The organism is Nocardia arseniciresistens (assembly GCF_046764875.1).
GTDB classification, from domain to species: domain Bacteria; phylum Actinomycetota; class Actinomycetes; order Mycobacteriales; family Mycobacteriaceae; genus Nocardia; species Nocardia arseniciresistens.
Window position 1 is genome coordinate 56834 of the sequence record NZ_JBKORD010000026.1, and the last position, 48688, is coordinate 105521.

Genomic DNA, 48688 nt, shown 5'->3' on the forward strand with positions numbered 1-48688 from the left:
CCATCGGCAGCATCGGTTCCTTCGCCCGCAATTCGACAGCTACGAAGGCGGCCAGCAAGATCACCGCGGCGACGAAAAGGCCGATGATCTGCCGAGAACCCCACGGATATTCGGTGCCACCCCACTCGAGCCCGAGGATGAGGCTCGAGACGCCGAGCGCGACGAGGCCGATGCCCGCGTAGTCGATGATGGGCTTGATCGCGGCCCGTACGTGCGGGATGTTGCGCGCGGCAAGGACGATCATGATGATCGCGACAGGAACGTTGACGTAGAAACACCAGCGCCAGCTCGCATGGTCGGTGAACAACCCGCCGAGCGTCGGGCCGATCACCGTGGTGACGCCGAAGACAGCGCCGAGAGCGCCCTGATATTTGCCGCGCTCGCGCAGCGGGATGATGTCGGCGATCAACGCCATCGCGGTGACCATCAAGCCGCCGGCGCCGATGCCTTGAATAGCGCGCGCGATGATCAGCAGCAGCATGCCGTTGGACAGGCCCGCGATCATCGAGCCGATGATGAAGATCACGGCGCTGAGCTGGAACACCAGTTTGCGGCCGAACAGGTCGCCGAGCTTGCCCGCCAATGCCGTCGCCACCGCCTCGGCGAGCAGGTAGGAGGTGACGACCCAGGCCATGTGCCCCGCGCCGCCGAGATCGGCGACGATCGTCGGCAGCGCGGTGGAGACGATGGTCTGATCGAGCGCGGCCATCAGCATGCCGAGCGCGATGGTGCCGAACACAATGTTGGTCCGCGCCCTACTCAGGGGAGCGGGCGCGAATTTTTCGGCGACAACGGCTGCACCGGTCATCGGTCCAGTATGTTGCCGAATTCAGCGGCCGGGACGGTACGACACGGGTCGCAGGCAAACCGTAGGCTACCAGTGCGGTTGCACCGCTTGTCGGGATCGGAACGCTCGAGGGTGGTTCTGGTTACGCTAAGGCGTTTCGATCAACGCGACCGCCACCGGGACGAGCACCTCGACCAGCGCGCCGACCGGCGGACGCGGATCGGCGAGCAGCCATTCGTGGGCGAGGCCGTTGATCGCGCCGATCAGGGCGCTGGTGCTGAGCCCCGGTCCGCCGCGCACCTGCCCACCCGCGGCGACAGCGGGGACCACCATGGATTCCAGCACCGTCCCCCATGAGTGGCGGCGCTCCCGACGGTGGCGTTCCATGCGCTCACTGACGCCGACCACCTCGATGAACGCGACCTTGGCCCGATAGGGGTCGGTGCCGACGGACTGTAGATACTCGGTCATTATCGCGGTCATCGCCGCGGTGATATCGAAGCTCGGATCGAGTTCACGCAGCGCCGCCATGATGGCTTCCGCCGCTTCGTCCTGGATGCGGTCATAGGCCGCGATCAAGACGTCTTCCCTGGTCTGAAACTCCTCGTAGAACTGCCGCTTGGACAGTCCCGCCGCGGCGCAGACATCCGCGAGCGAGCAGGCGGGGTATCCACGTTCGGCGAAAATTTTGGTCGCCGCGTCGAGAAACCGTAGGCGGCGCTCGGCCTTCCGCTCGACCACGGCACGACCGCCGTATTGCCTGCCCACCGTGGTTGTCACGCCCACCACCGTAGACGCCGTAGCCGCACGAGACACCGGAATGTTCCCGGCCGCCGAGGTGCGCCTTGCGGCGTGACCGAACGCTGAACGACTCGCCCCGCGCGAGCGAGCGCTTTCGGCCACGCGGGGCGTTCACGTCTGAGACACTCCAGTCATAACCGACGATTACTCTTCCCATGGAACTTACTCAATAGTAAGGTTGGGCCATGGCGTGGAACCCGACAGAAGTACCCGACCAGAGCGGGCGCACCTTTATCGTCACCGGAGCCAATGGCGGCCTGGGCGTCGAGACCACAACGGTGCTTGCGAGCAAGGGCGGCACGGTGATCATGGCCTGCCGGAATGCGGAGAAGGCCAAGGCGATCGCCGACCGCATCGACGGCGACGTTCGAGTCGCCGTGCTGGATCTCGCCGATCTGGCCTCGGTGCGCCGATTCGCCGACACTACCGGCGAATTCGACGTGTTGATCAATAACGCCGGACTGATGAACATTCCGTTCTCGCGCACGAAGGACGGGTTCGAAACCCAGTTCGGCGTCAACCATCTCGGCCACTTCGCGCTGACCGGACTGCTACTCGACCGGATGCGTGACCGAGTGGTGAGCATCGCGAGCATCGCCCACAAGCAGACCCCCAAGCTGTGGATCGACGACCTGAATTACGAAGGCCGCCGCTACCAGCGCAATCTGGCCTACTCCCAGTCCAAGCTCGCGAACCTGATGTACGGCAGGGAGTTGCAGCACCGACTGGCCGAATCCGGTTCCGACAAGCGCTCTTACGTGGTGCACCCCGGCGTATCGCCCACCGACCTCTTCGCCAAGACCGAGACCCCGATCGACCGGATCAGCAAGCCGTTCATCCGCCTGATCGGACATTCTCCCGCCAAGGCCGCCCACTCGACGCTGTTCGCGGCCACCATGCCGGACGCCGATCCGAACATTTACTGGGGCCCGACCAGGTACTTCCAGAGCCAGGGCCCGGTGGAACCCGCACCGTCGAGCAAACTGTCGAAGAACCGGCAATTGCAGCGACGGCTCTGGGAGGAGTCCGAGCGGATGACCGGAATCTCCTACAAGTTCTGACAAGCAAGGCCCGTCGGCCACATTGCCGACGGACCGGAGCTAGCAATACCCGGCGTGATACCACTGCGGTATCATGCTTACATGGCTATGACACTCAGACTCAATGACGACGACGACCGAGCGCTCACCGAACAAGCACAGCGAGAAGGTCGCAGCAAGCAGGAGATTGCCCAGGAGGCGATCCACCTACACCTCACACGTCGTGCCGAAGCCTTCGATCGCTTACTCACCGAGACGATGACCGAGCATGCCGACCTGCTCGAACGGCTGGCATGAAGTATCTCACCCTCGAGGAGCTACTGGCCATCGCCGCCGCAGTGAACGGCGGCCACCCCGCCGTTCGTGACGCGGGCTTGCTGGCCGCCTCGGCGGAACGTCCCCGCACCACGGTGTTCGGGCATGAGGCGTACCCACGTCTCATCAACAAGGCTGCGGCACTGTTGCATTCGATCGCACGGAACCACGCGCTGATCGACGGTAACAAAAGGACCGCGTTCCTAGCGGCGGCCATCATGTTGCGGATCAACGGCGAACACGTCAAACCGTTCCCGGATGCGCAAGAAAAAGCGATGAATGAGATCGCGCAAGGCGATATGGAAGTGCCCCGGATTGCCGCGCTGTTAGAAGAATGGATCAAATAGCATCGCCGTTTAGGGCCTACCGCCAGACCTTCCACGCCACGTAAGCCGCTGACTTCGCTTGTGCCCGATCCTATCTTCTGCTGGAACGTCGATAGCCGACGGCGGCCGGAATCGCGAACACGACGATCGCACCGAGTGACCAGAGGATTGTCAGGGTGAGGGGTCTGGCCAGTTGGCCGCCGAGTGCGAGCGCGCGCATCGCGTCGACGGCGACCGATAGGGGCTGGTTGCGGACCACCGGCTGGATCCACTGTGGGTAGGCCGCGAGTGGGACGAAGCCGGTGCTGAAGAACATCAGTAGTGAGCAGAGGATCGTAATGCCCTCGACGAGGGACGCTTTCGCGGTGTAGACGGCGATGGCGGTGACGATTGTGGCGAAGGCGAGTCCGAAAAGCACTGGTACCAATAGGAATACAAGTGCCGCGAGGACTCCCTGCTGAAAACGGAAGCCGAGCAGGTAGCCGACGACGACGACGATCACGGTTCCTGCGAGGATGCGGCAACCCTCGGCGAGGATTCTCGAAACCAAGCCGGATGCGCGGTGTACGGGCAGCACCCAGAAGCGGGCGAGTAGACCGGCATCGCGTTCGCGCCCGAGCATCACACCACTGGCCACGGCACCGGACAGTGCGCCGACGATGGCGACCATCGGCACCGAGCCGTAGAGCGCGTCGCCGCCGGTGAATTTCTGGATCTGGCCGCCGATCACCGTGTCCAGCATGAACAGCAGCAGGCACGGAATGATGAGCGTCTCGAGCAGGGCCACAGGGTTACGCGTCGAACGCAGCAGCAGCCGCTGCGTCTGCAACAGGGTGTGGCGCACCAACGAAATAGACGATGCCTCCGAACCGCTCACCGCGGGCGTAGCGAACAGCGTCATCACGCCCTCCTCGAGCTCAGTCGGACAACAAACGGAGCGCACAAGACGAGGATTCCGATCGCCCACAACAGCGGCGGGCCCATCAGCGCCCAGGTCGCCTCGCCCGCATTGCCTTTGGTGTCACCGGCCAGGGCCCGCAGTGCGATGGCGAACTGCGAGACCGGCTGGTTGCGCACGAAGGGCTGCACCCACTGCGGGAACTGGGTCGCCGGAGCCAGACCCGTGGAGAGCATGCCGAAGATCAACGGCGGCAATAACAGCGCCTGCGTGACCGTCTCCGGGCTCTGCGACACCGTCCCGATGACATCCGCGCCGAGGGTCAACGCGATGCCGATGAGCAACGAGAACGCCAGGAAACCAGCCGTGTGCAGTGCGTCGAGCCGGAAACGGAATCCGATGACGTAGCCACAGACCACTGCCGTGACCAGCGCGATGAGCAGTCGAAATATATTGCCGGACATCCGCGCCGCGACCGGAACCAGCGGGCCGATGGGCATCGAACCGAACCGCCGGTCCAAACCGGCGACGGAGTCGGAGGCTGCGCGGAACGCTGCCGAAATGGCCGTGAACGACGCCGCCTGGAGGATCACCAGCGGCATCATGTACTGCGCGAAGCTGCTGAACCCGTTTCCGGAGAATGTCATCACGGTCTTCAGCGGGATGTAGAAACTCGCGGTGAAAGCCGCGGGAGCGAGGATCGATGACAGCACTTCACCGGTCTTGACCGAGGGCACGATCAACCGGGAGGTCAGCACCCACCACTGCTGCACGGTGGCAGGGGTGGCGCGCGCATGCGTCAGCCAGGTACCCGCCGTCATGAGTCCGCCGCCCCGTCCGCCGACGCCAAATGCCCTGTCAGCTGTAGGAAGACATCGTCGAGGGAGGGCCTGCGCAGCGCGATGTCGACCAGTTCGATACCGGCTCCGTCCAACCGCCGCAGTGCCTCCGCGAGGGTCTTGGCCCCGTCGGCCGCCGGTATCGCGATGCGGTCCGAATCGGAGGTCAGCGATGTGCGAGTTTCGTCCGGCAGCAACGATCCGAGTGCCGCCGCGATGGCGGGCACATCCTTCAGATCCAGCGGCACCACCTCGCAGTAGCTGCCGCCGGTCCGTGACTTCAGTTCGTCGGCGGTGCCCTGCGCGATCACCACACCGTGATCGATCACGATGATCCGGTCGCAGAGAGCATCGGCCTCCTCCAGATACTGGGTGGTCAACAGGGTGGTAATGCCGTTCTTCTTGAAACTGGACACCAGATCCCAGACCCCCTGCCTACTACGCGGATCCAAGCCGGTGGTCGGCTCGTCGAGGAACACCACATCCGGCCGAACCACCAGACCACAGGCGATATCGATACGCCTGCGCATACCGCCCGAATAGGTGCCGACCCGGCGACCCGCGGCGCCGACGAGATCGAATTCGGCGAGCAATTCATCCGCGCGCTCCTTGGCGGAGCGTTTGCGCAGACCCATCAGCCTGCCGAACAGCACGAGATTCTCGTAGCCGCTGAGCATGTCGTCGAGTGCGGCGAACTGCCCGGTCAACATGATGGATCGGCGCACCGCCGCGGGAGCTGCGACGACGTCGTGCCCCGCGACAAGTGCCCGGCCCTTGTCCGGCGCGATCAGGGTCGAAAGGACATTGACCATCGTGGTCTTGCCCGCGCCGTTCGGGCCGAGAATGCCGAGCACCTCCCCCTGCGTCGCCGCGAAATCTATGCCGCGCAACGCTTGTACGGTGCCGAAGGATTTCTCGATACCCTCGACGAGGACTCCGGTATCGGAACTCATCGCCTGCCTCCCAGCTGCTCGTCGAGTACGCGGGCGATGCTCGCCAGCGCGTGTGGTGCGGTCAGTTCGTCATGTGTCACGTCGATATCGACATTCGCGATCTCGCCGGTGATGTACGGTCGCCAGCCCTCGGGACCGAAGATGTCCGAGGTGTCCACGGTCGCATGGAAATACAGCGCATCACCGCGGTAGACCGGGCGCTGATAGCCGGTCCTTGTGCCCGCCGATGCGTTGTAGGAGTCGGCCATTCGTTCGAGGGTGGCCGCGTCGATGATCGACACCCCGCCCATCCGCTCGCTGATCAGGTCCGCCGCCTGCTGCGCGGTGGCCTCGGCGGGCACATCGTGGATCCCGAATACCGCGCCGAAACTATTGACGAACGCGCCGGCGGTGAGCCGCTCGATGCTGTCACCGTCGATATCGGCGGTGTCGGCGTCCAGCAGAGCGAGCACACCGACCGTCGCGCCCGCTTGCTCGAGCCTGGTGGCTATCGCGTGCGCGATCAGGCCGCCGAACGACCAGCCGAGCAGGTGGTAGGGGCCCTCCGGCTGCACCCTGCGAATCTCCGCTACGTACCGGTCGGCGAACTCCTCGATGGAATGAACCGACGGCGCGCCGCTGAGATCCGGGGCCTGTAGGCCGAATATCGGCCTGCCCGGAGACAGGGCGTCCGCCAATCCCAGGTAGGTCCATGCCATTCCGGACGACGGGTGGATACAGAACAACGCCGGTTCGTCGCCGCCGAGCCGGATCGGCAGCAGCACGTCCAATCCGAGCCCGCCGGGAGCGGCGTCCGGTTTCGTGGTGAGTACCGCTTCTTCGGCGGCTGCCTGCCGAGCGTCGACACTTGACGCGAATACTGCTGCGGCACTGAGTATTTCGGTCCAGGCCAGCGCCAGTTCGTCGATATCGGTTCGGGAGTGCAGAGTTTCGGGGTAGCCGATGCTCACGTGCAGTCGATCACCGAGCACGACCGCGTTGACGTCGATCTCGGACATCAACGGCACATCCGGATGTTCCGCGGCGTGCAGGTCACCGAATTCGTCGGTCGGCAGCCAGCCGAGCCCTTCCAACCCCGCCGGAATGCTAGCTGTGGCATACCGACCGAGGTAGTTGAAGCTGATCCGGCCCGGCAGCCGCTTCGGCAGTTGCTGCGCCGTGGCGGAGTTCAGGTACCGCAGCAAACCGAAGCCGATCCCCTTGTCCGGAACCGCCCGCAACTGATGTTTCACCGCGCGAATCGCCGACCCCATGGCGGCACCGCCGACCGATGCCGCGTCGAGATCGATCTCGGTGAGATCCAGTCGCACGGGATAGATGCTGGTGAACCACCCGACGGTCCGCGAGAGATCAGCGCCGGGGATCACCTCCTCCTGACGGCCGTGCCCTTCGAGCCGGATGAGGGCGGACCTCACCCCGCCCGCACCGCTGGGGTCCTTGCGCTCGCGCCAGCGCACAACCGCCAATGCCAGCGTGGCGAGCAATGCGTCGTCCGCGCCGCCTTGGAACAGCGCGGGCAAGGTTGTCAGCAGTGCGGTGGTCACCTCGGCGGACACATCGAACTCGACCATCCGCATGGTGTGCGCCTGATCAATCGCCGGGTCGAGCTCGCGTGCGCCGATCATCGGGTCGGGACCGTCGACGACATCGCGCCAGTAGGCGAGCTCGGCGGTTCGGCTGTCTGCCTGCGCCTGCTCGGTCAGCGCGTACGACCAACGGCGCATGGACGTGCCCGTCTCGGCCAGGATCGGGGCAACGCCCGTGGAGATCTGGGCCCACGCCGCGATCAGGTCGGGCACCAGGATTCGCCAGGAAACGCCGTCCACGACGAGGTGGTGTGCGACGACGATCAGGCGGCCCGGACGGCGTCGGGTTCCCGCGTCGCCGACCGGGTCGAGCCAGATCAGTTGCAGGACAACACCGTTCGCAGGGTCGAGCCGGTTCAGCGCGGAGTCCACCTCCGCGATGGCGTATTCGCGGACATCGAGGGCGTCGGCATCGGCGTCGAACTCGATGCGGTGCACGAGCGCGTCCACATCGATCGAGCCCGCCTCGCCGACCCGCAACTGCCAGTCGGCCGCGGAGTCCCGGTACAACCCGGCGCGCAACATGTCGTGGCGGTCGATCACGGCGGCGAAGGTCGCGACCAGCTGCGCGCGTTCGATGCCGACCGGCAGTTCCAAAACCGCGGTTTGGGCGAACCGGTCGAAGTTGCCACCGCGCTCGATCATGTACCGCACGATCGGCATCAGCGGCAGCTCACCGACCCCACCGCCTGGAAGCTCTTCCAGGATCACCACCTCGCCCGCGATATCGGCCAGTGCCGCAAGCGCTTCGACGGTGCGGTGCTCGAATATCTGCAACGGCGTGAGCACCAGACCGTGCATCCGCGCCCGTGATACCAGTTGGATCGCGAGGATGCTGTCGCCGCCGAGCGCGAAAAACGAATCGTGCACGCCCACCTTGTCGCGGCCGAGCAATTCGGCGTAGATATCCGCCAGGGATTGTTCGGTCGGCGTTCGCGGCGCGCGGTATTCGGTCTCGACGTCTTCGAAAACAGGCTCCGGCAGCGCACGACGATCGAGCTTGCCGACGGCGTTGATGGGGATCTCGTCGAGCACGACGAACGCGGAAGGAACCATGTACGCGGGCAGGGTTTCCGCGGCGAAGGCACGCAGGTTCGCGAGGTCGAGCGCACCGCCCGCCGCGGGCACCACATACGCCGCCAGTGCCGTCGACCCCCCCGGTCCACGAACACCCAGCGTCACCGCGAATTCCACGCCATCCGCACGCCCGAGCACGGCATCGATCTCGCCGAGTTCGATGCGCTGGCCGCGCACCTTGACCTGGAAGTCGGTGCGTCCGATGTATTCCAGTTGCCGGTCCCGTGTCCATCGGACGAGGTCACCGGTGCGGTACATACGTTCGCCCCGCGCACCGAACGGATCGGCGACGAACCGAGTCGCGGTCAGCTCCGGCCTGCCGTGGTAGCCCCGTGCCAGCGTGGGCCCCGCCAGATACAACTCACCGGCCACCCCGACCGGGACCGGGCGCAGCCGATCGTCGAGCACCAGGACCGCGGAACCCCGAATCGGAAGACCGATGGTTACCGGAGCGCCCACGGCCAATGCCGTGGAACTCGTAGCCCAGATGGTGGATTCGGTGGGGCCGTAGAGGTTCACCATGGTGCGTCCCGGTGCCCACCGCTCGACCACTTCCGCGCCAACGGCCTCACCGGCCACCGCGAGGACTCGCACGCTGGACACCGCGTCTGGATCCATCGTCGCCAGCGCCGACGGCGTGATCACCACATGCGTCACCTGCTCGGCATCGATGAGCTCGGCAAGGGGGCTGCCGCCGAACACATCCGGCGGTGCGACCACCGACGCCCCACCCGAGCCGAACGCCATGATCGCCTCGAACACCGAGGCGTCGAAACTCGGTGAAGCGACTTGCAATACCCGCGAGTGCTCGTCGAGTCCGAGCTGTTCCTGTTGCGCCGCTATCAGATCGGCGATGCCGCGATGCGAGACCGTGACACCCTTCGGGGTACCGGTAGACCCGGAGGTGTAGATCATCCAGGCCGGCTGGTCCGGATGAACCGGGCCCCGCAGCTCGTCGGCCGCCACCGCACCCTCGTCCATATCCTGGATGCGCGTCGTGAACTCCGCGTCGTCGAGAACCAGCCATCGTGCGCCATCGGGCAATTGGGCTCGATGCGCGGCCGCGGTGAGTCCGAGCACCGCGCCGGAGTCGGTGAGCATGTGCTCGATCCGATCTGCCGGATATTTCGGATCGACCGGCAGGAACGCCGCACCGGCCTTTGCCGCCGCCCACATCCCGATGAGCAGTTCGGCACTGCGGGTAAGACTCAGCGCGACAACGGTTTCCGGTCCCGCGCCGGCGTCGATAAGCATTCGAGCGAGTTGGTTGGAACGGGTGTCGAGCGCACGGTAGGTCGTGGTGCGTCCATCGACGACCAGCGCGGGACGCTCCGGATAGGTCACCGCCGATTCCGCGAGGACCCGCGCGAGCATCGTCGTACCCGTGCCAGCGGGCCCGCGCACCGGAACCAGTGTCGCGCGCTCGGATTCCTCCAGGATGTCGATATCGGCGATGGTCCGATCACCCTCGGCGACAATCGCGTTCAGCACACGTAGCCACCGGCTCACCAGTGCGGCCGCGGTGGCCTCGTCGAACAGATCCGTCGCATAGGACAGCACACCGCTCAGCCCCGCCGGTTCGGTACCCGAGAGGTGTTCGCGCAGATCGAAAGTCAGATCGAACTGTGCCGCATCCCGGTCGAGGTCCTCGACCTCGATGCGCAACCCGGGGAGCTCCAGCGTCGGCTCGACGAAGTTCTGTAGCGAAAGCGACACCTGGAAGATCGGGGAATGCGCCGTCGAACGCGTCGGATTCAGCACCTGGACAAGCCGTTCGAACGGTACATCGGCATTGCCGAACGCATCGAGGTCCGTCGAACGTACCGCGGCGAGGAATTCACCGAAGCCGATGTTCGGGTCGATCGGTGTCCGCAGGGCCAGTGTGTTGACGAACATCCCGACGAGCCCGTCCAGAGCTTCCTCGCCGCGACCCGCGATCGCCGTCCCTATCACCACGTCGTCGGTGCCGCCGAGGCGCGCGAGCAGTACCGCCAGCGTGGCATGCACAACCATGAACAGGCTGACATCGGCGGTGGCCGCGAACTCGCTCATGGCACGGTGCAGCGGCGCGTCGATCACGAAATCGACGTCGGCGCTGCACATCGTCTGCACTGCCGGGCGCGGGCGGTCGGCGGGAAGTTCGAGCAGGTCGGGCGCGCCGCTCAGCGCGCGGGTCCAGTGGTCGATCTGCCGCGCGGCGACCGACTCCGGATCGCGCTCGTCACCGAGCAGCTCGCGGTGCCACAGGGCGTAGTCCGCGTACTGCACCGCAGGCGGCGGCCCGGCGGAGCCCGCGGAATAGGCGGTCATCAGGTCGCCGGCCAGTGGAGCCATGGACGAGCCGTCGGCGCTGATGTGATGCACCACGAGCACGACGACATGGACGTCGGGTGCGAGACGAAGCAGACCGACCCGCAGTGGCGGCGCCGAGACAATATCGAATCCGGTTCCGGCCAGCTCTGTGATCCGATCGCGCAGCGGCTCACCATCTTCGGTGTCCATAACGGACAACGCGGGCATCGCCGTCGCACCGCGCAGCACCACCTGTCGCGGCCCATCGGCGTCGGCGGGATATACGGTGCGCAGGCTTTCGTGCCGTTCGACGACATCGGCTACCGCCGCACGCAGTGCCTCGACATCCAGTTCGCCGGTCAGCCGCAGCGCCACCGAGATGTTGTAGGCGGCCGAGCCTGGATCCAATTGATTCAGCACCCACATGCGCTGTTGCGCGGGCGACAAGGGGATCCGGTCCGGCCTGATCCGCGGCGCGAGCGCGAATCTGCTCCGATCGCCGCCGGTGACAGGCACGATCCGCGCCGAAAGCTGTGCGACGGTGGGCGCGTCGAAGAGATCGCGCAGCGCGATGCGCGCGCCGAGGGCGGAATTGATTCTGGCGACAACGCGAGTCGCGCTCAGCGAGTTGCCGCCCAGCTCGAAGAACGACTCGTCGATACTGACCCGCTCGGTGTCGAGCACATCGGCGAATACCTCCACCACGGCCTGCTCGACGGGCGTACGCGGTGCGAGATAGGCGCGTCGCGAGACCGAGAAATCTGGCACCGGCAGTGCGTTGCGGTCCAGCTTGCCCACCGGGGTCAGCGGAACCTCTTCCAGCGCGACTAGATAGCCGGGCACCATATATCCGGGCAACGTGGTGGCGATCTGGTTGCGCAGCTGCTCGGTGTCCAGCTCCACGCCCGCGACAGGAACCACGTAGGACACCAGCACGGTCTCCCCCGCCGGTCCGGTGCGTCCGATAGTCGCCGCGTATTCCACCCGCTCGTCGGCCGCCAGGACCGCGTCGATCTCGCCCAGTTCGATACGCAGGCCACGAATCTTCACCTGGAAGTCACTGCGGCCCTGATAATCCAGCTCACCTGGCCTACCCGGCACCCAGCGCACCATGTCGCCGGTGCGGTACATCCGCGCGCCCGGCGCGCCGTGCGGGTCGGCCACGAATCGGCCTGCGGTCATCGAGAACCGATTGAAGTAGCCGCGGGCCAGGGCGGGACCCGCCAGGTACAGCTCACCGGTGATACCGACGGGGACCGGACGCAGCCAGGTATCGAGCACCATCACCGCGGCACCCTGGATCGGTCCGCCGATAGTGACCGGCTCGTCGACCCGAAGCTCGCTCGGTCCGGTCGCCCAGATGCTGAATTCCGTTGGCCCGTACAAGTTCATCATTCTGCGGCCCGGGGCCCACTGGGCGGTGAGCTCCGGACTGATCGCTTCACCCGCCACCGACAACATGCGCAGCGCGACCAGATCGCGCGGATCCATGGTCGCGAGCACCGACGGCGTGATCACCGCATGGGTGATCCGCTCGGCGCGGATCAGCTGCTCGAGTGCGCTGCCCCCGTACACATCCGGCGGCGAAAGCACCAGCTTTCCTCCGGTCGAGTGTGCCATCAGCAGCTCGAAAACCGAGGCATCGAAACTCGGTGAGGCAACCTGCAAAACGCGTGCGGTCGGGTCGAGTTCGAGCGAAACACTCTGGGTTGCCACCAGATTCGCGAGACCACGATGGCTCAGCAGCACCGCTTTCGGTTTTCCGGTGGATCCCGAGGTGTAGATCAGGTACGCGGTCTGCTCGATATCGATGGCGCCGCCGCGCTCTTCGTCGGTGACCGGCGCGGCGGAGACGGTCATCACCTTGCGGATGGTGTTGAGGTCGTCCAGTAGCAGCCAGTCGACGGTGCCGGGCAGCGAATCACCTGTCGCGCAGACTGTTACACCGATCGGTGCCTTGGAGTCGGTGAGGATGTGTTCGATCCGTTCCGGCGGGTAGCTCGGGTCAAGCGGCGCGAAGGCTGCACCGGTCTTGGCCAGTGCCCACACCGCGACCACCGACTCCATCGAGCGGGTGAGCGCGAGCACTACGAAGACCTCGGGGCCGACACCACGACGCAGCAGCACCCTGGCGTAGCGATTCGACCAGGCGTCGAGCTCGCCGTAGCTCATGGTGAGACCGTTCGCGGATACGGCGATGGCATTCGGGTCGATCGCCGCGCCCGCGGACAGGATGTCGGGCAGGGTGCGCGGCGGCAGGGACGCACCGCCGCGGACCGGCAGCAATGCGGCGCGTTCGTCGCGATCGCAATGCTGTAGCCGCGCGACGGCTTGCTGCGGGTTCTCGGCGAGCTGCGTCAGCAGCAGCACGAACCGATCGAGAAACCGCCGCGCGGAGGCCGCGTCGAGCTGATCGGCCATGAATTTCACGGTGATACGCAGCGAGTCGCCGTCGGATCCACCGTGCAGCGGAATGACCATGAGGTTCAACGGATATGGCGTCGCGTCGGTCCCCTCCACATCGAGCACCCGCATACCGGCGATATCCAGCGATTGCGACAGCACTTCCCGATCGATCGGGTACGACTCGAAAACCGTGAGGGTGTCGAACAGTTCGGCAAGCCCGACGGCCTGGTGGATCGCGGCGAGCCCGACATGCTGGTGGTCGAGCAACCGCGCCTGCTCGGATTGGATACGGGCCAGCAGGTCGACGACCCGCTCGCTCGGCTCCAGGCGCACCCGCACCGGCAGCGTATTGATGAACAGTCCGACCATGTCCTCGACGCCCGCCAGCTGCGGCGGTCTTCCGGACACCGTGCCACCGAACACCACATCGGTGCGGCCGGTCACCATCGCGAGCAGCAGCGCCCAGGCGACCTGCACGGTCGTATTGACCGTCGCTCCGGCGTCGCGTGCGGATTTCTCCAGCCGCGCGACGGCGTCGGCGGACAGATCCACCGAAACCATGCCGGATTCGGTGGATTCGATCCCGGCCAGTGTCGGGACCGCGCGCGTCGGCGCGTCGATCCCGGCCAGCGACTGCTTCCACGCCGCGATCGAGGCCGCGTTGTCCTGCCCGTCGAGCCAGGACAGGAACTCCCGGTACGAAGGCGCGGGCGGCAGCGCCGGGATCTGCCCCGGGGCGCCGGATGCGATGTATATCGCCAGCAACTCGCGCACCAGCAGCGGGGTCGACCATCCGTCGAGCACCAGATGGTGATTGGTCATCACCAGCGTGTAATCCTCGGGCGCGGTCCTGATGAGGGTGAACCGCAGCAGTGGCGGACGGGTGAGGTCGAACCGCGTGCCCGCGTCCACCGCGATCAAGCGCTCCACTTCGCGGTCGCGTTCGGCGCGGTCGGTGATCGCGCGCAGATCCAGGTCGTACCAGCGTATTTCGGCCGTCGCGAGCACGAGCTGGCGTGGACCGTCGTCGGTCTCCACATAGGCGACCCGCAAATTCTCGTGGCGCTCGACCAATGCCTGTGCGGCCGAACGCAAGCGGGCCGCGTCGACTCGGCCCGCGAGGGTGAGCCGGGTCTGCACGGTGTATCCGTCGGCGGTGTCGGAGTCGTACCAGGCGTGGAAGAGCAGACCGTATTGCAGCGGCGAGAGCGGCCACACGTCGTCCAGATTCGGATAGGTCTGCTCCCAGCTGTCGAGCTGGCTCGTGGTCACCGGGACGAGGTCGAAGTCCGACGGCGTGTGGCCGCCCGCGCCTGTGCTCCGCGCATGCGTAGCGAGGGCGCGCAACGCGTCCGCCCACAGGTCGGCGAGCTCGCGCACCTGCGTCTGGTCGAGCAGCCGTGACGCGTAACCCCAGGTCACCTCGAGCTCGGCGTCGGTCATGATGGCGTTGATATCGATTACGGCCGCCAGCGGCGTCCGGTCGTCGTTGGTCGCGGCGAATCGTTGCGGCTGCCAGGTGGGGCCCGCGCCTCCGGTCGCCGCGCGCCCCAAATAGTTGAAGCTGATCTGCGGGGTCGGGGCGTTCGCGAAGGCTGCGGCGGTCTCGGGATTCAGATAGCGCAGCATGCCGTAGCCGACGCCCTTGTCCGGTATCGCCCGCAACTGCTCCTTGGCGGCCTTGATCGCGGCTCCCGCGGCGGGACCGCCCGCGAAGGCGTCGTCGAGGTCGATGCCCGTCAGGTCGATCGCGACCGGGTAGACGCTGGTGAACCAGCCCACCGTGCGGTCGATAGCGGCGTGGGGCAGCACGGCCTCCTCGCGGCCGTGTCCTTCCAAGGTGAGCAGCACGGTGGTGCGCTCACGCCAGCGGCACACGGCCATCGCGAGCGCGGTCAGCAGGGCGTCGTCGGCGCCGCAGTGGAATCGGTCGGGAACCAGCTCGAGCACCGCACTCGCCACCTCGGACGGCACCGTCGTTCGTACGTCCGCCATGGTCGCGACCACGTCGAGCGCCGGATCCATTGCGCGCGAACCGAGTTCCGCGTCGGGGGTGGCCGATATCCGCTGCCACACCGGCAGTTCGTCGGCCCTGCCTGCCGCCGCTTCCACTTGACCGTGCGCCCAGCGCCGCATCGAGGTGCCGACCGGATCGAGCGGTCCGCCGATCCAGGCGGTGACCAAGTCCGGCAGCAGAATTCGCCAGGACACTCCGTCGACGACGAGGTGATGCAACACCAGCCACAGTCGGGGATCGGCGCCGGATGACTCGATCAGCACCACGCGCATGACCACACCCGCGCCGGGATCGAGCAGATCGGCCGCGCGTTGCAACTCACGTTCGCACGTCTCGTCCAGATCCGGACCGGCATCGACGATATCGATCAGGCCGTCGGCATCGACCGAACCCACCTCGCCGACAACCCATTCCCAGCCCGCGTCCGTTCGCCGCAGCGAGCTGCGCAGCACATCGTGGTGGTCGATGAGCGCCGCTACGGCTTTGCTCAACCGAGCGCGCTCGATGTCGGCGGGCAGGCCGATCAGGACGGCCTGGCTGAACCGCTGCCACGGTTGGTCGTGTTCCAGCATCGCGTGCACGATCGGAGTGAGTTCGACCGGACCGACCCCGCCACCCGGAAGTTCGCGCACCAGCTGGGAGGCCGCGTCGGTGGCGATGGCCGCGAGCCCGGCAACGGTCTTGCGCTCGAAGACATCTCGCGCACTGATGGACAGACCGGCCGCCCTGGCCCGCGATACGAGCTGAATGGACACGATGCTGTCGCCGCCGAGTGCGAAGAAGTTCTCGTCGACGCCCACCGCGTCCAGCCCGAGCGCCTCGGCGAACAGCGGTGCGAGCACCTCCTCGTTCGGTGTGCTCGGCGCGCGCCGAGTGGTGGTGCCCGCGCCGAAGTCCGGTGCGGGCAATGCCCGTCGATCCACCTTCCCGACCGGGGTCAGCGGCACGCTGTCGAGCACCATCACCACCGACGGCACCATGTGTGCCGGAAGGGTCGACCCGACAAAGGCTTTCAATTCTTCGGTATGCACCCGCGCACCCGGCTTGGCGAGCACATACGACACCAGGGCGGTGGCGCCCGACGGCGCCGTCGCGCCGATGCTGAGGGTGAAGTCGATGTCGGGGTGGCGTTGCAGAGCGGCGTCCACCTCACCGAGTTCGATGCGGAAGCCACGGATCTTCACCTGGAAGTCGCTGCGCCCCACGTAGTCCAGTTCGAGCCTGCCCTCGCGCCACTGCCAGCGCGCCAGATCTCCGGTGCGATACATGCGAGCGCCCGGCTCGTACGGGTTGGCGACAAACCGGCTCGCGGTGAGCCCGTTGCGCTGGTGGTAGCCGCGCGCGACGCCGATGCCCGCGATATACAACTCCCCGATCGTGCCCGCGGCCACCGGCCGCAACCACCCGTCGAGCACGACGGCCGATACGCCGCGCACCAGGCTGCCGATGGTGACGGGTGCGTCCGGAACCATCGGCGCGGTGAGGGTGGCGGTAATAGTGGTCTCGGTGGGCCCGTACCCGTTCAGCAGCGTGCGACCGGACCACTTCGCCACCAGTTCGGGCGGGCAGGCGTCGCCGCCGACGATGACGGTACGCAGCTGCGGAAGGGTGTCGGGTTCGAGCGAACCCACCACGGCGGGAGTCACATTCAGCTGGGTGACGCCGTGGGTGCGGAGTACTCGCGCCATGTCCTCGCCCGCGTACGCCGACGGTGGTACCACCGCGACCGCGGCGCCGACGGCGAAGGCGACGAGCAGTTCCTCCACCGAGATGTCGAAACTGGGCGAGACGGCGTGCGCGACAACGGAATCGGAGGTCACACCGAAGCTGGCACCGGAACCGGTCGCCAGATTCGCCAGTCCCCGATGCGACACCATGACACCCTTGGGCAGACCGGTCGAGCCCGAGGTGTAGATGACGTAGGCGATCTGATCCACCCGCACCGGCGCGGTGCGCTCCGCGTCGGTGATCGGCGACGAATCCTGTATTGCCGCACTGCGATCGGTCGCGTCATCGTCCATGACCAGCCACGTCACCCGATCCGGCAACGATGCGCGTGCCGCGGCGACGGTGAGACCGGCGACGATGCCGCTGTCGCCGACCATGTGCTGGATCCGGTCAGCGGGATAGTTGGGGTCGATCGGCACGAACGCCGCACCGGTCTTGGCCACCGCCCACATCCCGACCACGGAGTCCAGCGAGCGCGGAATCGAGATAGCCACCGTGCGCTCAGGGCCCGCGCCGGCCGCGATCAACAGACGGGCCAGCCGGTTCGAGCGTTCGTCGAGCTCGCGGTAGGTCATCGCGACGTCACCCGCGAGAATGGCGGTCGAACTCGGATCGACCGCTGCACCTGCGGCCAAGATATCCGGAAGCGTTTGTGGTGCCACACTGTTGGGCCCAAACGCGGGAACAAGTTGGGCCTGCTCGGCATCGGAAACAACCTGCACCGTGGACAGCGCCGCCTCCGCTCCCGCCGCGAGGAACCGGGAAAGGAAGGTGACGAAACGGCCGTGGTGTGCGCGCAGCTCGGCGTCGCTGTAGAGATTGGGATTGGCCTGGAAGTCGATGTGCGTGCTCTCGCCCGCCACACCGGGATACACGTTGACGAACAGGTCTTCGATCATCCCGGAGGTGAGCACATGCAGACGCCCGGTGACCGACCCGAGCCGGATCCGGGAGTCCATCATCATCAGGTTCACCGTCGGACCGAACGAGGCCGCCTCGTCGAGGGCCCAGCCGAGATCGCGAACGATGTCTTCCTGCCGATAGCGCGGTCGCCGCAGCGCGCCGGTGAGCTCGCTCTGTGTCGCACGAATGAGCTCGCCCACCGTCGCGGTCGGATCCAGGGTGAGGCGCAGCGGAACGACATTGGCGACCATGCCGCCGGAACGCCGCAATGACGCCGTCGTACGCGCCGAGACCGGCAGGCTCAGCACCACCTCGGGTGCGCCGGTCATGGCGGCGAGGTACGCGCCGAAGGCGGCCACGATCACCGGCGCCGTGCTCGACGAACTCGCCTTCGCGACGGAATCCAGCAGCTCGGCGGTCTCCTCGGCCAGCGCGCCGCTGACCAGCCGCGGATGCGCGTCGACATCGGCGAAGCGACCCGCCAAGTTCACCGGCTCCGCCATTCCGGCCAGGTGTTCGCGCCAGTACTGCCGGTCGGCCTCGAAACGGTCGGAATCGCGATAGGCCACATCGGCGTCGACGATCTTGCGCAGGTCCTCCGCCTTGCCGACCGGCGCCTGTCGGCCCTCGATGCCCGCGTTGTAGAGGTCCATCGTGCGCTGAAGCATGGTGATCGCGCCGACGCCATCGAGCACGATGTGGTGGATTCGCGAATACCAATACCAGTGGTCATCGGCGAGGCGCAGCATCCTGACCTCACACAGCCGGTCGCGTAGCAACGCGAGCGGCGCGGTGTACTCCGCACGCATCCACGCCTGCGCCGCCGCCTCCGGATCGGGTTCGGCACGCAGGTCGACGGTGCTGATGCGGTCGTCGAGAGCGGTGTCGATGACCTGGAAGGGGGCGTCACCGACCTCGATCAGGCGCAGATAGCCGGTGCCGAACTCGCGCCCGGCCTGGCGCGCCGAAGCGGCCAGCAGGTCGACGTCGACCGATCCGACGAATTCGACGTACTGGGCGATGGAAATCGGGTTGTCACCAGCGAAGTGCTGGGCGAACCAGATTCCGCGTTGGGCCGCGGACAGCGCGAACGCGCCCGCGGGCAAACCATTGCTCGCCGCGACCGGCGAGCGGGATTGCTGCTGCATAGGGATTCCTGCGTGCTGATCTTGGACCTCGGTCCACTGGTCGAGCCGGATCGGACCCTCTGTGATTGTCACTCCTCAGCCGACCGGGACCGATCGCATCGAAACGACCGCTACGGATGACTCGACCGGTTTGCACATGGCTATTTTCCCCTCGAAGGTCTCGACTGGTGGCGTCTTCGGAAACAGCGACATATCAAGATCGAGATGCCGGGCGGATCCCGGCGTTGAGCCGAGATCCGCCCGTGGCGGAGGAACTGGATCAGGCGGTCTCGAGCAAGGCGCCGCGGTCGGCGTCGGTGATCGGGGCATCGGAACCGGTCATGTAGTGCACCAGTGTCGAGCGGTCGTCGAGCAAGAGCCAGCCGAGGGAATCGGTGAGCTCACCGCGCCGCGCCTTGGTGGTCACGCCGAACGAGGCAGCATGGGTCGGCGCGACCGCGACGGCTCCGGTCTTGGCGATGGCCCATTCGGTGACGATGGCCTCGACCGCGGGGGTGACGGCCACCGCGATCCGGACACCGTGTCCCGCACCGCGGGCGAAGAGCAGCCGCGCCAGACGGTTCGACCAGAGGTCGAGCTCGCCGTAGGTGAGCTCGCAGTCGGCGGCGGACACGGCGACGGCGGTGTCGTTTCGAGCGACCTGCAAGTAGTTGCTAGCGGTGTCGTTTCCAGCGACCTGCGAGTAGTTGCTGGCTGTAGGCGATTCGATCAGTGTGTTCATCTTCGTTTCCCTCTCGGAAAGCCTTGGTCCGTGGCGTCTTCGGTATGCCTATAAATCTCGTCCCCAGAGCCTCTTTCCAACAGGAACCCCAGTAGTGACCTCCCACCTCCGAGGGTGGGCGTTTGTCACCCCTTGGTGTGACGTCCACCGGCGGACCTGCTCCTACGGGCCGCGTAGTAGACGGGTACCGTGTTAGCCGTGTCCGCTCCACCTCGCCGCTCGGCACACAATCGCCCGGCCCTCATCGCGCTGGTGATCGTTGCTGCCCTCGGCTGCCTGGCTCTCGGCTGGTGGCAGTGGCAGCGATTCGAGTCATCCAGCGGTACCGGACAGAACCTCGGTTATGCGTTGCAGTGGCCGCTGTTCGCCGGTTTCGCGGTGTTCGCCTACTTCCGCTTCGTGCGCCTGGAACGCGAATCCGGCACCGAGGAGCAGGCACCGGCGAAGCCGAGGCGGGCCCCCGAATCCGTTGCACCACGGGAGATTCCGGAAGGTTTGCTGCCGGAACGCCCCAAGGCCGTTCGGTCACAGGATCCGGTGCTCGCCGAATACAACAAATACCTCGCTCAGCTGCACGCCAATGACATCGACCAGCACGTCCGTGAGGCGGGCCCGCGCGCCCGCGATACCGAGAGGAGCGCCGGTTGACCACCAGCGAGAACTCGACCGAGGCCACCCCGACCGCAGAGGCGGCGGCAGCCACTTCCGCCCCTGCGAACACGAGCAAGATCGCGGGCGCATTGCAGCGCTACCGGGTGCTCGCGTGGGTCACCGGTCTCTGGCTGTTGCTGCTGACCGGTGAAATCATCGCCAAGTACGGCTTCGACGTGCACACCCCGAGCTGGATCGCCGTGGTGCACGGCTGGGTGTACTTCGCCTACCTGCTTGTCACCGCGGACCTCGCGGTCAAGGTCCGCTGGCCGGTGCTGCGCACGGTCGGCACTCTGATCGCGGGCACCATCCCGCTACTGTCCTTCTTCGTCGAGCATGTCAACGCCAAGAAGGTCAAGGCGGAGTTCAACCTCTGACGGGATTCAGTCCGCGAGTGCGGCGAGCGTGGGCAGCAACTGGGCCAGCGCGCGTCCACGATGCGAGACCGCGTTCTTCGCCTCAGGGGTGAGTTGCGCGGCGGTGCCGTCGCCGCCCTCGGGAACGAACAACGGGTCGTAGCCGAAACCGCCGTCGCCAACGGGCTCGAGCCCGATCGCGCCGGGCCATTCGCCGCGAACCACGGTCTCGCCGCCGCCGGGAACCACCAACGCGCAGGCCGAAACGAACTGCGCGCCGCGCCGCTCGTCCGGCACATCGCCGAGCTGAGCGAGCAGTAGCGCATTGTTCGCCGCGTCGTCGCCGTGCCCGCCGGACCAACGCGCGGACAGCACGCCCGGCATTCCGTTCAATGCGTCCACCGCGATGCCGGAATCGTCTGCGACACAAGCCAATCCAGTGGCCGCAGCACCGTCGCGCGCCTTCGCTAGCGCGTTCTCCTCGAAGGTCGCTGCGGTCTCGGGCGCCTCGTCGTAAGCGGGCACATCGTCGAGACCGATGATCTCGATGCCCGCGACACCGGCGTCATCGAGGATGCGCCGCAGCTCGTTCAGCTTCTTCGCATTACGACTGGCAACCAGCACGCGCCGCGTCATTTACTTCTTCTTCGACTCGGTCGGCTCGGGCAGCACGCCGGGATAGGGCAGCGCCAGCGCCTCTTTCTGCACCACGAACAGCTGCTCGCAACCGGCGAGCGCCGAGTCGAGCATCTTGTCGAGGGTGGAGCGCGGGAAGGTTGCGCCCTCGCCGGTGCCCTGGATTTCCACCAGGGTGCCGGTGTCGGTTGCGACCACATTCATGTCTACCTCGGCGCGCGAATCCTCTTCGTAGGGCAGGTCGAGGCGCACCCTGCCGTCCACGACACCGACGCTCACCGCGGCGATGCCACACGAGATCGGCTGCGGGTCGGCAAGCCTGCCCGCGGCAGCGAGATAGGTGACCGCGTCCGACAGCGCGACGTACGCGCCGGTGATGGCCGCGGTCCTGGTGCCACCGTCGGCTTGCAGCACGTCGCAGTCGAGGGCGATGGTGTTCTCACCGATGGCCGCCAGGTCGATGCAGGCACGCAGCGACCGGCCGATCAGCCTGCTGATCTCCTGGGTGCGGCCACCGACCTTGCCCTTCACCGATTCCCGCCCGCTGCGGGTGTGGGTTGCCGCGGGCAGCATCGCGTATTCGGCGGTCAGCCAGCCGAGGCCGGAGTCGCGCCGCCAGGGCGGCACGCCGTCATTGACACTCGCGGTGCACATCACGCGGGTCTGACCGAACTCCACCAGCACCGAACCGGCTGGGTGCGCGGTGAATCCACGGGTGATACGTACCTCGCGGAGTTGATCGTCCGCCCTGCCATCGGCTCGTCTCGACACCGGCACAGCCTAGGACACCAAGTGGTGTCATCGGCAACCGGTCAGATATCGAAGGTTTCACCGGGGGCGACCGCGTGCACCGGGCCGGAGAACTGGGCCTTCGCCTCAGCGATCACGTCCTCGCGTGAGGTCCACGGCGGGATGTGGGTGAGCAGGAGTTCCTTTACCCCGGCCGCGGCCGCGATCATGCCCGCCTCGGTACCCGAAAGATGAATTCCCGGAGGACGATTCGCCGGGTCGTGGGTCCACGAGGCTTCGGCCATCAAGATGTCGGCGCCCTGTGCCAGCTCACCGACCGCATCGCACATCGCGGTGTCGCCGGTGTAGACGAAGGTCTGTCCCGCCGCGGTGACGATACGAAGGCCGTAGGACTCCGGCGGGTGGTACATCCGGCGCGCCGTCACCGTATGGCCCGGACCGAACTCGATCGCTTCGCCCGCATTCCAGGCGCGATGGTCGATCACATCGGACCAGTCGTCGCATTCACCACCGATCTCCGCGGAGGCATTACCGATGCGCAGTGCGCTATCGGAAGGGCCTCGGACGATCGCCCTCCCCACCGGTGGCGTCGGATGGTAGCGCCGCCACACCAGCAGACCCGGCAGATCGAGGCAATGATCCGCGTGCAGGTGGGTCAGGAAGATGTCGACCTCGCCGGGATCGGCGTAACGCTGCAACGCACCGAGCACGCCCGGTCCGAAATCGATCACCACGGGCGTCATATCCGGCCCGGTCAGCAGGTATCCCGACGCAGGAGCGTCCGGGCCGGACACGCTGCCCGAGCACCCGAGGACGGTAAGGCGCATTCGCCCATGCTCCCACGACGAATTCTCACTCATGACAGCGCCACGCTCGCTCGAGAAGGGGTCCCCCACATTTCTCGACGGGCCGCACGGTCAGCGTGACGACGCATTGACTCCGGCTCGATCCCCGCGACGGTGTCGACGTTCATCACCAGAGAGTACCCAGCCGGCAACCACTCCACCCATCGCCCCGAAAAGATGTCCCTGCCAAGAGATTCCAGGTTGTCCAGGCAATACACCCCACAGCAGCGACCCGTACAGCGCCAGAACGACGAGTCCGACCACGATTTGCGTGACGTTGCGCGCGAACCAGCCGCGCGAGATCAGGAAGGTCAACCAGCCGAAAACCAGCGCCGACGCACCGAGATGCACCGACCCGCTCGCTCCGGTGAGCCAGGTTCCCACCCCGGCGACGACCCAGATGATCGCCGTCGCGGCCAGCCCACGACCGATGCCGGCCAGCAGCGTCATGAAGCCGAGCACCAGCACGGGCAGGGTGTTGCCGATCAGATGGTCCCAGCCTCCGTGCAGGACGGGAGCCCACAGGATGCCCCACAGCCCGTCGGCCGTGCGCGGCTCGATGCCGGCTCGATCGAGCTGGTTGTCATTGAGAGTGTCGACGCCCTCGATGCCGTAGAGCAGCGCGACGAACCCGCCGATCAGAATCCCGGCGCGCAACCAGAGTTGTTTGATGACGCCGAGGTTGTCGGATTTCGCGGCCGGGCTCGACAACGGCGGTCCTGGCAGCGGCACGCTCGGTGGTGTCGTACCGACCGGGTTACCCAGTTGCGCACGTAGCGCGGCAATCCGATCCGGGTCGAACGACGACCCGATTCCCGTACCGCCGGTCATCGCAACCTCCTCGTCGAGCAGGGCCGCGCGGCCGCGAATATCCGATCACGAGCCGGTGTCCCGCCTCTTCGAGCGTACCGGTGCGCGTCACGACCAGGCAGTGCGTAAAACCGGATGTCCTGCTGGACGCGGCGGCGAGTCAGGCCCAGAGCTGGCCGTCGAGGCGTTCCTCCGCCTCTTCGAGCGTGCCGTCGTAAGCGCCGGTCGACAGATACTTCCAGCCGCCGTCGGCGACTACGAAGGCGATATCCGCGCGTCGGCCCGCCTTGACGACCTTGCGAGCGACCCCGAGCGCCGCGTGCAGGATCGCGCCGGTCGAGATGCCCGCGAAAATGCCCTCCTCGAGGACCAATTCACGGGTGCGCTTGACCGCGTCGAACGGGCCGACCGAGAAGCGGCTCGTGAGCACCGACTCGTCATAGAGCTCCGGGATGAAGCCCTCGTCGATATTGCGCAACCCGTAGACGAGTTCGCCGTAGCGGGGCTCCGCGGCGACGATCTGGATGTCGGGTACCTTCTCGCGCAGGAATCGGCCGGTCCCCATCAGGGTTCCCGTGGTGCCGAGTCCGGCAACGAAATGCGTGATCTCGGGGAGGTCGGCGAGAATCTCCGGTCCGGTCGTCTCGTAATGCGCGAGCGCGTTGGCGGGGTTGCCGTACTGGTAGAGCATCACCCAGTCCGGATTCTCGGCCGCGATCTGCTTGGCCTTGGCCACCGCTTGATTGGAGCCGCCGGCGGCAGGGGAATCGATGATCCGCGCACCGAACATGGTCAGCAGCTGACGCCGCTCCACCGAGGTGTTCTCCGGCATCACGCAGACCAGCCGGTAGCCCTTGAGCTTGGCGGCCATCGCCAGCGAGATTCCGGTATTGCCGCTGGTCGGCTCCAGAATCGTGCAGCCGGGGGTCAGCAGACCGTCGGCCTCGGCCTGTTCGATCATCCGCAGGGCAGGGCGATCCTTGATGGATCCGGTCGGATTGCGATCCTCCAGCTTGGCCCACAGCCGCACCGGGTTGTCACCCTCCCACTGCGGAGACAGATTCTGCAGCCCGACCAGCGGGGTGTTACCCAGCGTCGCGATGAGCGATTCATAACGCGCCATGTGGTCGCTCAGCCGCCCGCGACGGCGGGCAGGATCGTCACCTCGGCATCGGCGGACACCTCGGCGGCCAGGCCACCGGAGAAGCGCACGTCCTCGTCGTCGACATAGATGTTGACGTAGCGGTTCAGCTTGCCGTCGTTGAGCAGCCGCTCGGCGAGGCCGGGATGGTTGGCCTCCAGATCGTCGATCAGCGCGGACACTGTGGCGCCCTTCGCCTCGACCCGCTTCTCACCGCCGGTCAGGCCACGCATGATCGTCGGGATGGACACGGTTACCGACATTGGAACTCCTCGATTTCGACAACTATGGGGCGGTCTCAGCGGCTGTGTACGCGTCGACGACTTGCACGGGCTCCTCGGTGACCTCGCCGCCGAGAATCCGGTAGCTGCGCAACTCGTGGCGCTCGGGATCGCGGGTGGAGATCAGCACATAGTGCGCGTTCGGCTCGGAGGCGTAGGACACGTCGGTGCGGCTGGGGTATGCCTCGGTCGCGGTGTGCGAGTGGTAGATCACCACCGGCTCCTCATCGGCCCTGTCCATCTCACGCCACACCTTCAGGTGCTCGCCGGAGTCGAATCGGTAGAAAGTCGGCGACCGCTCGGCATTGACCATGGCGACGAACCGCTCAGGACGATCCGAGCCTTCCGGCCCCGCGATGACACCGCAGGCCTCGTCCGGATGGTCGGCGCGGGCATGCGCCACCATCGCCTCAACAAGGTCGGCCCTGATCACCAGCACGAGTCAAACCCTTCCGAAAATTAGGCACAGCTAGTGTCGACGTATCGCACTCGACAACGAGTCAGAATATTCGGCTATTCCCCGAAGGCTGTGAACAGGTCTACGTAGGAGGGGATGCCCGCGACTGATCGGGCGGCCAGAACCGCGTCCACGATCGCGCGCTCCACACAGACCGCCGCCGCGGTGCACACCTCGTCGAGGACGAGCAGGTCCTGCGGAAATGCGAACGGCACCGGGAAGTTCGTCGGCTGCGCGGTGCCGGTGGCCAAGGCGAACAGGGTGTCGCCGTCCAGCGGGGAATGGGCTGGGCGGATCGCGCGGGCCAGTCCGTCGTGCGCGGTGGTCGCCATGCGGCGGCAGCCGACGGGGTCCAGTGGCGCGTCGGTGGCGACCACGCCGATGGTCGTATTGAGGACGGTGCCTTTGACGGCGAGCGCGTTCGCGTTCGCCAACTGCTCGGCGTCGGCCGGGCGAAGGCCGAAGTATTCGGGGCCGTCGGTCCCGGCTCCCCACGGCAGACCGGTGCGTGGATCGAACACCGAGCCGACGGGATTGGCCACGATCAGCGCGGCGACGGTAACTCCTGCGGCGGCACCGTCACTCAGCACGATGCTCGCGGTGCCGACGCCGCCTTTGATCGAACCGGCGCGCGCGCCGACACCCGCGCCCACCGACCCGCGCTCGAACTCGACCGCCGCGGCCGCCGCGGCCAGGTAGCCGAACTCGGCGGTGGGCCGGATGCCCCACTCCCCCACCGGAAGATCGAAGATCACCGCGCCCGGCACGATGGGCACCACCCGGCTCGGGTCGGTCGGATCCATCGGGATGCCCTCACCGTGTTCCTCCAGCCAGCGCATCACACCGTCGGCCGCGGCAAGTCCGTAGGCGCTGCCGCCGGTGAGCAGGATCGAATTCACCTGGCGCACAGTGTTTGCCGGGTCGAGCAGATCGGTCTCCCTGGTGCCGGGTCCGCCGCCACGCACGTCAACGGCGGCGATCGCACCGCCCGGCGCGCGGACCACGGTGCAACCGGTCGCCGCACCCGAGCCGAGCGTCGCCTCCGGATCGAGCCGGTGGTGATGGCCGACCAGTAGGCCGGGGACGTCGGTGAGCGAATTGCGTTGTCCGGCTCGTCCGTTCATAACGCTCCTGCCTGTCGGTCACGAGATCGTCTCGGGCGTACCTCCGGCTGCGCCCTTACGGAGCCAGCGCCTCCAACAGCGAATCCTGCATCCACGTCAGCCAGTGGTACACGTCGAGATGAGGTCCGCGCGGGTCGTCGGCGTCGAGATGATCGGGGGTATCGGCATCGATTCCGAGCATCGTGCCCAAGGCAAGGCGCACATCGGTGAGCGCGGTCAACCACGCGTCGGCCTGTTCCGGCGTCAGCAGGACTCGGCCGCCGTCTTCGGGCACCGTGTTCATGACCACCGTGCCCGCGGCCAGTTTGGCGTCGATGATCTCCGGCTCGTGCAGCCCGCGCAGCGCGCTGTTGAGATCGGCGCGATCGGCGTCGGGAGAACCGGGTTCGCTGCGATGGAAATCCGGCAGCAGGCGATGCAGCCGTGGGTCCTCCGGCGGGTCGCTGTTGCCGGTGCGCAGCCCGGTTAGCGCGGCAAGATCGTCCTCGGGGGTCGAGTTGGCCCGTTCGATCAGCAGCCCGGAGACGGAGCCCACCAGGGAACGCAGCACGCTCGCCTCACGCGCATCCATCTCGGAGCGCAATTTGAGGCCGCTCAGTGAGTTCTTTCGGCTCCACTTTCGCACTGGTGTCAGCGTAGTCGTACCGGTCAGTCGTCCCGTTGCATGGTCGCCCACAGGCCTGCCGCGTGCAGCCGCCTGACATCCTGTTCCATTTTGTCTCGGCCACCCGAGGAGACGACGGCCTTGCCCTCGTTGTGCACCTGGAGCATCAGTTCGGTCGCCTTCGCCTTCGTGTAGCCGAAGAGCTTCTGGAAGATGTAGGTGACGTAATGCATCAGGTTGACCGGGTCGTCCCAGACCACCGTGACCCATGGACGGTCCTCGGCCTCCAGGATTTCGGTGTACTCGACCGCCTCTGGAGTCGCCTGTGCCGCCGACAGTGTCGCGTTCGCTTCGCACACGCCCATATCACTCAGGGTACGACGCGACTCCGAAATCACAACACCCGTCCACCATCGTTTCGACGTTCTGGGAGACATCCCAACGGCACCGGCCTATCATGCCCGCCCCGCTGTCTAGAGTGGCTTCGTGGACCTCCGCGACGGCGTCGGCAACACCGCTCTGCTGACCGACCAGTACGAACTGACCATGCTTGCCGCCGCGCTCGCCGACGGCTCGGCGCACCGGCACTGCACCTTCGAGTTGTTCGCCAGGCGGTTGCCACACGGCAGGCGCTACGGCGTCGTCGCAGGCACCGCCCGACTGCTCGATGCGCTCGAGCAGTTCCGATTCGGTGAACCCGAACTGGCGATCGTCGCGGGCTTCTCCGATGCAACGACCATCGAATGGCTGCGCGACTACCGGTTCACCGGTGACATCGACGGCTACGCCGAGGGCGACCTGTATTTCCCCGGCTCACCGATTCTTTCGGTGCGCGGCAGTTTCGCCGAATGCGTCGTGCTGGAGACTCTCGCCCTCTCGATCCTCAACCACGACAGCGCCATCGCCTCGGCCGCCGCCCGCATGGTGAGCGCCGCCGCAGGGCGCAGGATGATCGAAATGGGCTCGCGGCGCACCCACGAGCTGGCCGCACCATCCAGCTCCCGCGCCGCATATCTCGCCGGCTTCGACGCCACCTCGAATCTGGAGGCGGTGCGCACCTTCGGCGTGCCGGGCGCGGGCACGAGCGCACATGCGTTCACCCTTTTGCACAGCGCCGCCGACGGCGCGCACGAGGCGGCCGCCTTCCGCAGCCAGGTCGAGGCGCTCGGAGTCGGTACGACGCTGCTGGTCGATACCTTCGACATCACCGCCGGTGTCGCGACGGCAATCGAGGTCGCCGGTCCGCGGCTGGGTGGCGTCCGTATCGATTCCGGTGATCTCGGCGTCTTGGCCAGGCAGGTGCGCGACCAGCTCGACGGCCTCGGCGCCACCGAAACCCGCATCGTGGTGTCCGGCGATCTCGACGAGTACGCCATCGCCGCGCTGCGCGCCGAGCCGGTCGACGTCTACGGCGTCGGCACCTCACTCGTCACCGGATCCGGCGCGCCGACAGCGGGCATGGTCTACAAACTGGTCGAGGTGGAGGGTGTGCCGGTGGCCAAGCGCAGCAGCCACAAGGAGTCCCGCGGCGGCACCAAGAAGGCGGTGCGGCTGGCGCGAGGCACCGGCACCATCGTCGAGGAAATCGTCTACCCCGCCGCGAGCGACCCGCCGGCGGCGAACGGATTCGAGGTCCGCGAGCTGCTCGTACCGCTGGTGCGAGGCGGCAAAGTGGTCGATGGGCAGCCGACACTCGCCGACAGCCGCAAACTGGTATCACGCGGGCTGGTCAGCCTGCCGTGGGAAGGCCTGAAGCTTTCCGACGGCGATCCGGCGATCCCGACGACATTCGTGCCGTAGCCCGCCCGTTCATTCGGGCGGCAGAAGGGAGGTCGATATGAGCCGAGCGTTGATCATCGTCGATGTACAGAACGACTTCTGCGAAGGTGGGTCGCTCGCCGTCACCGGAGGTGCCGCGGTCGCCGAACGAATCAGCGATCACCTCGCGACCGTGCGGTACGACGCCGTCGTCGCCACTCGCGATTACCACATCGATCCGGGCGCCCACTTCTCCGAGACCCCGGACTTCCTCGACTCCTGGCCACCGCACTGCCGCGTCGGCACGACGGGTGCCGAATTCCACTCGAACCTGAACACCGCACCCATCCGGGAGATCTTCTCCAAAGGTGAGTATTCCGCCGCGTATTCCGGTTTCGAAGGCGCCGCCTCCGACGGCGTCACCCTCGCCGACTGGCTGCACGCCAACAACATCCACGAGGTCGATGTCGTCGGCATCGCCACCGATCACTGTGTTCGTGCCACCGCCCTCGACGCCGAATTCGCGGGCTTCGACACCCGCGTCCTGCTCGACCTGACCGCGGGCGTCGCCCCCGACACCACCGCCACCGCCCTCGACCGCATGCGCGCGGCAGGCATCCAACTCGAGGGCACTGTCGGCGGGTAGGCCCCCGGACCGACCTGCCGAACAGCACGCCGAGCCCCGCGGCGGCCGGCACAGACCGCGGCGGACGGTGATCTCTGTCGGTCGCAACCAGTAGGCTGCTCGCGTGCCCGAACTGCCGCCCACCCCCGACCTTTTGGCCACTGCCGTGCAGGCGCTCGGTGGAAAAGAGCGGGTCGGGCAGGTGACGATGGCGGCGGCGGTTGACCACGCGATCGATACCAAGGAACATCTCGCCGTGCAGGCCGGGACCGGAACGGGTAAGTCCCTGGCATACCTGGTGCCGAGTCTGCGCCATGCGGTGCGGACCGGGCGGACGGTCGTGGTGTCGACCGCGACGATCGCATTGCAGCGGCAGCTGGTCGACCGCGACCTGCCCCGCCTTGCCGAGGCGCTGAGCAAGCCACTCGGGCGCACCGCGAAGTTCGCGATTCTCAAGGGGCGCAACAACTATCTGTGCCTGAACAAGATCAACAGCGTGATCCCCGACGAACCTGCCGAGGCGGAGCTGTTCGACGCGTTCGCGATCTCCCGGCTCGGCAGGGAGGTGCAGCGACTCAACGAGTGGGCCTCCGATACCGAGTCCGGCGATCGCGACGAGCTCGCGCCTGGCGTGACCGATCGGGCCTGGAAGCAGGTCAGTGTGTCGTCGCGGGAATGCCTCGGCAAGTCGCGCTGCTCGTTCGGCCAGGACTGCTTCGCCGAGCGCGCACGGGCGGAGTCCGCGCAGGCCGACGTGGTGGTGACCAACCATGCCCTGCTTGCCATCGACGCGATCAGCGGCATTCAGGTGCTGCCCGAACACGATGTCGTCGTCATCGACGAGGCGCACGAGCTTGTCGACCGGGTGACCGGAGTCGCTACCGCGGAATTGGCCCCCTCGGCTGTCAGTGCCGCGGCGCGGCGCTGCGCCAAACTGGTCGACGAGAAGGAAGTCGACCGCCTCGAAGGTGCGTCGGAGGCCTGGCACAGCGTCCTCGACGAGCTACCCGCCGCCCGCTGGGACGCGCTGCCCGATGGTGTCGCCCCGGTGCTCGCCCTCGTGCGCGACGCGGCATGGAATGTCCGCACCGCACTTGCGCCACAGGGCGGCACCCAGGCACCGGGCGACCCGGAGGGTGCCGCCGCGCGCACTCAGGCGCTTGCCGCGATCGATGAGGTGCACGACAGCGCGGTACGCGCGCTGACAGCGTTCGACGAACCCGATCCCGCGACCAGGCGTGATGTCATCTGGCTTGCTGCCGACGAGATGCGCGGTGTCGTTCGACGCACGCTGCGGATGGCGCCGCTGTCGGTGGGTGGTCTGCTGCGCAGCAGGTTGTTCGGTACCGCGACCGTCGTGTTGACCTCGGCAACCCTGCAAATCGGTGGGTCGTTCGACGGCCTTGCGATCACCTGGGGGCTGCCCGGGCAGTCGGGCGGTCGGGCAGACTCCAACACCGCCAACGGTGCCGTCGCGCCTGCCGATGTGGAGACAGTGCGCTGGAGCTCGCTCGATGTCGGCTCGCCGTTCGACCACGCCAAATCCGGCATTCTGTATGTCGCCAAGCATCTCCCCGCGCCGGGCCGCGACGGACTAGCGCCCGCCTATCTCGACGAGATCGAGCGGCTGATCCGCGCGGCGGGTGGCCGCACGCTCGGCCTGTTCTCCTCGATGCGCGCCGCGAAGGCCGCCACCGAGGTGCTACGTGCGCGGCTCGACACCCCGGTGCTGTGCCAGGGAGACGACTCGACCGGCGCGCTGGTGCGCAAGTTCGCCGACGATCCGGAGACCTCGCTGTTCGGCACACTGTCGCTGTGGCAGGGCGTCGACGTGCCAGGTCCGTCGCTGAGCCTGGTGATCCTGGATCGGATTCCGTTCCCACGCCCGGACGATCCGTTGCTCACCGCGCGGCAGCGTGCGGTGGAATCGCGCGGCGGGAACGGCTTCATGACCGTCGCCGCCAACCATGCGGCGCTGCTGCTCGCCCAGGGCACCGGCAGGCTGCTGCGCAGCGTCGACGACCGCGGCGTGGTCGCGATTCTCGATTCCCGCTTGGCCACCGCGCGCTATGGCGGCTACCTGCGCGCTTCGCTGCCGCCGTACTGGGAAACCTCCGACCCGAACGTGGTCACGAAGGCACTCGAGCGGCTCACCGCCACCTCGCTGTGATCCCAATCACAAATTGTTCGATTACTTCCATACAGAAGTAAGTTTGGCTTTGATACTCCGCCGGGACCCGATTCCCGCACCGGATGTATCGGCGGCCCCCGCGTCTAGCCCTGCACGCGGCGCGGGGCCACCACAATTGCCGCGGCTGATTCCCGAACTCGTTGCCGCGCACACCATCGGCGCATGAGACGGTTTTCTGATGACGGAGCGGCCCGAGTTCAACACTCTCGGCGAATTCCTGGTCAGCGCAAGATCATTGGCGGATCTACTGTTCAGCTACATCTTCCACCACGCCGCGACGACTGTGCTCGTCCCGCATTCGGACTCACAGCACCCATTTGAAGATCAACGCGACGACCGCGCAGACGACGCCGAGCACCACGGCCCCCGCACCCCAGACGAAACCACTTCGCTGCCATGGCCTGCCACTGTCCAGCGAGAACTTGCCCGGACCCGTGAAGGCGATGGCCGCACCGACGGCCGCGAACAGCAGGGCTGTTTCGTAGCCCTTACCGGTCAGCAGGCCGGCACTCCAGTTGACGTTGACCGCGTTGATCATGGTGCCGAGCACGATCGCGCCCGCCAGCGGCGTCAGCAGGCCGAGCAGTAACAAGAGGCCGCCGGTGAATTCGCTGAGCCCGGCGAGGGTGCCGAACAGCTTGCCGGGGTTGTACCCCATGGAGTCGAAGATGACGGCGTTTTTGCTCCAGCCGACTCCGCCGAACCAGCCGAACAGTTTTTGGGAGCCGTGCGCGGCGAGCAGTCCGCCGAAGACGACCCGCAGCAACAGCAGGCCGATGTCGGCGGAGAAGGTGTCGAGTTGGGTTGCGTTCGTAGGTCGTTCGTGCGCGCTCTCGATGTTCATGCTGGTCCCATCCCTGCGATTCGATTCCGAATAGCGTTCTTCGTTAGCGTCGGCAATGAAGTGGACTGCGGTCCGATTATTGCACGAAGTGGAACGACCAGCCGGTAGGCCGGGCTATTCCGCGAGGAAGAAGAAATATCCGAGGAACATCACCATCAGCACCCACATCGCCGGATGGACCTCTTTGACTCGCCCCTTCGCGGCCATGACGATCGGATAGAACAGCATCCCCATCGCGAGCCCGTTCGCGATCGAGTACGTCAGCGGCATCATGATGACGGTGATAAAGGCCGGGATGGAGTACTCCAGCCGGTTCCAATCGATGTCGCCGAGCGCGCGGGACATCAGGACGCCGACCACGATAAGCGCGGGCGCGGTGATCGAGGCGGAGCCTGCGACGACCGCGAAGATCGGGTAGCAGAACATGGCGATCAGGAACCAGCCCGCCGTGGTCACCGCCGTCAGTCCGGTTCGACCGCCCGCGGAGACGCCCGCCGTCGATTCGACGTAGGCGGTGGTGGTCGATGTGCCGATAACGGCGCCCGCCATGGTGCCCACCGAGTCCGCGGCGAGCGCACTGGCCGCGCGGGGCAGTTTGCCGTCCTTGTCGAGCAGTCCCGCTTGGTTGGCCACGCCGATCAGGGTGCCGGAGCAGTCGAAGAAATCGACGAACAGCATGGTCAGAATGACGATGGCCATCTGCCCGGTGAACGCGTCGGGCAGATGGATGATCGCCTGCCCGAAGGTGTGCTCGAGCCCCTTCGGCATCGACACCACACCGCTGGGCAGATCGACGAGGCCGCTGATGACACCGACGAGGGCGGTGAGCACGATGCCGTACAGCACAGCGCCGTGCCAGCCGATGACAAGGAACACCACCGTCGCCACGAGACCGAACAGCGCGAGCAGCGTTGTCCCCTTGGTGAAGTCACCGAGTGTGACGAGGGTGGCCTCACTGTTGACCACGATGCCCGCGTTCTTCAGGCCGAGGAACGCGACGAACATCCCGATACCTGCGCCGACTGCCAGCTTCATCTGCATCGGAATGGCATTGAGGATGCGTTCGCGAACCTTGGTGATCGCGAGGACGAAGAAGATCACACCGGACAGGAAGGTCCCCGACAGCGCGACCTGCCACGGGATCCCCATCCCGAGCACCACCGAATACGCGAAGAACGCGTTGAGCCCCATGCCGGGCGCGAGCGCGATCGGATACTTGGCCCAGATCCCCATGACGAGCGTGCCGAACACCGCGGCGACCGCCGTCGCGGTGAATACCGCCTGCATCGGAATGCCCTTGTCGCCGAGCGCGCCTTCGTCACCGAGCACCGACGGGTTCACGGCGAGCACGTAGGACATGGCAAGGAACGTGATGGTGCCCGCCATCAATTCGCGCTTCACGGTCGAACCGTTCGAACTGATGCCGAAGTACGCGTCGAGGCGTCCTCGGGGTCGCGTCGAGGCGTCGGTGACCATGGGCTCTCCAGTCGGACATCGGTACAGGTGTGCCAGGGCACGGTAGCCGACAATTCACTGAATCGGAGAACCCGCCCGTCCGATCCCATCGGTCAGCGTCGCCGGCTGACCCAGTGGTTCGACGACAGCGAACCCGTGACCGATCGCTAGGCGCTCGGCGCGGCGATCAGGCCCAGTTCGGCATCGGACGCGAGCAGGTCACTGTGGGGCAGCACGCGAACCGTGTAACCGACAGCGCCGGACAGGGGCACCGGTGTTTCGACGGTAAAAATCTCCACACCGGACTCGGACTCGGTGTGGGTCATCGGGAAGGTGGTGACGTCGGAGAGGTCGTCGGTCGGTGAGACTCGGCCGAGCACCGCCTGGACGGTGACGTCGGAGGCGCTGAGGCCGCCGAGATCGATCCGTGCGGCCAACGACAGTTCCGCGCCGATCACCGGGGTGTCGGGCAGACCCGCGCTGTCGACCTGGATCACCTTGACCGACTGCCATGCGGCCTCGATGCGGCGGCGGTAGTCGGCGGTCGCGCGAGCGCCGGCGAATTCGTCGGCGGTCGCGCGCTGACCGGCAGCCGCCGCCGGGGCGTAGTACTCGACGGCGTAGTCGCGAACCATGCGGGAGGCCAGCACCTTCGGGCCGAGGGTCTGCAACGTGTGTCGCACCATCTCTACCCAGCGCACCGGCATGTTCACGGGGTTGCGGTCGTAGAAGCGGGGGGCGACCGTGCGCTCGAAAAGGTCGTAGAGTGCGTTGGCCTCCAGGTCGTCGCGGCGGTGCTCGTCGGCGACGCCGTCGGCGGTCGGGATGGCCCACCCGTTCTCGCCGTCGTACATCTCGTCCCACCAGCCGTCGCGGATGGACAGATTCAGCCCGCCGTTGAGCGCGGACTTCATGCCGGAGGTGCCGCATGCCTCCAGCGGGCGCAGCGGATTGTTCAACCACACATCGCAACCCCAGTACAGGTAGCGGGCCATCGACATGTCGTAGTCGGGCAGGAAGACGATGCGGTGGCGCACCTCGGGATCGTCAGCGAAGCGGACCACCTGTTGGATGAGCGCCTTGCCGCCGTCGTCGGCGGGATGGCTCTTGCCTGCCACCACCAATTGCATCGGACGATCGGGATCGAGCAGCAGCGAACGCAGCCGCTCCGGATCGCGCAGCATCAGGGTGAGCCGCTTATAGGTCGGCACTCGGCGGGCGAAGCCGACGGTCAGCACGTTCGGATCGAAAACCTCATCGACCCAACCCAATTCGGCCGATGCCGCGCCGCGCTCCAACCAGGATGCGCGCACCCTGCGGCGCACCTCGGCCACGAGGGTGGCGCGCAAGGTGTTCCTTGTGGACCACAACTCGCCCAGGTCGATATCGCGCAGCTTCTCCCAACCGCGGGCCTCCTCGACCAACTCTGGTCCAATGTGTTCGCGTGCCTTGTCGAACCATTCGCGCGCGGCCCAGGTGGGCGCGTGCACCCCGTTGGTGACCGAGCCGATCGGCACCTCGGTCGCGTCGAACCCTGGCCACAGCGGCGCGAACATGGCGCGACTGACCTCACCGTGCAGCTGCGAGACACCATTGGCGCGCTGGGCCATCCGCAAGCCCATATGGGCCATATTGAAAACGGACGGATCGGCCTCCCGCCCGAGCGCGACGATCCTATCGATGGAAAGGCCTGGCAACATGGCGGATTCGGATTCACCGTGCCCGCCGCCGAAGTACCTGCGCACCAGCGGCATCGGGAACCGGTCGATGCCCGCGGGCACCGGGGTGTGCGTGGTGAACACCGTCGCCGACCGCACCGCGGCCAGTGCGGTGTCGAAATCCAGTCCGGCCGACACGAATTCGCGGATCCGCTCGACACCGAGAAATCCGGCGTGGCCCTCGTTCATATGGAACACATCGGGATCGGCCAGCCCCGCCGCACGGGTATAGGCGCGCACCGCGCGCACGCCGCCGATGCCTGCCAGGATCTCCTGCTTGATCCGATGGTCCTGGTCGCCGCCGTAGAGGCGGTCGGTGACCGCACGCAACTCCGGATCGTTCTCGGCGATATCGGAATCCAACAGCAGCAACGGCACGCGTCCGACCTGCGCGATCCACACCCGCGCCCGCAGCACTCGCCGATCGGGCATCGCCACATGGACGAGCACCGGCGCCGAATCCCCTCGCTCCGCCCGCCCGTGGCCGGTGGTCAGCAGTCGCAGCGGCAGCCCCTGCGGGTCGAGCGCCGGATAGTGCTCGGTCTGCCAGCCGTCGCCGGTCAGCGCCTGCCGGAAATAGCCGGAGCGATAAAGCAACCCGACGCCGATCAGCGGCAGACCCAGATCGGATGCGGCCTTCAGGTGATCACCTGCGAGGATGCCCAGACCACCGGAATAGTTCGGAAGCACCTCGGTAACACCGAATTCCATGGAGAAGTAGGCGATACCGCGTACACCGGGTGTGTCGGTCTGCCGCTGGAACCAGCCGGGTCGCGCCAGATAGTCGCGCAGGTCCGCGGCCGCGGCGTCGACCCGGCCGGTGTAGTCCACATCGGCGGCGAACTCGTCGAGCCGCGACGCAGGCACCTCCCCCAGCATCCGCACCGGATCGCGTCCGACCTCGCGCCACAACTCGGGATCGAGCTCCGCGAACAGATCCTGGGTCGGCCAATGCCAGGACCAGCGTAGGTTCGTGGAGAGCTCGCCCAGAGCCGCCAGACGCTCGGGCAGATGGGCACGGACGGTGAATCGACGAAGTGCCTTCACCAGCCGAACCCTACCGAACAATCCCCAGCCCGACTCCCCCGGCGAGCCAGGTCACTCCCACATTGCGCGCTCGCGTCCCGTCGGCGGACTCGGCACCGACCTGCTCGGGCCACTCCGGCAACGGCGCTACGCGGTCGCGCGCCACTTCCACCCCGCTGCCCGTCGCGAGTGGCACGTCGGTGCGGGAATATCGGCGAAATCGGGTCGCCGAAGGAGCACGCGCGTGACAGCATCGGCTGATGCCGCACTGGGTCGACGTACTCCCCCAATTCCTCTTGGCCTGCCTTATTCTCGCCGCGCTGCCGGGTCCGGCCACTGCGCTTTTCTTACAGCGCGCGGTGCGGGATGGGCGGACGGCGGGGCTGGCCGCGGTGGCGGGCAACGAGATCGGGGTGCTCGTATGGACGCTTGCTGGTGGCGCCGGGCTCTCGGTGCTGCTGGTCGCGAACCGGTTCATGAATGTCGGGGTGCACATTGTCGGTGGCCTGGTGCTGATCTGGCTCGGTATCCAAGCATGGCGTGGGGCGCACGCCGATGACGAGTTCGGCGCGACCATGACGAAGATGCTGCCCGCGGGGCGCACCCCCACCTCGGCCTTCCGCGCCTCGCTGGTATCGATCGCCGCCAACCCGAAGGCCGCGGTGTTCGGGCTGACGATCCTGCCGCAGTTCCTGCCGTCGAGCGGACCGGTGCTGCCGACCGTGCTGATCCTCGCCGCGATACAGCTGGTCATCGACACCACATGGTGCGTCGGGGTGGTGGTCGCCGCCGATCGAGCCGGGGCCTGGCTGCGTCGCGCGGGGATCCGGCAGCGGATCGAGCGAGTGCTCGGCGCGGTGCTTGTCGCGCTCGGCCTCGGCCTCGCCGCCGACGCGCGCTGATCGACGTCCAAGCGTGAGGTAAAGGTACGGTTGGTCCCGTGACCGGCCGCATCGCTATCGATGACACTGCACCGTCCATCGCGGGCGGCCGAGCGGCCAAGGCCGTGGTCGGCGAGGTCTTTCCGGTGCGCACGGTGGTTTGGCGCGAGGGGCACGACGCGGTCGCCGCGACGCTGGCGGTGCGCGCGCCCGGCTCGTCTCGGCTCACCCGGCTTCGGATGGCGCCGGATTTCGAGCCCGACGTGTTCAATGCGACCTTCACCCCGCATCTGCCCGGCGCATGGACCTACCGCATCGAGGGCTGGAGCGATCCGATCGCCAGCTGGCGGGCGGCGGTGGAGGCGAAGCTGGCCGTCGGGCAGAGCGCCGCCGATCTGGCCAACGATCTGGAACTCGGCGCCAGACTCTTCGAGCGCGCCGCCCAAGCGGTGCCGAAGAAACAGTTCGAGCGACTGCGCGCGGCCGCGACCGCGCTGCGCAGCGACGAGCAGTTGCCAACCAGGGTGGCGCCCGCTTTCGGCACCGAGATTGCCGAGATCCTGCGCGCGACCCCGTTGCGGGACATGGTCACCCGGGGCGCGCAGCACACTGTGCAGGTGGAACGCCAACGCGCACTGTTCGGCTCGTGGTACGAATTCTTCCCGCGTTCGACCGGCGGCCGGGACGCCGCGGGCAACCCGATCCACGGCACCTTCGCCACCGCGACAAAGGAATTGCCGCGCATCGCGAGCATGGGCTTCGACGTGGCCTACCTGCCGCCGATTCATCCGATCGGTGAGATCAACCGCAAGGGTCGCAACAACGCACTGGCCGCCGAACCGGATGATGTCGGCTCGCCGTGGGCGATCGGGTCGAAGGATGGCGGGCACGACGCGATCCACCGCACGCTTGGCACCGAGGCCGACTTCACCGCATTCGTCACCGCCGCTTCCGAACTCGGCCTCGAGGTAGCTCTGGACCTGGCCCTGCAATGCGCGCCGGATCATCCTTGGGTGCGGGCGCATCCCGAGTGGTTCACCACGCTGCCCGACGGCACCATCGCCTTCGCCGAGAACCCGCCGAAGAAGTACCAGGACATCTACCCGATCAACTTCGACAACGACCCCGACGGCCTGTACGCGGAGGTGCTTCGCGTCGTGCGGCACTGGATCGGGTTGGGCGTCAAGATCTTCCGGGTCGACAACCCGCACACCAAGCCCGCCGATTTCTGGGAATGGTTGATCGCGCAGGTGCGGCAGACCGATCCCGACGTGATCTTCCTGTCCGAGGCGTTCACGAGACCGGCCCGGCTCTACGGCCTCGCACGGCGCGGATTCAGCCAGTCCTACACGTATTTCACCTGGCGCGTCGCCAAATGGGAGCTGGCCGAGTTCGGCATGGAACTGGCCGCCAAGGCGGACGAGGCCAGACCGAACCTGTTCACCAACACCCCGGACATCCTGCACGAAAGCCTCCAGCACGGCGGTCCGGGCACGTTCGCCATCCGCGCGGTGCTCGCCGCGACACTGGCGCCGACCTGGGGTATCTACTCCGGATTCGAATTGTTCGAGCACCAGGCGGTGCGGCCCGGCAGCGAGGAATACCTCGATTCGGAGAAGTATGAGCTGCGCCCGCGACCGTTCGCCGAGGCACTCGCGCGCGGGGAATCGTTGGAGCCGTGGATCACTCGGCTCAACGAGATCCGCCGCGCACACCCCGCGCTACAGCAGCTGCGCTGCGTGCACTTCCATCACGTCGACAACGACGCGCTGATCGCCTACTCGAAGATCGATCCGGTCAGCGGCGACGCGGTACTGGTCGTGGTGAACCTCAACCCATTCGGCGCCGAACAGGGCATGATCTCGCTCGACCTGCCCGCCATCGGGCACGAGTGGTACGACCACCCCGTCGTGTACGACGAGGTCAGCGGCGAGGAATACCACTGGGCGCAGACGAATTACGTGCGGCTGGATCCTGCCAACGCAGCCGCCCACATCCTCGCGCTGCCGCCGGTGCCGCAGCAGGTTCGCGCCGAGCTGGCTTATCGCAGGACCTTCCGATGAGCGAGGCCACCGTGGTGAAACGCCGCGACCTGATGCTGCTCGCGGCCGGGACCCACACCGATCCGCACACCGTGCTCGGCGCCCATCCGCACCGCGACGGCACGGTCGTTCGTGCGCTGCGCCCGCACGCGGAGACGGTGGCCGTCCGCGTCGGCGGCCTCGACCATCCGCTGAAATCCCTGGGGCACGGGATATTCGCCGCGCTGCTGCCCTACCCCGATGTCATGGACTATCGCCTGGTCACCACCTATCCGGGCGGCCAACAGCTCATCACCGCCGACGGCTACCGCTTTCTGCCCACCGTCGGCGAGCTCGACCTGCACCTCATCGGTGAGGGCCGCCACGAACACCTATGGGATGTGCTCGGCGCGCACCCACGCCGCTACCGCACCCTCGACGGCGAGGTGAGCGGCACCTCGTTCGCGGTCTGGGCTCCGAATGCCCGCGGTGTCACCGTGATCGGTGATTTCGAAAGCTGGAGCGGCAACACCGCACCGATGCGCGCACTCGGATCCTCCGGGGTCTGGGAAGTGTTCGTGCCCGGCGTCGACGTCGGCGCCAAATACAAGTTCCGGGTACACGGCGCAGACGGCAGAACGGTGGATCACGCGGATCCGCTCGCGTTCGCGACGGAACTGCCGCCTGCCACCGCTTCGGTGGTCACCGAGAGCAATTACGCGTGGTCCGACGAGGATTGGGTCGCGAATCGCGAACGCACCGACCCGACAAGCGCACCGATGAGCGCCTACGAAGTCCATCTCGGCTCGTGGCGGCCCGGTCTCGGCTACCGCGAACTGGCCGACCAGCTCGCCGATTACGTGCGCGCGGCCGGATTCACCCACATCGAGTTGCTGCCGGTTTCCGAGCATCCCTTCGGCGGGTCCTGGGGCTATCAGGTCACCTCCTACTACGCGCCGACCGCCCGCTTCGGCTCACCCGACGACTTCCGCGCCTTCGTCGACCGCATGCACGCCGCCGATATCGGCGTGCTACTGGACTGGGTCCCCGCCCACTTCCCCCGCGACGAATGGGCACTGGCCCGCTTCGACGGCACCCCACTCTACGAACACCCCGACCCGCGCCGCGGCGAGCAACTCGACTGGGGCACCTACGTTTTCGACTTCGGCCGCAACGAGGTGCGCAACTTCCTCGTCGCGAACGCCAGGTACTGGATCGAGGAGTTCCACATCGATGGCCTGCGCGTCGACGCGGTCGCCTCCATGCTGTATCTGGATTACTCACGCCCCGAAGGGGGTTGGGAGCCGAATGTGCACGGCGGCCGGGAGAATCTGGAGGCCGTCGATTTTCTCCAGGACCTCAACAACACCGTGCACAAGTACCACCCCGGCGTCGTCACCATCGCCGAGGAATCGACGAGCTGGCCGGGGGTCACCAGGGGCACCGATGTCGGCGGCCTCGGTTTCACCATGAAGTGGAATATGGGCTGGATGCACGACACCCTCGGGTTCCTGGGCCGCGACCCGATCCACCGCTCCTGGCACCACAACGAGATCACCTTCTCGCTGGTGTACGCGTGGAGCGAAAACTATGTGCTGCCGATCAGCCACGACGAGGTCGTGCACGGCAAAGGCACCCTGTGGACCAGAATGCCGGGCGACGACTTCGCAAAGGCCGCGGGCGTGCGCGCCGTGCTGGCCTACATGTGGGCCCACCCCGGCAAGCAGTTGCTGTTCATGGGGCAGGATTTCGGCCAGTTCCGTGAGTGGTCGCACGAACGCGGACTGGACTGGCAGGAGTTGGAGAACCCACTCCACCTCGGCATCGCCGCCTCGGTCCGTGACCTCAACGCGGTCTACCGCGCACACCCCGCGTTGTGGACGCAGGACACCGCCCCCGGCGGATATTCCTGGATCGAGGCCGACGACCGCGCCAACAACGTCCTCGCATTCCTGCGCTACGGTTCCGACGGCTCGATGGTCGCCTGCGTCTACAACTTCTCTGGTTCGGTACACAGCGAATACCGAGTCGGCCTGCCCGCCACCGGCCGCTGGCGCGAAATCCTCAACACCGACGCCGCCGCCTATGGCGGGTCCGGCGTCGGCAACCTCGGCACCGTCACCGCGGCGGACGAGCCGTGGCACGGCCGCCCGGCATCGGCGACCGTAGCCCTCGCCCCCAACAGCGCGGTCTGGCTCGCACCGGAGTAACGCCGCGGTGCCGGCGCGCTCAGTAGAGGGCTGCGGCGAGCTTCCTGCGCGACGCGACCACGATCGGCTCGGCAGGGTCGAAGAGCTCGAACAGCTCCAACAGGCGGGTGCGCGCCTTGGTGCGGTCATCATCGGCGGTGCGCTTGATCAGCGCGATCAGCCGATCGAAGGCGGCCTCTGGCTGCTGGTTGAGCATCTCCAGGTCGGCGGCGGCGAGCGCGGCGTCGACGTCGGCGGGATCGGAGTCGGCGGTCGCGATAGCAGACTCGGGAACGATCTGGGCACGACCGAGGAAGCGCAGCTGGCGCAGCGCGCCCTTGGCTTCGTCGTTGTTCGGCTCCGCGGCGATGATGGCCTCGTAAGCGGCCTCCGCGCCTGCCAGGTCACCCTCCTCGAGCGCCGCCTCGGCGGCCACGAAGCGCGGATCCTCGGCGGCCTGCGGCTCCTCGGCCGCCGCGTCCGCCTCCAGCTTGCCTGCCACCGCATCGATGACCGCGTTCAACCACTGCCGAACCTGCGCTTCGGGCTGCGCGCCTTGGAAATCCGCGAGCGGCTGTCCACCGGCGACCGCGACCACCGTCGGAATGCCCTGCACACCGAACGCCTGCGCGATCCGCATATTGGTCTCGGCCTCGACGGTGGCCAGCGCCCAGCTGCCCGCGTCTTCGACGACAAGGCGCTCGAGTAGCTTGACCAGCTCGACGCTGCCCGGGCTGCGCTGCGAATACAGCGCGACGACCACGGGCAGCGCGATCGAGCGGCGCAGCACCTTCGTCTCGAAGTCCGTTTCGTTCACCGCATAGTCGCCACCGGGCGCATCGGGAGCACCGGCCGGGGGCTGCTTCAGGCTGGACAGATCCACCGCACCGGACATAGCGGCGGCGACGGCGGGCGAAGGACGGCGGGCAGCGGGTCGAGTCACGGTTTCCAGTTTGTCACGGCGTGACGGAAGCAGGAGCCCCGGAGTCGATGGAAGCGACGTCGCTGAGCTCACCGAGCTTGCCCGAGCGCACCGCCCACACCTCGAAGACCACGGTGCAGAACGGCGGGATGCTCGACAACAGCGCCAGCACAGTGGTCTTCACGGTCCAGCCGAGCTCACGCGCCGCCACGATCGCGGCGATCACGAACAGTACGAAGATGATGCCGTGCGTCATCCCGAACACCTTGACCGGCCACAGCACCGGCTCCGGGAGCCGCTTGAACACCATGCCGACGATCAGGAGAGCCCAGGAAAAGGCCTCGAGCACGGCGATGAAGCGGAACCGCTTGGCCACGGTGCTCAGGTCGAAGAAATTGCCCATGGCCACCATTGTGCCGGACTCCTACGACGGCCCGTAGTTGAACCCGTCACAGTAGGTCGGTCAGTGGTCAGACCTTGATGATCAGGGCGTCACCCTGACCGCCGCCGCCGCACAGTGCGGCAGCACCGACGCCACCGCCCCGGCGCTTCAGTTCCAGCGCCAGGTGCAGCAGGATCCGCGCGCCGGACATACCGAGCGGGTGCCCGATCGCGATCGCGCCACCGTTGACGTTGACCTTTTCCTTGTCGATGCCGAGCTTGCCGGTGGAGGCGATGCCCACCGCCGCGAAGGCCTCGTTGATCTCGACCAGATCCAGATCGGCGGGCGAAATACCTTCGCGCGCACAGGCCTTGGCGATCGCGTTGGCAGGCTGATCCTGCAACGACGAATCGGGGCCCGCCACCGTGCCCGACGCGCCGATCTCGGCGATCCAGCTCAGCCCGAGCTCCTCGGCCTTTGCCTTGCTCATCACCACCACAGCGGCGGCGCCGTCGGAGATCTGCGAGGCGGTGCCCGCGGTGATGGTGCCGTCCTTGCGGAAGGCGGGGCGCAGCTTGGCGAGCGAATCGGCGGTGGTGTCCGCCCGGATGCCCTCGTCCTCGGAAACCAGCACCGGATCGCCCTTGCGCTGCGGCACCGCGACCGGAACGACCTCCGCGTCGAAAAGGCCGTTCTTCCATGCCGCGGCGGCACGCTGGTGCGAGGCGGCCGCGAAAGCGTCCTGAGCTTCGCGGCTGATCGGCTCGGTGTCGTTGCGCTGTTCGGTCAGCGCGCCCATCGGCTGGTCGGTGAAGATGTCGTACAGACCGTCGTAGGCCATGTGGTCGCGCAGCGTCACATCGCCGTATTTGAAGCCCTCCCTGCTCTTTTCGAGCAGATGCGGCGCCTGACTCATCGACTCCTGGCCACCGGCGACGACGATCTCGTACTCGCCCGCCCTGATCAGCTGGTCGGCGAGGGCGATCGCGTTGATGCCGGACAGACACACTTTGTTCAGTGTCACCGCGGGCACATCCATCGGGATGCCACCGGCCACCGCCGCCTGCCGAGCCGGAATCTGGCCCGCACCGGCGGTGAGCACCTGACCCATGATCACGTACTCGACCTGCTCGGGCGCGACGCCGCCCTTCTCCAGTGCCGCCTTGATCGCGAAGCCGCCGAGGTCGGACCCGCTGAAGTCCTTCAGCCCACCGAGCAGTCGACCGACCGGGGTACGCGCACCGGAGACGATCACGGAAGTGGTCACGACGAGCCCTCTTTCCTCAAAGCAGTATTCGTAGAACAACAGCAGTCGCGCCTCGGCGGGCGTCGAGCCTGTACTCCACGGTAGCTTGTCGGACCGAAGAGACTCTGGCCAGGTACGCGGTGCGCTACCCGATCAGAGGCTACGTTCGAGGGGTGAGCAATGTTATGGATCCTTCGAGCTTCATCCCCGGCGACTACGTCATCGCCGTCGATCACGTCGGCATCGCGGTGCCCGACCTGGATGTCGCAATTGCCTGGTATGCCGACAATCTCGGCATGATCGAGACCCACCGCGAGGTCAATGAGAGCCAGGGCGTGCACGAAGCGATGCTTTCGCTGCCCGGCGCACCCGACAGCGCGACTGCCCTACAGTTGCTGGCGCCGCTGAATGCCGAGTCCACCATCGCAAAATTCATCGACCGCAGCGGACCGGGACTGCAGCAACTCGCCTACCGGGTAACCGACATCGACGCGGTGTCGACATTCCTGCGTGATCGGGGTCTGCGTTTGCTGTATGAAGCACCGCGGCGCGGAACGGCGGATTCCCGCATCAATTTCATCCATCCGAAGGATGCTGGCGGTGTGCTGATCGAGTTGGTCGAACCGAATGCGGATGTTACGCACTAGTATCAAGATCGGGTCAGTAAAACTCTTCAGAATCACATTCGCGGTCGAGTCACCATGACGTGCCGGTAGGCTGTAGTTTGTTGGCCATGTCGTCACCTGAGTCCGATCGCAATCGCTTCGTTGCGCTCCCCTTCACCGTTGTGCGCAAGGGTTATGCGCAAGACGAGGTACGCAACTACTTCGACCGCTTCGATGCAGAGCTAAGGGTCACCGCCACTGACCGGGATGCCGCTGCGGCACAAGCCCGTAACCTCGCGAGCCAGTTGGAGGACGCGCGGGACGAGATCGACGAGCTCCGCAAGGAGGTCGATCGCCTCTCGGTTCCGCCGACCACCGCGGAAGGCATGTCTGACCGCATCTCCCGCATGCTCCGGCTTGCCTCCGACGAAGCTTCCGAAGTTCGCGCCCTGGCACAGGCCGAGGCCGCGGAAATGGTGTCGATCGCGGAGCAGCAGGCCACCGAGATGCGTGGCAAGTACGAGTCGTTGCTGGCCGAGACCAAGGAAAAGCGCGAGGCGCTCGAGATCGAGTTCGAGCAGACCTTGGCAAACGCGCGTACCGAATCCGCCAAGATCATCGAGGCCGCGCAGGCCGAGGCCGACCGCCTCGGCAAGGAAGCCGATGCCAAGCGCAAGGCGACCCAGCAGGACTTCGAGGTCAACATGGCCGAGCGTCGCACCAAGCTCACCCGCGCCATGGAGGAGTTGGAGGCCACCAGCCGCGCCGAGGCCGCACAGCGGATCAAGGACGCGACCGATGAGTCCAACCGCCTCATCACCTCCGCCACCCAGACCTCCGAGCGCAAGATCGCGCACGCGAAGGAACTGGCCGAGGAGATGCGCGTGCTGCGCGGCCGGGTGCTCGCCCAGCTGCTCGGCATCCGCGGCCAGCTCGACTCGGTGCCCGCGATGCTCGCGGCGGTCAACCGGGAAAGCGAACTGCTGGACGGGGTTCCGGATCAGCGCAAGTCGATCGGCGGCAACACCAAGTCCGTGACCGGCTCGCGCACCAAGGCCATCCCCGAGGTCGCCGTCGAAGATGACGACATCGTCGACGAAGAGCGCGAGAACGCCGACATCACGCACTGACGTCGGGCCACGCGGCGACACGCGGTCCCCATCCGAATTCAGACCGAAGGCCGCCCCACTCGGGGCGGCCTTCCCTAATTCGGTCACGACCAGCGGCGGGTTATCTTGCGCGTCCGGCGGCCGTTCCAGCAACCGCGATGCCAGTGCCTGCGATCGTCCTCACCGCCATAGGTCGGCCAGGCGACGATATGGGCTACGCCGGGAGTGATCTCGTGGTCGCAACCAGGACAGCGATAGGTCTTGACCGCTCGGCTGCCCGGGATCGTCCGGACCGTGTACAGGTCGTCACTGTCGGGTCCCGGCTCGGTACTTCCGAAGTCGGCGCCGAGCCCACTGGAAGCGGGCGGACCCGATCGGCGGTCGGTCCGAGGCTTCCGACGAGGCATGCGTCAAGCCTAAGCCTCGACCGAATGCGCCGATGCGCCCGTCTGGATGGACTGGAGCCACCGATTGGCTACCGGAGTCAGAAGAGACGGAATTCGTTGCTCTCGGTGCCGCGTAGGGCGTTGTAATCGAGTATCAGGCACCGGATTCCACGGTCCTCGGCGAGCGTGCGGGCCTGCGGCTTGATCTGCTGGGCCGCGTACACGCCCGCGACAGGGGCGAGCAGCGGGTCGCGGTTGAGCAGTTCGAGGTAGCGGGTGAGCTGTTCGACGCCGTCGATCTCGCCGCGGCGTTTGATCTCCACCGCGACGGTCGCGCCCCCGGCATCGCGGCACAGCAGATCCACCGGGCCGATGGCCGTCATGTACTCACGGCGAATCAGCGTGTAGCCGGGGCCGAGGGTCTGCACGTGTTCGGCGAGCAGCTCCTGAAGATGCGCCTCCACACCGTCTTTCACCAAACCGGGATCGATGCCGAGCTCGTGGGCGGAGTCGTGCTCGATGTCCTCGATTGTTATCCGCAGTTCTTCGCCAGCCTTGTTGGTGACGACCCAGAGCGCCTTCGCACCGTCTGGCACATCGTCACCGTCGCGCTCCTCCAGCCAGCACGGCGGGCTCATCCAGTTCAACGGCTTGTACGAACCACCGTCGGAATGCACGAGGACCGAGCCGTCCGCCTTGATCAGCAGCAATCTACGAGCCATCGCGAGGTGGGCGGTGAGGCGCCCTACGTAGTCGACCTGACAGCGAGCAATCACTAAGCGCACCAAAGCACTGTAGGCGAGTGCTCGGCGGCCGCTGCCGCCAGCCCTTCGCGCCGAAGGTCAGCCCATCAGCATGATGGCCGCGAGGAGCACACTCACCGCGAGCAGACCCGATTCGATCCGGGTGAGACTGCGGGTGGATGCCGCGTTGGCACGGATCATGCCGAACCCGACGGCCGTTCCGATGCAGCACGAGACCAGATGTCCGACGCTGGTGAAGGTCTGCTCGATCAGGACGCCCTCTGCGGCGATCATGAACCACGCGGTGCTCCAGGCGAGCCGCCACCGGTGCGGTACCGCGACAACGAGGGCACCGATCAGTGCCATAGCGCCATAGCTGACGCCGACATCCTCGGCCCAGCGAATGCTCGCCGGCACCCAGCCGACGTCGATAGCGACCCAGAGGCCCCCCGCTACGAGCAGGCTCGCGCCGATATGACCTGCGAGGAAGACATGGACCAGGTGCATCGCGCCGAAGCGCAATTCGGCGAGGGCGAGCATGCAGCCGAGCAGTGGAATGATGACCCAGGCCGCGCTGACATCCCCGATCACCAGGGCGCTCGAGAACAAGGTTCCGATGTGGCCGTTCAGCAGATTGTGCAGGTTCGTGCTCGCGTGCAGCACCATCCTCGACCGCGCCGCATCGCTCAGCACCGAGAAGATCGTCGTGACGACGATGAGGGCGGCCAGATACCCGGCAGTCGCAGGTAGTCGCGGCCACGAACGAGATCGGCCCGGCGTGTGGGGGTCAGCAGGCGCCAGGTCGGCAGTTGTCGTCGCTACGACCATCAGCACCTCCATGTCTCTCGGCTTGTCCGCTACTGACGACGATATCCCTTCTTTCAGGATCGACGCCGTTGCTCTACGTACCCTGATTGTTCCCTGCGAGGTTGCCGCGAAACACACCGGGCACGATTAGACGCATCTCGTGTCGAGTTGTGGTTGCGGTCGTCCAGCCCGGAAACGACGAAAACCCCCGACCAAAGGCCAGGGGTTTCCGCGAATGATGTTCCGGCGGTGTCCTACTCTCCCACACCCTGTCGAGTGCAGTACCAT

Annotated in this window: 39 protein-coding genes (1 of these 39 only partly in view); 13 read left to right on the forward strand and 26 right to left on the reverse strand. The window is 66.7% G+C overall.

The window, feature by feature from the left end; genetic code table 11:
* Together ACLMAJ_RS35070 and ACLMAJ_RS35075 are read right to left on the reverse strand one after the other, a co-directional pair.
* Nucleotides 1-808, reverse strand: partial view of an MDR family MFS transporter gene (locus ACLMAJ_RS35070; RefSeq protein ID WP_412018196.1) — the beginning only. The gene continues 1229 nt to the left of window position 1, outside the view; 808 of the gene's 2037 nt are visible here — the first part of the coding sequence; its start codon is at nt 806-808; its stop codon lies beyond the left edge, outside the window.
* A 126-nt stretch (nt 809-934) separates the two neighbouring features.
* On the reverse strand, nt 935-1567 hold the full coding sequence (locus ACLMAJ_RS35075; RefSeq protein WP_412018197.1) for a TetR/AcrR family transcriptional regulator: 633 nt from the start codon (nt 1565-1567) through the stop codon (nt 935-937).
* Between the two features lie 206 nt (nt 1568-1773).
* On the opposite strand from ACLMAJ_RS35075, the gene ACLMAJ_RS35080 reads away from it, so the two are divergent.
* The 3 genes from ACLMAJ_RS35080 (at nt 1774) to ACLMAJ_RS35090 (ending at nt 3290) form a co-directional block, all read left to right on the forward strand.
* The gene (locus ACLMAJ_RS35080) at nt 1774-2649 is read left to right on the forward strand and encodes an oxidoreductase (RefSeq protein ID WP_412018198.1); all 876 of its coding nucleotides are present in this window, start codon (nt 1774-1776) and stop codon (nt 2647-2649) included.
* A gap of 81 nt (nt 2650-2730) precedes the next feature.
* Nucleotides 2731-2925 (forward strand): ribbon-helix-helix protein, CopG family, encoded by a 195-nt coding sequence (locus ACLMAJ_RS35085; protein ID WP_412018199.1) that lies wholly within the window; start codon nt 2731-2733, stop codon nt 2923-2925.
* Nucleotides 2922-3290, forward strand: coding sequence for a type II toxin-antitoxin system death-on-curing family toxin (locus tag ACLMAJ_RS35090; RefSeq protein WP_412018200.1), 369 nt, complete (start codon nt 2922-2924; stop codon nt 3288-3290). Before ACLMAJ_RS35085 ends, ACLMAJ_RS35090 begins: the two co-directional genes overlap by 4 nt.
* A 70-nt stretch (nt 3291-3360) precedes the next feature.
* On the opposite strand, the gene ACLMAJ_RS35095 is transcribed toward ACLMAJ_RS35090, so the two are convergent.
* The 5 genes from ACLMAJ_RS35095 to ACLMAJ_RS35115 form a co-directional block, all read right to left on the reverse strand.
* Nucleotides 3361-4170: an ABC transporter permease gene (locus tag ACLMAJ_RS35095; RefSeq protein WP_412018201.1), complete on the reverse strand. Its 810-nt coding sequence runs from the start codon at nt 4168-4170 to the stop codon at nt 3361-3363.
* Nucleotides 4170-4988, reverse strand: a complete 819-nt coding sequence (locus tag ACLMAJ_RS35100; protein WP_412018202.1) for an ABC-2 transporter permease — start codon at nt 4986-4988, stop codon at nt 4170-4172. Before ACLMAJ_RS35100 ends, ACLMAJ_RS35095 begins: the two co-directional genes overlap by 1 nt.
* The gene (locus ACLMAJ_RS35105; RefSeq protein WP_412018203.1) at nt 4985-5959 is read right to left on the reverse strand and encodes an ATP-binding cassette domain-containing protein; all 975 of its coding nucleotides are present in this window, start codon (nt 5957-5959) and stop codon (nt 4985-4987) included. Before ACLMAJ_RS35105 ends, ACLMAJ_RS35100 begins: the two co-directional genes overlap by 4 nt.
* Nucleotides 5956-19116, reverse strand: a complete 13161-nt coding sequence (locus ACLMAJ_RS35110; protein WP_412018204.1) for an amino acid adenylation domain-containing protein — start codon at nt 19114-19116, stop codon at nt 5956-5958. The genes ACLMAJ_RS35105 and ACLMAJ_RS35110 overlap by 4 nt, the downstream gene beginning before the upstream one ends.
* A 259-nt stretch (nt 19117-19375) precedes the next feature.
* A complete protein-coding gene (locus ACLMAJ_RS35115; RefSeq protein WP_412018205.1) occupies nt 19376-19837 on the reverse strand; it encodes an AMP-binding protein in 462 nt (153 codons plus the stop codon).
* Between the two features lie 198 nt (nt 19838-20035).
* On the opposite strand from ACLMAJ_RS35115, the gene ACLMAJ_RS35120 reads away from it, so the two are divergent.
* Both ACLMAJ_RS35120 and ACLMAJ_RS35125 read left to right on the forward strand, forming a co-directional pair.
* Nucleotides 20036-20485 carry a transcriptional regulator gene (locus tag ACLMAJ_RS35120; protein ID WP_412018206.1) on the forward strand — a complete coding sequence of 150 codons (450 nt, stop codon included), beginning with the start codon at nt 20036-20038 and terminating at the stop codon, nt 20483-20485.
* Nucleotides 20482-20865 carry a DUF3817 domain-containing protein gene (locus tag ACLMAJ_RS35125; RefSeq protein ID WP_412018207.1) on the forward strand — a complete coding sequence of 128 codons (384 nt, stop codon included), beginning with the start codon at nt 20482-20484 and terminating at the stop codon, nt 20863-20865. The genes ACLMAJ_RS35120 and ACLMAJ_RS35125 overlap by 4 nt, the downstream gene beginning before the upstream one ends.
* A 6-nt stretch (nt 20866-20871) precedes the next feature.
* Here the strand turns inward: ACLMAJ_RS35125 and rdgB are convergent, their stop codons facing one another.
* The 10 genes from rdgB to clpS form a co-directional block, all read right to left on the reverse strand.
* The gene (rdgB, locus tag ACLMAJ_RS35130; RefSeq protein ID WP_412018208.1) at nt 20872-21480 is read right to left on the reverse strand and encodes an RdgB/HAM1 family non-canonical purine NTP pyrophosphatase; all 609 of its coding nucleotides are present in this window, start codon (nt 21478-21480) and stop codon (nt 20872-20874) included.
* The gene (gene rph, locus ACLMAJ_RS35135; RefSeq protein ID WP_412018209.1) at nt 21481-22251 is read right to left on the reverse strand and encodes a ribonuclease PH; all 771 of its coding nucleotides are present in this window, start codon (nt 22249-22251) and stop codon (nt 21481-21483) included.
* A 41-nt stretch (nt 22252-22292) separates the two neighbouring features.
* Nucleotides 22293-23057 (reverse strand): cyclic nucleotide-degrading phosphodiesterase, encoded by a 765-nt coding sequence (locus tag ACLMAJ_RS35140; protein WP_412018234.1) that lies wholly within the window; start codon nt 23055-23057, stop codon nt 22293-22295.
* A 90-nt stretch (nt 23058-23147) separates the two neighbouring features.
* Nucleotides 23148-23906: a rhomboid family intramembrane serine protease gene (locus ACLMAJ_RS35145; protein ID WP_412018210.1), complete on the reverse strand. Its 759-nt coding sequence runs from the start codon at nt 23904-23906 to the stop codon at nt 23148-23150.
* A gap of 139 nt (nt 23907-24045) precedes the next feature.
* Nucleotides 24046-25008, reverse strand: coding sequence for a PLP-dependent cysteine synthase family protein (locus ACLMAJ_RS35150; protein WP_412018211.1), 963 nt, complete (start codon nt 25006-25008; stop codon nt 24046-24048).
* An 8-nt stretch (nt 25009-25016) separates the two neighbouring features.
* A complete protein-coding gene (locus ACLMAJ_RS35155) occupies nt 25017-25289 on the reverse strand; it encodes a MoaD/ThiS family protein (RefSeq protein ID WP_412018212.1) in 273 nt (90 codons plus the stop codon).
* Nucleotides 25290-25311: 22 nt separating this feature from the next.
* On the reverse strand, nt 25312-25746 hold the full coding sequence (locus tag ACLMAJ_RS35160) for a M67 family metallopeptidase (protein ID WP_412018213.1): 435 nt from the start codon (nt 25744-25746) through the stop codon (nt 25312-25314).
* Nucleotides 25747-25820: 74 nt separating this feature from the next.
* Nucleotides 25821-26888 (reverse strand): P1 family peptidase, encoded by a 1068-nt coding sequence (locus ACLMAJ_RS35165; protein WP_412018214.1) that lies wholly within the window; start codon nt 26886-26888, stop codon nt 25821-25823.
* A gap of 55 nt (nt 26889-26943) precedes the next feature.
* Entirely contained in the window at nt 26944-27513 is a 570-nt protein-coding gene (gene aosR / locus ACLMAJ_RS35170; protein WP_412018215.1) for an oxidative stress transcriptional regulator AosR, read from the reverse strand.
* Nucleotides 27514-27536: 23 nt separating this feature from the next.
* Nucleotides 27537-27857: an ATP-dependent Clp protease adapter ClpS gene (gene clpS / locus ACLMAJ_RS35175; protein ID WP_412018216.1), complete on the reverse strand. Its 321-nt coding sequence runs from the start codon at nt 27855-27857 to the stop codon at nt 27537-27539.
* Nucleotides 27858-27978: 121 nt separating this feature from the next.
* Here clpS and ACLMAJ_RS35180 point away from each other — a divergent pair, with 121 nt between their 5' ends.
* From ACLMAJ_RS35180 to ACLMAJ_RS35190, 3 genes are all read left to right on the forward strand, one after another.
* Complete coding sequence (locus ACLMAJ_RS35180) at nt 27979-29292, forward strand: nicotinate phosphoribosyltransferase (protein ID WP_412018217.1); 1314 nt, start codon at nt 27979-27981, stop codon at nt 29290-29292.
* A gap of 37 nt (nt 29293-29329) precedes the next feature.
* Nucleotides 29330-29896, forward strand: a complete 567-nt coding sequence (locus ACLMAJ_RS35185) for a nicotinamidase (protein WP_412018218.1) — start codon at nt 29330-29332, stop codon at nt 29894-29896.
* A 103-nt stretch (nt 29897-29999) separates the two neighbouring features.
* Nucleotides 30000-32045: an ATP-dependent DNA helicase gene (locus tag ACLMAJ_RS35190; protein ID WP_412018219.1), complete on the forward strand. Its 2046-nt coding sequence runs from the start codon at nt 30000-30002 to the stop codon at nt 32043-32045.
* 325 nt (nt 32046-32370) lie between these two features.
* Here ACLMAJ_RS35190 and ACLMAJ_RS35195 read toward each other — a convergent pair whose 3' ends face one another.
* From ACLMAJ_RS35195 to glgP, 3 genes are all read right to left on the reverse strand, one after another.
* Nucleotides 32371-32910, reverse strand: coding sequence for a DoxX family protein (locus ACLMAJ_RS35195; protein WP_412018220.1), 540 nt, complete (start codon nt 32908-32910; stop codon nt 32371-32373).
* 114 nt (nt 32911-33024) lie between these two features.
* On the reverse strand, nt 33025-34386 hold the full coding sequence (locus ACLMAJ_RS35200) for an NCS2 family permease (protein WP_412018221.1): 1362 nt from the start codon (nt 34384-34386) through the stop codon (nt 33025-33027).
* Nucleotides 34387-34532: 146 nt separating this feature from the next.
* Nucleotides 34533-37130 (reverse strand): alpha-glucan family phosphorylase, encoded by a 2598-nt coding sequence (gene glgP / locus ACLMAJ_RS35205; RefSeq protein ID WP_412018222.1) that lies wholly within the window; start codon nt 37128-37130, stop codon nt 34533-34535.
* Between the two features lie 239 nt (nt 37131-37369).
* Here glgP and ACLMAJ_RS35210 point away from each other — a divergent pair, with 239 nt between their 5' ends.
* The 3 genes from ACLMAJ_RS35210 to glgB are packed head-to-tail and all read left to right on the forward strand — an operon-like array spanning nt 37370 to nt 42221.
* Nucleotides 37370-38011 (forward strand): LysE family translocator, encoded by a 642-nt coding sequence (locus tag ACLMAJ_RS35210; protein WP_412018223.1) that lies wholly within the window; start codon nt 37370-37372, stop codon nt 38009-38011.
* Nucleotides 38012-38049: 38 nt separating this feature from the next.
* Nucleotides 38050-40053, forward strand: a complete 2004-nt coding sequence (locus tag ACLMAJ_RS35215) for an alpha-1,4-glucan--maltose-1-phosphate maltosyltransferase (protein WP_412018224.1) — start codon at nt 38050-38052, stop codon at nt 40051-40053.
* Nucleotides 40050-42221: a 1,4-alpha-glucan branching protein GlgB gene (glgB, locus tag ACLMAJ_RS35220; RefSeq protein WP_412018225.1), complete on the forward strand. Its 2172-nt coding sequence runs from the start codon at nt 40050-40052 to the stop codon at nt 42219-42221. Before ACLMAJ_RS35215 ends, glgB begins: the two co-directional genes overlap by 4 nt.
* A 19-nt stretch (nt 42222-42240) precedes the next feature.
* Here the strand turns inward: glgB and ACLMAJ_RS35225 are convergent, their stop codons facing one another.
* From ACLMAJ_RS35225 to ACLMAJ_RS35235, 3 genes are all read right to left on the reverse strand, one after another.
* The gene (locus ACLMAJ_RS35225; protein ID WP_412018235.1) at nt 42241-43095 is read right to left on the reverse strand and encodes a tetratricopeptide repeat protein; all 855 of its coding nucleotides are present in this window, start codon (nt 43093-43095) and stop codon (nt 42241-42243) included.
* A 61-nt stretch (nt 43096-43156) separates the two neighbouring features.
* On the reverse strand, nt 43157-43534 hold the full coding sequence (locus ACLMAJ_RS35230; protein WP_412018226.1) for a DUF3817 domain-containing protein: 378 nt from the start codon (nt 43532-43534) through the stop codon (nt 43157-43159).
* Nucleotides 43535-43592: 58 nt separating this feature from the next.
* Nucleotides 43593-44771 (reverse strand): acetyl-CoA C-acetyltransferase, encoded by a 1179-nt coding sequence (locus ACLMAJ_RS35235; protein ID WP_412018227.1) that lies wholly within the window; start codon nt 44769-44771, stop codon nt 43593-43595.
* Between the two features lie 164 nt (nt 44772-44935).
* Here ACLMAJ_RS35235 and mce point away from each other — a divergent pair, with 164 nt between their 5' ends.
* Together mce and ACLMAJ_RS35245 are read left to right on the forward strand one after the other, a co-directional pair.
* The gene (mce, locus tag ACLMAJ_RS35240; RefSeq protein WP_412018236.1) at nt 44936-45397 is read left to right on the forward strand and encodes a methylmalonyl-CoA epimerase; all 462 of its coding nucleotides are present in this window, start codon (nt 44936-44938) and stop codon (nt 45395-45397) included.
* 86 nt (nt 45398-45483) lie between these two features.
* Nucleotides 45484-46485 (forward strand): coiled-coil domain-containing protein, encoded by a 1002-nt coding sequence (locus tag ACLMAJ_RS35245; protein ID WP_412018228.1) that lies wholly within the window; start codon nt 45484-45486, stop codon nt 46483-46485.
* 83 nt (nt 46486-46568) lie between these two features.
* Here the strand turns inward: ACLMAJ_RS35245 and ACLMAJ_RS35250 are convergent, their stop codons facing one another.
* From ACLMAJ_RS35250 to ACLMAJ_RS35260, 3 genes are all read right to left on the reverse strand, one after another.
* On the reverse strand, nt 46569-46871 hold the full coding sequence (locus ACLMAJ_RS35250; protein ID WP_412018229.1) for an ATP/GTP-binding protein: 303 nt from the start codon (nt 46869-46871) through the stop codon (nt 46569-46571).
* 77 nt (nt 46872-46948) lie between these two features.
* A complete protein-coding gene (gene nucS, locus ACLMAJ_RS35255) occupies nt 46949-47635 on the reverse strand; it encodes an endonuclease NucS (protein WP_412018230.1) in 687 nt (228 codons plus the stop codon).
* 57 nt (nt 47636-47692) lie between these two features.
* Nucleotides 47693-48421, reverse strand: a complete 729-nt coding sequence (locus tag ACLMAJ_RS35260; protein ID WP_412018231.1) for a rhomboid-like protein — start codon at nt 48419-48421, stop codon at nt 47693-47695.
* Nucleotides 48422-48688: the final 267 nt, after the last annotated feature.

What these genes read in the sequence shown, in the direction of transcription:
- ACLMAJ_RS35080 (WP_412018198.1), top strand. Translation starts at nt 1,774, where the DNA reads ATGGCGTGGAACCCGACAGAAGTACCCGACCAGAGCGGGCGCACCTTT.
- ACLMAJ_RS35085 (WP_412018199.1), top strand. Translation starts at nt 2,731, where the DNA reads ATGGCTATGACACTCAGACTCAATGACGACGACGACCGAGCGCTCACC.
- ACLMAJ_RS35090 (WP_412018200.1), top strand. Translation starts at nt 2,922, where the DNA reads ATGAAGTATCTCACCCTCGAGGAGCTACTGGCCATCGCCGCCGCAGTG.
- ACLMAJ_RS35095 (WP_412018201.1), bottom strand. Translation starts at nt 4,170, where the DNA reads ATGACGCTGTTCGCTACGCCCGCGGTGAGCGGTTCGGAGGCATCGTCT.
- ACLMAJ_RS35100 (WP_412018202.1), bottom strand. Translation starts at nt 4,988, where the DNA reads ATGACGGCGGGTACCTGGCTGACGCATGCGCGCGCCACCCCTGCCACC.
- ACLMAJ_RS35105 (WP_412018203.1), bottom strand. Translation starts at nt 5,959, where the DNA reads ATGAGTTCCGATACCGGAGTCCTCGTCGAGGGTATCGAGAAATCCTTC.
- ACLMAJ_RS35110 (WP_412018204.1), bottom strand. Translation starts at nt 19,116, where the DNA reads ATGCAGCAGCAATCCCGCTCGCCGGTCGCGGCGAGCAATGGTTTGCCC.
- ACLMAJ_RS35115 (WP_412018205.1), bottom strand. Translation starts at nt 19,837, where the DNA reads ATGAACACACTGATCGAATCGCCTACAGCCAGCAACTACTCGCAGGTC.
- rdgB (WP_412018208.1), bottom strand. Translation starts at nt 21,480, where the DNA reads ATGACGCGGCGCGTGCTGGTTGCCAGTCGTAATGCGAAGAAGCTGAAC.
- ACLMAJ_RS35140 (WP_412018234.1), bottom strand. Translation starts at nt 23,057, where the DNA reads ATGCGCCTTACCGTCCTCGGGTGCTCGGGCAGCGTGTCCGGCCCGGAC.
- ACLMAJ_RS35145 (WP_412018210.1), bottom strand. Translation starts at nt 23,906, where the DNA reads ATGACCGGCGGTACGGGAATCGGGTCGTCGTTCGACCCGGATCGGATT.
- ACLMAJ_RS35150 (WP_412018211.1), bottom strand. Translation starts at nt 25,008, where the DNA reads ATGGCGCGTTATGAATCGCTCATCGCGACGCTGGGTAACACCCCGCTG.
- ACLMAJ_RS35155 (WP_412018212.1), bottom strand. Translation starts at nt 25,289, where the DNA reads ATGTCGGTAACCGTGTCCATCCCGACGATCATGCGTGGCCTGACCGGC.
- ACLMAJ_RS35165 (WP_412018214.1), bottom strand. Translation starts at nt 26,888, where the DNA reads ATGAACGGACGAGCCGGACAACGCAATTCGCTCACCGACGTCCCCGGC.
- clpS (WP_412018216.1), bottom strand. Translation starts at nt 27,857, where the DNA reads ATGGGCGTGTGCGAAGCGAACGCGACACTGTCGGCGGCACAGGCGACT.
- ACLMAJ_RS35185 (WP_412018218.1), top strand. Translation starts at nt 29,330, where the DNA reads ATGAGCCGAGCGTTGATCATCGTCGATGTACAGAACGACTTCTGCGAA.
- ACLMAJ_RS35195 (WP_412018220.1), bottom strand. Translation starts at nt 32,910, where the DNA reads ATGAACATCGAGAGCGCGCACGAACGACCTACGAACGCAACCCAACTC.
- ACLMAJ_RS35200 (WP_412018221.1), bottom strand. Translation starts at nt 34,386, where the DNA reads ATGGTCACCGACGCCTCGACGCGACCCCGAGGACGCCTCGACGCGTAC.
- ACLMAJ_RS35210 (WP_412018223.1), top strand. Translation starts at nt 37,370, where the DNA reads ATGCCGCACTGGGTCGACGTACTCCCCCAATTCCTCTTGGCCTGCCTT.
- glgB (WP_412018225.1), top strand. Translation starts at nt 40,050, where the DNA reads ATGAGCGAGGCCACCGTGGTGAAACGCCGCGACCTGATGCTGCTCGCG.
- ACLMAJ_RS35225 (WP_412018235.1), bottom strand. Translation starts at nt 43,095, where the DNA reads ATGTCCGGTGCGGTGGATCTGTCCAGCCTGAAGCAGCCCCCGGCCGGT.
- ACLMAJ_RS35230 (WP_412018226.1), bottom strand. Translation starts at nt 43,534, where the DNA reads ATGGTGGCCATGGGCAATTTCTTCGACCTGAGCACCGTGGCCAAGCGG.
- mce (WP_412018236.1), top strand. Translation starts at nt 44,936, where the DNA reads ATGGATCCTTCGAGCTTCATCCCCGGCGACTACGTCATCGCCGTCGAT.
- ACLMAJ_RS35245 (WP_412018228.1), top strand. Translation starts at nt 45,484, where the DNA reads ATGTCGTCACCTGAGTCCGATCGCAATCGCTTCGTTGCGCTCCCCTTC.
- ACLMAJ_RS35250 (WP_412018229.1), bottom strand. Translation starts at nt 46,871, where the DNA reads ATGCCTCGTCGGAAGCCTCGGACCGACCGCCGATCGGGTCCGCCCGCT.
- ACLMAJ_RS35260 (WP_412018231.1), bottom strand. Translation starts at nt 48,421, where the DNA reads ATGGTCGTAGCGACGACAACTGCCGACCTGGCGCCTGCTGACCCCCAC.